Genomic DNA, 57,170 nt, shown 5'->3' with positions numbered 1-57,170 from the left:
TGCGTGACGTAGACGGCCGTGGTGCCCAGCCGCGCCAGCAAGGCGCCGATTTCGGTGCACAGCGTGGCGCGCAGCATCTTGTCCAGGTTGGACAGCGGCTCGTCGAACAGCAGCAAGCGGGGCCGCGCGACCACGGCGCGGGCCAGCGCCACGCGCTGCTGCTGGCCGCCGGACAGGTCGCTGGGGCGGCGGTCGGCCAGGCCTTCCAGGCCCACCAGCGCGAGCGCCTCGTAGACGCGCGCGCCGCGCTCGGCACGCGGCACGCGGCGCATCTGCAGCGGGAACGCCACGTTCTGCGACACGCTCAGGTGCGGCCACAGCGCGTAGTCCTGGAACACCATGCCCAGGCCACGGCGCTCGGGGGCCTCGTGCACACCGTCATCGCAGACGGTGCGGCCGGCCAGCGCGATGCGCCCCGCATCGGGGCGCAGCAGGCCGGCCAGCGCCTTGAGCAGTGTGCTCTTGCCGCAGCCCGACGGGCCCAGCAGCGCCAGCACGGTGCCCGCCGGCACGTCCAGGTCGATGCCGTCGAGCACGGCCTGGCCGCCGATGGCGTGCCGCAGGCCGCGCACGACGATGTCGCAAGCGGCGTTGTCGGCCTGTGCCATGGTCAGAAGCGGTGGACGATGCCGACCGCGCCGCCCAACTGGTTGCGGCCGGGTTCGACGTTCACGCCGTACTTGCCGCCCAGCACGCTGACCGACGAGCCGTTGCCGTTGATGGCATACGAGGCCAGGCTGTAGAGCGTGGTGCGCTTGGACAGGTCGTACTCGGCGCCCAGCGTGATCAGCGACGGATGCTGGTCGCGGCCGGCTTGCTGCACGGCGGGGCAGGCGCCCACGTTCATGTTGTCGCAAGCGGTGCCGCGCTCGTGGTAGACCACGGCCGACAGGCGCGTGTCCTTCACCGGGCGATAGGTGATGCCGGCCCAGAACAGGTGGCTGACGTAGCTGCGCGAAGTCAGCTCCTGGTCGAGCCAGCGGTAGCCGCCGTAGAACGTGAAGTCGGTGATCTTGTACGAGATGCCGGCCAGGATGCGGTCTTCGCGGTTGTCGCTGGTGGCGGGAGCCTTGGGGGCGTCGGCGCGCTTGCTGTGATAGAGCACGGCGGCGGTCAGGCCATCGGCGCTGTAGCGCAGGCCCAGGCCGACCATGCGGCCGCGCGCCTTGTCGGTCCAGTCCTGGTCGTTGTTGAAGCCGAAGCTGTAGTAGGCCCCGAGGGTGACGGCGCCGAATTTCTTCGTGTACTTGGCCGAATTGTCCATGCGGTCGGAGAACGCGGGATCCACGTCCTTGCCGCCGAAGTTCGAGTTGTTGTACGGGTTGAACTTGCTCATCCAGTCGATCATGAGCGTGTTGTGGCGGCCCAGCGTCAGTTCGCCCCAGGTCTTGTCGGACAGGCCGACGTAGGCCTGGCGGCCGAACAGGCGGCTGCCTTGCAGCGAGGTGCCGGTGGCGCTGTTGAAGCCGCTTTCCAGGGCGAACACGGTCTTGGTGCCGCCGCCCAGGTCTTCGGCGCCGCGCAGGCCCCAGCGCGAGCCGAACCAGTTGCCGGCACCCGCATCGATGTGCGAGCCGCCTTGCGGACCATGATTGGCGTATTCGATGCCGGTGTCGATCAGCCCATACAGCTGAACGGAGGCGGCGTCGGCCGCCACGGCAGGAGAGGAGAGGGAGATAGCGGACAGGCAGGCGCCAGCCGCCGCAATGCGGAGAGAGTACTTCACAGGTTGGATCCTCTTTGGGATTTGATCGGAGCCGGCAGTGTAGGGAGCAGGTGCTACAGGCGCGTGACGGTTTGCCGTGCGGGGCCTGTACGCGCCGGGATGGGGCGGCTGCGCCTTGACTGCACCGCGGCGGTGCGGGGCCGCGTCGGCGCGGGGCGTATCTGGGGGCCAGATCGGTGCGGAGGAGGGCCCGCCGGGTCTTGAAACCTTGAGAAAAGAGTTGGCATGAAATGTGCTTAAGCCTTATCAAGCTGATAACGAACCTATCCATTCGTATCTGGCCTGCAGGGCATCTGGAGCCTGCCCTTATCCCTATTCCAATCGCCTCAGGAACGTACTCATGAAGAAGACGCTGCTTGCCTACTCGCTCTCCCTGGCTGCCGCCGCATGTGCGGTATCGCCCGTCGTGCATGCCGACCCGACCGACCTCGGCGCCGGCTTTTCCCTGAGCGGCAACGCCACGATCGTCAACGATTACCGGTTCCGCGGCTTTTCGCAGACCGATTTCCGGCCCGCGGCGCAATTGGGCTTCGACATCACCCACAGCTCGGGCTTCTATCTGGGCAACTGGAACTCGAACGTGTCCGACTTCGTGATCAACGAAGGCAACCTCGAGATGGACTTCTACGGCGGCTGGCGCGGCGCGCTGGCCGGCGACTGGGGCGCCGACGTCGGCGTGCTGCATTACTACTACCCCGGCTCGTCGTCCGCCAAGAGCGGCGGCAACATCAACAACACCGATCTGTATGTCGGCCTGACCTACAAGACCTACTCGCTGAAATACTCGTACACGCCCGGCGACTTCTTCGGCGCGCCCGACACCAGCGGCACCTGGTACCTGGACGCCAGCGGCACGTACGACCTGGGCGACGGCTGGGGGCTGGTCGGCCACGTCGGCTACCAGCGCCTGAAGGGCGGCGTGCAGTACACCGCCGATGGCGAGAAGATCAGCGGCTACGTCGACTACAAGCTGGGCGTCACCAAGGACCTGAAGGGCTGGGTCGTGGGCCTGGCCGCGGTGGGCGCCAACAAGGACAACTGGCTGCCGACCAAGTACGGCCATCCGTCCGGCCGCCTGGGCGCCGTGTTCTCGGTGGCGCGCACGTTCTGATTTCTTTTTCCGGCAGTGCTTGTTTGGGCCGGCCGTCCCGCGAGGGGCGGCCGGTTTTTTTTCCGTGAGGGCGCCCCGTACGGGACACGCTTCGCGTGTCGAATGCGTGGCGAAAGAGGGCGTTTCCGGGGCCGGTACGCTTGGCGCGGCGGCTGCGGGACGGGTGCCGCCGGGATTGCGCAGACACTTCTTATAATGCCGGGTTGCCCGAAAAACCTGGATCGCCCGCAAGAGATGTCCGACGTACTGAAAATCGAGTCCCTGGACCTGGAAGCCCGGGGCATTGCCCGCCGCGACGGCAAGGTCGTGTTCGTCGAGGGCGCGCTGCCCGGCGAGCGCGTCACCACCGTGCCGGTGCGGCGCAAGCCCTCCTACGAGATCGCGCGTGTCGACACCGTGCTGACGCCGTCGTCGCAGCGCGTCGTGCCGCGCTGTCCGCATTTCGGCGTCTGTGGCGGCTGTGCCATGCAGCACCTGGAACCCTCGGCCCAGGTGGCCATCAAGCAGCGCTCGCTGGAAGACACCTTCTGGCACATCGGCAAGCTGCGCCCGGCGCGCGTGCTGCCGCCGCTGCACGGCCCGACGTGGGGCTACCGCTACCGCGCGCGCCTGTCGGTGCGCGTGGTGCCCAAGAAGGGCGGGGTGCTGGTGGGTTTTCACGAACGCAAGAGCAGCTACGTGGCCGACATGCGTGAATGCCACGTGTTGCCGAAGTCCGTCAGCGCCTTGCTGCTGCCGTTGCGCGCGCTGATCGCCAGCATGTCCGAGCCCACCCGCATGCCGCAGATCGAAGTGGCGCTGGGCGACTCGGTGACGGTGCTGGTGCTGCGCCATCTGCTGCCCCTGACCGATGGCGATATCGCCTTGCTGCGCGCCTTCGCGGACAGGCACGGCGTGCAATGGTGGCTGCAATCCAAGGGCCCGGAAACCGTGCAGCCGCTGGAGCCCGAGCACGTCGATGCGTTGTCCTATACGCTGCCCGAGTTCGGCCTGCGCATGCCGTACCGTCCCACCGACTTCACGCAGGTCAACCACGCCATCAACCGCGCGATGATCTCGCGCGCGCTGACGCTGCTGGAACCGCAGCCCACCGATCGCATCGCCGACCTGTTCTGCGGCCTGGGCAATTTCACGCTGCCGCTGGCCACGCGCGCCCGCGAGGCCGTGGGCGTGGAAGGCAGCAAGACGCTGACCGACCGCGCCATGCAGGCGGCGCGCGACCACGGCCTGCAGGACACCACCAGTTTCGCCACGCTGAACCTGTTCGAGGTCGACGTGGCGTGGCTGCGCGGCCTGGGCTACTTCGACCGCATGCTGATCGATCCGCCGCGCGAGGGCGCGCATGCCGTGGCGCAAGCCTTGTCGCTGCTGTCGCCGGCCGAACGACCCAAGCGCATCGTCTACGTGTCCTGTAATCCGTCCACGCTGGCGCGCGATGCGTCCATCATGGTCCACGAGGGCGGCTATGCCATGCTCAGCGCGGGCGTGATCAACATGTTCCCGCACACGGGGCACGTCGAATCGATCGCCGTGTTCGAGTCGCGCGACGAAGCCACCGTGCTGGCGGCCCAGGCGGATGCCGAGCAGAAGCGGGTGGCGGCGGCGGCGCTGGAAGCCGCGATTGCGGCGGAGAAGGCGGCGGCGAAGGCCGAGGCGGCGGCTGCTGCGGGATAGGCGGCCGGCCGTAGCCCCGGGGCCGCCTGCGCCGTGCCGCGGGTGGCGGGCTCGAAGGGCCGTACGATGCTCGGCGCCTGAAGCGGCTTCCGTCATCTTGGCGTCGAACCGGATTCTGATGTTGCCTTCCGCGCCTTGCTGACTTATTGTCAAACCGGACTTTCTTGTGGGTGACGAAGACATGAAGCCATCTGAAGCCTTGGCCTCGAACCGAGCCGCGATTCGGCGTGTGGTCGAGTCTCACCGCGCCCGCAATGCTCGGGTATTTGGTTCGGTCCTGCGTGGCCAGGACACCGACGGCAGCGATCTGGACATCCTCATCGACCCGACGCCGGAAACGACCTTGTTCGACATTGGTGCCATCCGCCACGAACTCGGCAAGCTGCTCGGTGTGTCGGTCGATGTGCTGACGCCCAACGCCTTGCCTGACAAGTTCCGGGCCACGGTGCTCGCCGAAGCCCGCCCTGTATGACCCGCGACCAGCAGCGTCTTGCTGACTCCTTGCTCACATCATCGAGGCCATCCAGCGCATCGACCGCTACACCGTGGACATGAACGAAGTGGCGTTCCTGAACAACCAGTTGGTGCAGGATGCCGTGATCCGGAACTTGGAGATCATCGGCGAGGCCAGCAACAACGTCGAGAAGCACTACCCCGACTTCGCCGCCGTGCATCCTGAACTGCCGCTGTCGTTCGCCTACCAGATGCGCAACGCGATAGCGCACGGGTACTTCAAGGTGGACTTTGAAATTGTCTGGAAGACGATCCACCGAGACCTTCCGGGCTTGTATTCCCAGATACACGATGTGCTCGCTTGCATCCGCAACCAAGACACGGAAGGGACGGAGCCGTGAGTACCGGGTGGCAACATCGCGGTTGAATTCCATCTCCCATCATCCGAGAAGTACGAACGCCCCGTGCATGAATCACCCCTGAAGACTACATCCAGTCTTCAGGGGTGATTCATGCACGGGGCGTTTTGCTATCGGCCTACGCAGCCGCACGCGCGGCTTCCGGCCGTGACCACAGCCATGCCAGCACGCCGGCCATGCAGATCCAGGCCGGCCAGACCACCCAGGCATGCGGGATGGTGTGGAACATGATCACGACGCACACCGACATCGACACCGTGGCCGCGATCTTGGCGCGTCGGGCGACACGTTTGCCGTTGTGCCAGTTATGCAGCATCGGCCCGAACCACTTGTGGTTGTGCAGCCAGGCATGCAGGCGCGGCGAGCTGCGCGCCGAGGCCCAGGCGGCCAGCAGCACGAATTCGGTGCTGGGCAGGCCGGGGACGAACACACCGATGATGGCCAGGCAGATGCAAAGGCCCGCCAGGGCCATCAGCAGCACGCGTTGCCAGGGTTTGCGTACACCCTTGTAGACCGGTGTAGCGGCTAGTGCGCCCGAGGGTGTAGCCGTGTGTGCGGTCATGGGCACTGCGGCATGCATGGCAGCGGGCGCGCTGCGGGTCTCGGCCGGGAGGGCGGGCCGGGAGCCGGCCTGCGTCATCATGGAATCGGCCGAGTGGGAGGTCATGCGGAAAGGTTGAAGTGGCGTTCGAGCAGTTGGCCGAAGCGATTGTAGGCGGCATTGGCGCCCGCGATCACGGCGTCGTGCTCGTCGGGGCTGATGTCGTCGCTGTCCAGCGCCTGCACGAAGCGGCGCCATACGATGGCGCGGCCTTCGGGGTAGGCGGCCAGGTTGCGCGCGCCGAATTCGGCGGACAGGCCCAGCTTGGCCTGCACTTCCTTGAACAGGAAGGCGGCGCCCAGCGTCGAGCCTTCGGACACGTACAGCCAGCCCAGGCCTTCGGGCATGGTCACGCCCTGGCTGGCCACGGCGCCTTCCTGCGGCGCGGGGGCGCCCAGGTCGCGCAGGTCGTCCAGCGCGGCGGTCTCGCGGCCACGCACGGCCAGGTCGGGCACGGCGGTCTGCAGGGCGGCATCCTGGAACAGGTGCTCGACGTCGCGCTGGAACAGGTACTGGGCCGTGACGAAGCCGGCATAGGCTTCACGGCTGTCGAACGGCGCGGCGCGTTCCATCAGCTGGTGCATGCGTTCGTGCTGCGCGGCGGTTTCGGTCTTCAGGCGCTGCGACAGCGACAGGCGTTCGAGGGTTTCGGTGGTCATGATCGTTCGATGCAATGAGAGGAGTAGCGGATCGGGCCGATGGCGCCGAGGATGATTTTCATTATTCCGTAGCCCTGTACGCTTGACACGTTAAAGTTCATTAAGAGTACGCGGCAAGTTTCCATGTGAATCAGAAGCCCGACTCGCGCACCAGCACGGCCGTGGCGCGGCGCCAGGCGCGCGCCAGCAGGCTTTCGGCCTCGCCGTCGATGAGGGCGGTGCCGCGCAGGGCCTGCAGGCGCGGCAGGGCCGTCGCGGCGTCGCCGGCGGGGCGCAGCAGGATGCGGTAGACCGCGTGTTCCGGCGCCAGATCCTGTGCATCCGCATCGGCCCGGTGGCTGGGGGCCGGCGCGCGCACGGCGGCCAGGCCGCCGCCATGTACCGAAGCCAGCTCCGGCGCGGCGGACAGCCGCCGCGTGGCCGTGGCGGCGATCTCGTCCACGCGCAGGTCGATGGCGCCGACGCCGGGATCTTCCGGCAGGAAGCGGGCGGCGCCATCGCGGTGCAGGCGGTGCAGGTCCTCCTCGGCCGCATAGGCTTCCACCACCGCCCGCTGCGGCGCTGCCAGGGTGGCGAGCCATTCGCCTTCGCCCACCCATTCGCCGGCGGCCAGCGGCTCGGCCAGTTCGGCCACGGTGCCGTCGAACGGCGCGCGGATCGTCAACTGCGCCTGTTGGCGCGACAGCACGGCATAGCGTTCGCGCGCCGCCTGCAGCTCGCGCTGGGCCACGGGCACGGCCGTGCCGCTATCCTGGCGCATCGCCTGGAAGGACTGCTGCCACTGCAGCACGTGGATGCGTTGCGCCAGGCTGTCGCGCTCGTGCGCCAGATCGGGCGAATGCAGCGTGAACAGCGCATCGCCCGCGCGCACGGCGGCGCCGGGCCGGGCGTCGATGCGTTCGATGCGCGCGCCCGCGGGCGCCACGATCCGCGCCTGTTGCGCCGCGCGCAGCAGCGCCGGCGCTTCCACGCGGGTACGCCAGGGCACGGCGGCGGCCAGCGCCAGCAGCAACGCGATGCCTGCCGTGATGCGGCTGCGGCGGTTCCAGCCCGCGCCGTTCCCGGCCGTCAGGCGTTCGCGCCACGCGCGCAGTTCGGTATGGATGGGGCGCAGCACGAAGGCGACGATTTCGATGGTAAACAAGACAATGCCCAGTACTTTGAACGCCATGTGATAGACCAGCACGGCGATGCCCAGGAACAGGAAGAAGCGGTACACCCACACGCAGAAGGCATACACCAGCAGTGCGCGCTCGCGCCAGGGCGCGAAGACCTCGGGCCGGGGATCGCCCAGCGCGAACAGCCACTCGCGCAGCCGCCAGCGGCCCAGCGCGAAGGCGCGGTTCTGCAGATTGGGCACGTTCAGCGCGTCGGCGATCAGGAAATAGCCGTCGAAGCGCATCAGCGGGTTCAGGTTCACGGCCAGCGTCAGCAGCCAGGTGGTGGTGGCCAGCGTGAAGGCCGCGCTGCGCAGCATGCCGTCGGGCAGGAAGCTCCAGGCCAGCGTGGCCCAGGCGGCCAGAGCGGTCTCGGCCAGCATGCCGGCCGCGCCGATGGACATGCGCCGCCTGCGGCTGGCCAGCCGCCAGGCGCCCGAGGTGTCGGTATAGAGCACCGGCCACATCACCATGAAGGCCACGCCCATGGTGGCCACGCGGCAGCCGTGGTACTTGGCGGTGTAGGCATGGCCCAGTTCGTGCAGCACCTTGGTGGCGGCCAGCGCCAGGCCGGCCGTCAGCGCGCCTTCCAGCGTGAAGAAGTGCAGGAAGGTGTGCAGGAACTCGTCCCATTGGCGGGCGGCCAGGAACAGGCCCAGCAGGCCGGCCGCGGCCGTCAGCAGCATGAAGCCGCGCGTATAGAACGTGCGCCGCACCCACGGCAGCGTGCGCGACAGGAAGGCGTCGGGCCGCACCAGCGGAATGCGGAAGAACAGATAGTGGTGGATCAGGCCTTTCAGCCAATGGCCGCGCCGCCGTGCCTCGGCCTCGCGGCGATAGCGCGCGATGGCCTGCGGGCCGCGTGCCTGCACCAGGCTGTTGGCCTGCAGGAACTGGGCGAAGTCGTTGACGTCGTCCACCTGAAGGGGCAGCGCGGTGTCCGCGTCGACGGCATTGGCGATGGCCTGGGCATCGCCCAGGTGCCAGCGCGCCAGCATCTCGGCCTCGGCCCAGCCGATCTGGAAGAACTGGGCGCGGCCGGGGTCTTCCAGTGTCCAGGCAGGCGAGCCGTCGTGGTTGCGGGGGGCTTCGTGCAGCAGCAGTTCCTCGCGCAGGGGAGGCAGCGGAGCGGATTTCCGCTGTGCCGCGCCGGGAGCGGTCATCCCGGCCGTTCCTTCCGAGGCCGGCATCGCCGGGAAGGACGCCGTCATACGCCCAGCCACACACGCAGGCTGGCCAGCGGACGGCGCAGCAGATAGGCGAACAGAGGCGTGCGCTGGCCGTACAGCTTGGCCGTGCCCTTCAGTCCGATGCGCGGCGCCGGGTCCTGTTCCTGCGCGCCGTCCAGCCGGGCGCGCACGCGATAGGCCAGCGTGCCGTCTGAAGCAGGGCTGGCGCGGTAGCCCACGCGCAGCAGCGTCGCCGCCAGCGGCGAGGCCGGCGCGGCGTTCAGGAACAGGCGCACGTCGGCCTGGTCAGGCAGATCGATGGCATCGGCCACGGGCAACTGGATTTCCAGCTCCGCGTCCTTGGGATCGGCCACCAGCATGATGCGTTCGCCCAACGCCACGGGCTTGCCGACCCAATCGGCGGGGTCGTCGAACAGCGCGATGCCGTCGCGTTCGGCGCGCAGCTGCGTGCGGGCCAGGGCCTGCTCGAAGTAGTCGACGTCGCTGGCGGCCTGGCCGCGCTTGCCCAGGGCCAAGGCCAGCGCCGCCTTGCTGCGTTCGTCGTACAGCGCCTGCTGCTGGGTCTGGCGCAGTTCGGCGTCGGCCACGGCCAGCGACTGGCGTGCGGTTTCCAGCTTGCCCGTCAGTTCGCGGGCGTCCAGCGCGGCCAGCAACTGGCCCTTCCGCACGATCTGGTTGGGCGCGACGGCGATCTGGTCCACCACGCCTTGCAGCGGGGCTCGTACCGCCATGGGCGCGCGCGCCACGATCTCGGCGGGCGCCAGCACCGACTGGCGTACCGGGACCAGCAGCAGCAACACCGCCGCCACACCCAGCCCCAGCCACCAGCGCGCGCGGCGCTTGCCGTGGCGAAGTTGCGCCCACCAACTGCCGGGGCCGTGCGGACGCGCCGCGGCGGGCCGCAAAGCCCGCCAGGCATGCGCGTAGGCATCGGCCAGCACCGACAGCACGGTCGTTTCGCGGGGGTGCCAGGGCGCATCGCGCACCAGCAGCAGGGCGGCGGAAGGCTTGGCCGTTTCGTCCAGCGCCAGGGGCAGCAGCCAGGCGTGCGTCGGCAGGTGTTCCGACCACATGGCGTGCTCGTCCGCGGCGGGCTGCAGCGGGCCGGCCTGAACGTCCCCGGCCGTGGCCATGCGGCGCGCCAGCAGTGCGGCCAGCCAGACATTGAACGGCGCGTTGCGCTCGGGTACGGCCAGGCCGGACAGGGCTTCGATCACGCCATTCCCGCCATCGCCCGCCCGCCACAGCGCCGCCTGGCGATAGGGCGCCAGGGCGTGCGTGTCATTGACCATCAGAAACGCCAGGTCCTGCGTGGTGGCGCAGGCGCGTGCGCGCTGTTCCAGCTGCAACAGCGTGGCCAGCAGGGTTTCGCGCGGGGTATTGCTCATGCTTGCCTATCGGGCCGGGGACCGGCGCCGGGATTCGAAGGGTGATTCAAGGCTTCGGCGGATCGATGCGCACGTTGCCGCTCATGCCGGGCAGCAGGTCGCTGGCGGTCTTGCCGTCCAGGCGGCCAACCACTTTCACCGACTGGCTGACCGGATCGACCGTGCCGGCGATGCGCGCCACCACGGCCTGGTAGGTGCGGCCCGTTTCGTCCACCGTGATGTGCATCGGATAGCCGGTCTTGAGCCAGGCCAGCCAGCGCGAGGGCACGATGGTCTCCAGCTCGAAGGCGCTGTCGTCGTAGATGCTCAGCAGCTCCTTGCCCTCGGCCACGCTTTCCAGCGGGCGGACGAAGGCCTCGCCGACGCGGCCCGCATAGGGTGCGGTGACGGTGCAGCGGTTGACCATGACGCGTTCCACGCCGGTCTCGGCGCGCGAGACGGCGACGCCTGCGCGGGCCTGGTCGACGTCGGCGCGGCTGATGGACGACAGCTTGTCCAGCTGTTCGGCCACCGCCAGTTTCTTGTGCGCCGCGCCTTCGGCCTGCACGGCGCGCTCCAGCCGCGCGCGGTTCAGCGCGCAGTCGTAGGCGATCAGCACGTCGCCCTTCTTGAAGGACTGGCCATCGCGGAACGGCACGCTGGCGATCTTGCCAGCCAGTTCGCTCGACAACAGGGCGCGTTGGCTGGCGACCAACTGGGCGCGGGCGCCGCCGCTGTCCGACATGGCAGATAGCGGCGCCAGGGCGGTGGATTCGTACGCCGGGGGCGTGCCCGCCGCGGTGGGCGGGACGCCGGCCGTCTGGGCCTGGACCGGCGCGTTCGACACCATGCAGGCCAGCGCCGCCCATGCCAGGCTGGCGCGCGGCGTGCCGGGCCGCGTCCGGCGGGTAGTGCGTAAAGGCATCGTCCGGGCCTCAACGTACATCGACGGGTTGCGTCTGCACCGCGCCAGCCGGCACGGCGTTGGCGCTGACGGCTGCCGGGATGACAGGCTGTCCGGCGCCCGACAGCGAGCCCAGGCTGCTCCACGGCGAGCCCGTCACCGTGCGCAACGCAGCGGCACGGGGCTTGGGCGCGGGCTCGGCCACGGCGACGGTCACCGGCTCTGTGGCGGCCGAGGCGGCCTTCAGGGTGGCGGCGTTCGCGTCGGCCTGCAGGCGCGGCACGTCGATGTGGCCGCGTTCGATCCTGCGGTTGGTCTCGGCGATGTCGCGCGCCAGGCTGGCCAGCGTGTCGCCGGTGATGCGCTCGGGCAGGGGATCGATGCCGGCGGCCTGGTAGACGGTGTTCTGCGCATTGACCAGTTCTGCGTAGCTCAGGTCACGCGCACGCGTGGCCAGCAGGGTCTCGACCTTGGCGCGCACCAGTTCCAGGTGCGTCTCGGCGTTGCTGCGCGCCGCGTTCTCGGTCTGCACCTGGATGGCGTCCTGCAGGCGCGACAGCTCGTTGGCGCGCTGGAAGGCAGCCTCGGCGCGCTGGCGCTCCAGCCAGGCGATGTGCACCTGGCTCAGCACGCTCATGCGCAGGGCCTGGCGGCGCAACTGGGCGACATCCTCGCGCGCTTCGCCGGCCCGGTTGATGGATGGCAGCGACAGCAGGCCCAGCAGATTCCAGCTGACCTGCACGCCGGCATCGGCCCAGTTGTTGTTCACCAGATACTTGTTGCTGTCGTAGTTCAGGCCGCCGAACAGCGAGGCGTTCGGGAACAGGCGCAGCAGCGACATGCGGGTTTCCAGCACGGCGTTGCGGGCCAGGTAGCTTTCCTCGCGCAGCTCGGGGCGGTGCACCATGGCCAGCGCCTCCAGGTCGTTCAGTTCGTAGGCCAGGCGCGGCGCGTCCTGCTGTGCGGCCTCCGGCGCGGCCAGCGTGAACTCGGTGGCGGGCGGCAGGTTCATCAGGGCGGCCAGCTTCGCGCGGGCCTGGGCCAGATCGTTGTCCAGCGCTTCGGTCTGGCGCACCATGTTCAGCAGGTCGCGCTGATAGCGCAGCGCCACGATGGGAGCCACCAGGCGCTTCTGCTCGGTCTGGCGGGCGTAGTCCAGCGTCTGTCGCGCCTCGGCCAGCGTCGAACTCACCTGGCCCTTCAGGCGCTCGGCCGTCACGGCGTTCCAGTAGGCGGTGCGGGTCTGGCGGATGATGTCGGCGACCACGCGGCGGCGGCGCTCCTCGGCGGCCAGCGCCTTGTTGCCCTGCGCCTTGGCGCCGAAATAGCTCAGGCCGAAGTCCAGCACGTTCCAGCTCAGTTGCAGGTCGGCGCTTTCGCCGTGGCGCTCCTGGCTGGTCGAGGGCACCAGCGACTGCGTGCCGGTGCTCAGCGATTCGCTGGACGAGCCGTAGTCGTTGCTACGGGTGCGCAGGCCGGCGCGGGCAGTCAGCTTGGGCAGCATGCCTTGCTTCTGCACGTCGACCAGGTTGTCTTCCAGCGCGCGCTCCATCAGCGCCAGGCGCTGCTGCAGGTTGTACTTGACGGCGCGGGCGATGGCCTCGTCCAGCGTGATCGGCGCGGTCACGGGTTCCTGCGCGGCGAACATGGCGCCGCGGTCGCTGCGGTCCAGCTGCAGCAGGTCCTGCGTGCTGAGCGTCTCGGGCGGGGCGACGCTGCAACCGGCCAGGACGGCGGCGGCCAGCACGGTCAGGGCGAAGCGCGCGCTGCGGCGCTTGGAGGGCATCTCGGAATGATCGAGTGAGGTCATGTCGATGATCAGCTTTCTACGGTGATAGAGGGGGCCTGGCGGACGCCGGCGGACAATTCGGATACGGGTGCGGCGATGGCCGGCGCGGGGTCGTCGCCCAGGGCGGCCAACAACTGGCGGGCTTGGGAAAGGATGTCCTGGGCGGCGCTCTGGCGCAGTTGCAGACTCAGGGCGGGCTTGTGGTCGGCGATCAGGTCATCGCCATCCGCCTGGATGGCGTGCGCAGCCAGCGGGGCGATCGGCGCCGCCAGGCCGTGGCGCTCGGCCGAGATGACGATGGGCACGGAGATCTGCTTGCCGTCCACGGTGCGCACCACCAGTTGCAGCGACAAGTCGCCAGCGCCGGTGATGCCCGGCGCGACGATCACGCCACGGGTGGTATCCAGGCGCACGCCGGCGGGCAATGCGCTGCCGTCGGCCATGCGCAGGGCAATCGATGCGATCGGGCTGTTGCTGCGCACCAGGCCGGCGGGCAGCGTGAACACCTGACGGTTGCCGTCCCGGTCGTAATGCCACGCGCCTGCCACGGGGCGGTCGGGGCCTGCCAGCGGCGCGGCGCCGGGACCGGCCAACGCGATCAGGGTCGTGGTCTTGCCGTCGACGGTGCGCATGGCGTCCAGGCCGCGGGTCCAGCGGTCGTCGCGTTGCAGCGAATCGGCCAGCAGGTCGTCCAGGATGGCCGACGAGCCGGCAGCGGCAGGTTCCGCCGCGTCGCCGCCTGCGCCCAGCGGGGTGAAGCCGACGGCGGGCGTCGGCACGGCGCCCGCTGGGCGGGCGACGCTGTCACGCCATCCGCGTTCCTGTTCGGCATCGCGGCGGGTCGTGTCGTGCGGGTAGGCCGGAGGCTGCATCAACGGCTGCGGCGCAGGTGCGTCGGAGGGCTGCGGTTCGGGATCCACGGGCTGCGGATCGGTTCCCGGGTTCGTGCCAGGATCCGTGCCAGGATCGGTGCCGGGATCCGGATTGGGCTCCACGCTTTGCGCCACGACTTCCAGCACCAGCGTACGCGAGACGGCGGCGCCAGAAGGATCGGTCGCCCGGATCGTCAGGGTGTACGTGCCGGCCGAAGCGGCCACGCCCTGGATGGTGCGCGTGTCCGCGTCGAAGCCCAGCCCTTGCGGCAGGCCGTCCACGGTCCAAGCCAGGGCATCGCCGTCGGCGTCGGTGAACAGGCCTTCCGGCAGGACGTAGCGGTAATCGCTGCCGGCCTGGGCCTGGCCAGGCGTCAGGTCGATGCCGCTGTCGACGGGTTCGGTGTTCGGCGGTTCGGCCACGACCAGCGTCAGCGTGCGCGACGCCGTGGCGCCGCTGGGGTCCGTCACGGTCACGGTCAGCGTGTAGCTGCCGGCCGCCAGGGCGCTGCCCGTGAGGGTGCGCGTGTCGGCATCGAACGACAGGCCGCCCGGCAGGCCGTCCACGGTCCACGCCAGCGTATCCCCGTCTTCGTCGCTGAACAGCGATTCGGGCAGCGTCAGTGTGTAGTCGCGGCCCTGGAGTGCTTCGTCGGGGGTATAGGGGGTGTCGCCAGGTTGCGGGGCATGGTTGGGCGCGACGGCGTCGATCTGCACCGCATAGGCGGCGCTGTCGGCCTCGCCGTCGTTCAGGCGCAACGTGACGGTGCGGGTGCCACCCGAGTCGCCGCCCGCGGCGTAGCCGATGCGGTGCAACAGCGCATTGGCCTGCGCGCTGGTCGCGGCGGCCGTGAAGCGCAAGGTAGCCTGCGTGCCGTTCTGTTGCAGCGTGGCGATGGCATTGCCGTCCAGCAGCACGGTGGTGCCGTCCGACGACAGGGTATAGCCGTCACCCGCCAGCAGGCTGAAGCGGTCGCCCGCCTGGCCTTCGAACACGATGCTGGCGCCCTGGTAGTTGCCCGCGCCGTCGGCGGCGGCATCCCGTTCGGCATCGCTGATCTTCAGCGTGGGCGCCAGCACGACGGGATCGCCGCCCAGTTCGCTGACCGGCCTGCCTGCCGGCGCAGCATCCAGCACCTCGATGGCCTCGCCCAGCACGATCACGCCGCCATCGGGCAGCAGCACGATGTGGCCCGCGCCGGCCATGCCGTCCTGCGATGCCACCAGCGCGCCGTTGGTCGTGGCGTAGTAGTTCATCTTGCCGTCGGCCAGCGTGGCGAACAACGCGCGGCCGTCTGCGGTCAGGGCGATGTCCTGGATGTCCAGGCCGCTGGCGAACACGCCCGCGTGCGTCAGGGCGCCCGTGGCGGTATCCAGGCGGAAGGCGTCGATCTGCGAGCCGCTGGCCACGAAGACCGTGCGGCCATCCTCGCTGACGACGATGTGCTGCAGGTCGCTCAGCGACACCGTTTCGCCCGCAGCGTCGGGCTGGTTGTTGGCCGCCCAGCCCAGCAGCGTCAGCGTGCCGCTGTCGTCGCGCTGGTAGACGATCAGCGCGGCGTTGGACGACGCGGTTGCCACGAAGACCAGATTGCCCTGCTCGGTGATGGCGGTGGGCGACCACAGGTATGGCGGGCTCCACAGGCCGCTGTCCATCGCGCCGGCGTAGCTCAGCGCGCCGGTGTTGGTGTCACGGGCCAAGGTCAGCACCGTGTAGGCGTTGAGCACATACAGGTTCTTGCCGTCCGCCGACACGGTGAGGTCGCGCAGATCGAACATCGCGCTGCCGTCCACTTCGTACACGCTGCTGATGGCGCCGCCGTAGGTCAGCGCGCCGTCCGCGGCCACGCCGAACCAGGCGATCTGGTTGCCGTCCTTGCGCAGCGCATACAGGCTCTGGCCGTCGGCCGACAGGCTCAGTTCCTTCACGCCGTCCAGGCCGTTGCCCGCGGCGAAGACCCGCACCAGGGTCAGTTGACCAGTGTTGGCATCATGGCTGAACAGCGCGATGGCGCCGCTGTCGTCGGCCACGTACACATGCCCGCCATCGGCGGAAGCAATGCTGGACGTCAGTGTTCCCAGCCCCGCGACGCCGGCCAGCTGTTGCAGGTGGGACAGTTCGCCCAGCGACAGCACCGGGTCCGCCACGATCACGGGCAGGTCGTTGACGGCGGTGATGCCGATGTCGAAGGTCATCGCAGCCGACACCAGGCCGCGCTGGTCGGCCAGCGTCACGCTGACGGCCACGCTGGCCACCGGGGCGTCGCTGCCGTTGGCATACGTGATCTGCCGCAGCGCGTTCTGGACGTCAGCCTTGGTGGGGATGGCGCCGTTGGCGTCGGTGAAGGTCAGCGTCAAGGTGCCGTTGGCGATGGCGAAGGCGCCGATCACCTTGCCGTCCTTCACCAGGTCGTTGCCGCTGCGCGTCAGGCCATTGCCGTCAAGGAAGCCCAGGCTGTCCGCCGAGCTGGCGCCGGCGCCCAGCGCCACCGTCAGAACGCTGCCGTGATAGTTGCCCAGGCCGCCGTTGAAGGCGTCCATCTGGGCATCGGACACCGATGCGCCCGGGGCGATGAGGATCGCGTCGGCCTGCTCGGCGTAGCCGACGTCCGTGCCGCCGCCCAGGTGGGGGGCGGTGTTGGCCTCGGCGGCCGGCGCCAGGTGGACGATGGCCGTGCCCGTGTAGGTGGACAGATCGTCGCCGCCGTCATTCTCGCGCACGTTCACGCCGATGGTCACGTCGCCGGTCGTGGCCGTGCCGTTGTGCGAGTAGGTCAGGCTGTCGATCACCTGCGCGGCCCGTTCGGGCGTGTTGCTCAGGTACAGCGTCACGGTGACCGTATCGCCGTCGATCCGCACCATGTATTGCAGGCCCGTGCCGGTGGACTGCACGCCGCTGGTGGCCGTGCTCAGCGAAATGCGCCCGCCGTCCGCGCCCAGCACGTCCTGCCCGCTGGCCGGGCTGACCGTCACGATCACCTGCCAGATGGCCTGGTCGGCCTCCACCGTGTCGATGGTGGTGCCGTCGAACAGCTTCACCGGCTCGCCTTCGGCGGGGTAGGTGGGCGACAGCGGCGTGGTGTCGATGACGGGCGGGTCGTTCACGCCGATCAGCGTCACGTCCGCGGTCATGCTGTCGCTGTTGCCGTCGCCATCGTTCAGCGTCATCACGAAACGCGCCTGGTCGCCGTCGAGGGTGGGATCGGCGCTGGTGTTCAGGTAGGCGATGCGGCGCAATACCTGTTGCGCTTCGGCCTTGCTGACGCTGGCGGTGAAGGTTACGGTCAGCTTGCCATCGGTCTGCGAGAAGCTGGCGATGGCCGTGCCGTCGCGCAGGATCAGGCCGTTCTCGGCGTCCAGCGTGAAGTCGTCGCCTGCCAGGAAGCCGAACTGGTCCATCGCCTGGGCGCCGCCGTCGCGCTCCACGACGATGCTTGCGCCCTGGTAATCGCCTGCGCCGCCGTTGCTGGCGTCCAGTTGCGGGTCGGCCAGCGTGCCACCGGGCAGCAGCACTACGGCGTCGCCGCCTTCGGTATAGGTGGACGATGCCGGCGCCAGGTCCACGACCATCAGGCCTTCGGTCCAGCTGAATCTTCCGGCTAGATACAGCTGCCTGCCGTCCGCGCCGAGGCTGGCGCCGCGCAGTTCCTGGATGGTGTTGCCGCCCAGGCTGGACAGCGTGCCGGCCAGCGTCGGCTGACCATCCGCGCCCAGCGCGTACAACGCGATCCCGTCCGCACCCATCACGAACAGCAGCTTGCCGTCCGGCGACACGAGCAGGTTGTCGGCGGTTCCGCTGAGCGCGGTGCCCGCCACGGCAGCCAACGCGCCGTCCGCGCCCACCGACAGCGTGTGCAGCACGCGGTCCGTGCCGTCGAAGTCGATGGCATACAGCGTCTTGCCGTCCGGCGACAGGGTCAGTGAAGACGTGTAGTACAGCTGATCTTCGACCGGCGCCTGGCCTTGCGCGGCCATCACGAAGCTCAGCGTGCCGTCTTCAGCCACGCGGAAGACGCTGGCCAGCGTGCTGGTGCCCGTGGTCGCCACGAACAGGTAGTGGCCGTCGGCTGACAGCGTCATCGCGCCGGCATTGTCCAGCGGCAGGCTGGCGTCTTCCGTGTCGGCCAGCGTCTGGGCCAGGGCCCAGGCGCCGTCCTGGCCGCGGGTGTACATCAGCAGGCTGTTGCCCGCGGTGACGTAGACATGGCCGTCGGCGCCTGCCACAACGTCGCGGATCAGGCCTTGGGATTCGATCAGTTCGCCGCCGATGCTGCCGGACGCGCTCAGTTCGCCGCTGGAGGCGTCGCGGATGAACAGGGCAACGCCCTGGTTGCTCAGCACGTAAACGGTGGCGCCGTCGGCCGACAGGCGCACTTCCGTGGCGCCGCCCAACGCGGCCAGCGTCTTGCTGTCCAGGGTCTGCACAATGCCCAGCGTGCCGTCCTCGGCGCGCTGCAACACATGCAGGCTGCTGATTTCGATCTCGCTGAACGTCTCGCTGTCCCACTGTGTCGTGGTCCGCACGACGTAGACGAGATCGCCCGAGGCGACGGTGCTCTGGATGCCATCGAACAGGCCGTTGTAGTTCTCGTCCTGGGGTGAGAGCAGGTCGTCGTAGACGATGGAGCCCGTGTCGGCGCCCAGGCTGGGCGCCTGGGCTTGCACATGTATGGTGGCCGTGATGGCCGGCGACGCGGTATCGGCGCCGCCGTTGGCCGTGCCGCCACTGTCGCGCACGGCGCTCAAGGTCACGGTGCGCTCGCCCGCCGTGCCGTTCTGGGAGGCGTTGGCGTAGGCCAGTCCTTGGACCAATGCCGCGGCGGCGTCGGGGCTCATCCCGTCCGCGCGGGTCACGGTCACCGTGGCCGTGCCGTCAGCCAAGGTGATGGTGTAGCTGTAGCCGTTGGCCGTGGTGACGCCGTTGCCGGCCACCAGGGCGATGGCCTCGCCATCGATGCGCAGCGTCTCCGCCGCGCCATCGCGCAGGCCGCCCACCGTCAGCGTCAGCGACGTGATGGCCTGGTCCGGCTCGACGGTGGAGATCGCGACATCGGCGAATAGCTCCACCGCCGTGCCGCCCAGCCCCTGGGTGGGCTCGGCGGGCGTGGCGGAGGCCACGGGGGCGTCGTTGACGGCCGTCACGGCCAGCGTCACCGTGAAGTCGGTGGTGATGTAGGTGTCCGTGACGCCGATGCACAGCGCGATGCTGGCGGGTGGGACGTTGCTGGTGTTCGTGTAGGTGATCTGTTGCAGCACGTGATTGGCCGTGGCCGTGCTGGTCTGCGCCGTGAAGGCAATGGTCAGCAGGCCGCCTTCGCTGGTCAGCGTGGCGATGGCACGGCCATCGAGGGAGATCACGCCGTCCTGCAGCGTCAGGCCGTTGCCTTCGGCCAGGCCGAACGTGTCCTCGGCATCGGCGCCCGTGGGCCGGGACACCGTGATGACTGCACCGTTGTAGTCGCCCGCGCCGCCGTTCAGGGCGTCGTACTCGGCATCGGCCAGGTGCAGGCCGGAGGCCGGCTTCAGCGTGCCGTTCTCGGTATAGGCCAGCGTCACGTCTGGCGTGACGCGGACCACGCCCAGGCCGCCGGCGGTGAAATAGCCGCCGCCATAGATTGACGTGCCGTCCGCGGATATCACGATGCGGTAGGCTCGGCCGCCGATGCCGGTCAGGGTCTTCACCAGCACCGGTTTGCCGTCGTCGCCGATGTCGTAGATCTGCAGATTGCCGGTGTTGTTGCCCGCGTACAGGGTGCCGCCGTCCGCGGACAGGGCCAGGCCCCAGGTCTGGCTGGCCGACAGCGAGGCGATCTGGGTCAGCGTCTTGGCGTCGTGGTCGTACTGCAGGGTGAGGATGCTGCCCGGAGAACCGGTGGACACATAGAGGTAGCCCGCATCCGAGATGGCGATGCTGCGCGAGAAGTTCGACAGGCCCAGGCCGCTCCAGGTGTTGACGAGGGTCAGGCTGCCGTTGTCGCCAGCGGTATAGATCGTCATGCGCGAATCGCCCACCACGTACACGGTGCCGTGGCTGTCCACGGCCAGTGCCGTGGCGCCGTTGGTGGTGCCGAAGCCATCCGCGTGCGTACTGGCCAGCACGGGCACGCCGTCGGCGCCCAGAGTGAAGGCGTACAGGTTGTTCCTGGAGATTGCGTACAGGGTCTTGCCGTCGTCCGACAGCACGATCTGCTTGGGCTGTTCGGTGCCGACCACGGTGCTGTCCTGCGTGGCGGCCAGGGTGCCGTCGGCATTCACGTCGAACACGGTGAGGACATAGCTGCCCGCCGTGTTCTGTCCGACCAGGTACATGTGCGCGCCGTCGGCGGAGTAGGTCGCGTAGGTTCCGCCGATCAGGCCGTTCACCTCGATGCCGTTGGCCGCATTGCCGTCGTCCGCGGCGCCTTGGACGAACTGCTGCAGCAGGGTCAGCTTGCCCGTGGCGGTGTCGCGCTGGTAGATGCTCAGGACGCTGTTTCCGCCTGGCGTGATGGCGTGCCCCAGGTTGGGATTGCTCACCACGGTCAGGATGGTGTCGCCCTGCGAGAGCGTCAGGCTGTAGACGGCGTTGCTGAAGCCGCTCAGGCCACCCTCGGCGGTATAGGTCAGCAGGCTGCCGTCGGCGCTCAGCGCGGGCGGCGCGTTATCGGCCTCGGCCGGTGTCACCACGCGCAGGTCCACCGTGTGCTGCGCCGTCAGGCCATGCTCGTCGGTGACCGTGATGGTGATGCTGTAGTCGCCCATCGTGGTCGGCGTGCCGCTCAGGGTGTGCGTCGCGGCGTCGAAGGCCAGGCCCGCCGGCAGCGTAGATGTGCTCCAGGTCAGGGTGCTGCCGCTGTAGAGGCTGTCGGGATCGCGGAACATGTCCGCGTCCAGCGTCACGCTGTAGCCGGCCGTATTCACGCCTGCCAGCGGCAGCGACGTGGGCGCGCTGTCGCTGACCTGCGGCGCGCGGTTGGCGATCTGCGCCACGTCCAGGTCCAGGGTCACGGAGGTGGTGGCGCCATAGATGTCCGTGGCGGTGATCGTCACGGCGTATGTGCCAGGCACGGTGACGGTGCCCGAAATGGTGCGGGTGGCGGGGTCGAAGGTCAATCCGTCCGGCAGGCCCGACACGGCCCAGCTCATCGCATCGCCATCGGCGTCGGTATACAGGCTGGCGGGCAGGGTGACGCTGTAGGCGGTCTCGGTGGTGGCCTCGTCCAGCGTGTATCCGGTATCGGCCTGCGGCGCGGCGTTCAGCAACAGGGCCACGGCCATGGCGTTGCTGTCCAGCGCGCCGTCGCCGCTGCGCACGGTCAGCATGATCAGGCCGCTGCGCGTGGCCGCGGCATGGCTGTAGGTGACCTGGTGCAGCACCTGGTTGGCTACCGCCTTGGTGGTGGCCGAGGTGAAGGTGATGGTCAGCGTATCGCCGTTGCGGGCGTAGGTGGCGATGGCCGAACCGGCCAGCATGATGTTGTTGCCCGACAGGCTCAGGCCGTTGCCCTCGGCGAACCCGAAGCTGCCGCTGTCCACGCTGGCGGTGATGGTGATACTGGCGCCGTTGTAGTCGCCCGCGCCGCCGTTCAGCACGTCGTAGTTGCTGTCCGACAGCGTCAGGCCGTCGGCGAAGGGCAGTTCGGCGCCGGCCTGCAGGCCTTGTACGCTGCTGTAGCGCGCGACGCCGCCGCCCGCCACCAGCAGCGACAGGCCATCATGCGAGACCGCGATGCCGTTGCCACTACCGCTGCCGGCCAGCGTCGTCAGCAGGTTCAGCGCGCCGTTGGCGCCGATGGCGTACACATTGACCGAGCCGTTGGCGGTGCTGGCGTACAGCAGGGTGCTGTCCGGGCTCAGCGCCACGTTGCGCAGGCTGCCAGGCGTCTGCGAGCCGATCAGGTTGAGCGAACCGTCCTGGATCTGGAAGGCATGGATCGCGCCGGTCGACGGGTTGCCGATGTACAGGTACTTGCCGTCGGCGCTGACGGCCATCGAGTAATCGGTGGCCGTGTAGCCCGTGCCCACATTGGCCACGGCCAGGTTCTCGCGCACCGTCAGGAGGCCATCCTCGCCGCGCTGGTAGATGGTCAGCGCGTGCGGGCTGCCCAGGTACATGATGTACACGTAGTCACCCGATGTGGCGATCACCCCGCTGCGGCCATTGCCGTTGCCGACGGCGCGGCCGATGACGGTCAGGTCGCCAGTGGAGGCGTCGCGGCGGTAGATGACGACATCGTTCCACTGCGTGCCCACGTACAGATAGGCGCCATCGTCCGACTGGGTCATGCCGCCGTTGATGACGCCGTTCTGCGAGGCGATCGAGGCGGCATAGCTCAGCGTGCCGTCCTCGGCCACGCGCAGGTGCACCACGTAGCTGTCGTCGTTGCTGGACGTCGTGTAGAGGGACTTGCCGTCCTCGCTGACCACCATGTGGTTCACGGTGTTCAGGTCGTCGTGCTTGAACGTCTGCAAGGCATGCAGCGCGCCTTCGGCATCCACGGTGTAGACCTGGATGCCGTCCGTGCCGGCCACGTAGGCGAATTTGCCATCGTTCGAATAGGCCACCTCGGTGGCATTGCCCAGGTCGCCCAGGGACAGCGAGTCACGTGCATCCAGATGGCCGTCGCCCGTCAGCACGGGCGCCACGTTGATGGTGCTGGTGATGTGCACCGTGGCGCCGATGTCCAGGTCGGCCACGTCGTTGCCATCGTCGCTCAGGCTCCTGAGCAGCACATTGACCGTACCGCCTTCCACCGTGCTGTCCAGCGCGCGGTAGGCCATGCTGTCGATCAGGTCGGCAGCGCCCTGGGGCGTGTTGCCGGTCTCCGACGAGGCGATGGTGAAGGTGATCGTGGTGCTGCCGTCTCCACCCACCTGCACGGTGTAGACATAATTGTTGTTGGCCGTCGTACCGCCGCCGGCCGTCAGCGTGATCTCGCTGCCATCGGCCACCAGCGCCTGGTTGGCGCCGCTGCGGTCCAGGGTCACGACCAATTGATTCAAGCCGTCCTGGTTACCCGTGTCGGTATGCACGGCCACGCCGCTGAACAGGTCGACCGTCTGCGCGGCGCTGTGCTCGTCGACGGTGACGTTGGCGGTGTTGCCGTCGGCGGATACGCCAGGCTTGGTGTCGGTGGCGTCCACCACCTGGGCAACGGTGGCGGTGACGGCCGCGTCCAGCAGGAAGCGGGGTTCCAGGACCAGGGCCTGGCGGCGTAGCGAGGAGGGGCGGCGTGCGGTCATGGCAGGCGTATGGGAATGAGGCAAGGTGGGCTTATTCGATCAGCGTGGTCAGGGAGGCCAACTGGCGCAGTTCTTCGGCGATCTCGTCCAGGCGGTCCTGGATGCGGCCTTCCGAGACCACGAAATCGCGGCCGGTCAGATACGTGATGTCCGATCCCTTCTCGGCGCACAGCGTCAGGCCGGGGCCGGCGATGCGGCGGAAGTCCGAGGCGCTGCGGATCTGGCCATCTTCGTCCTGGGCTTCATCGCTGCCGGTCACGATCAGGAAGAAGCGCAGCCGGTGTGCCCGGAAGCTGCTGCACAGGTTGGCGAAGCGTTCGGTGATCAGGGCATCCCCGTTGCCGCAGGCGCCGCCGCTGGTGCCGGTGTTGGCGCTGCAGCCGTCGGTGGGCTTGCCGACCTCGGCGTTGTAGGAATCCGAGTCGAACCAGCGCTGGCCGGTGGAATTGATCAGCATCACGATGGCCTTCACACGATCGCCCTGGCCCTCGTCGAAGTCCTTGGGCAAGTCGTCAGGCAAGGCCCAACCGGAGGCGCCTCGGAATGAGGGAGCCAGCGACATCGCGCTCCAGCCCATGGCGATCGCGTAGTTCACGTTGAAGCGGGTGGACATCTGATCCAGCCGCTGGTCGATCTTGCCCTGGTCGTTGGTCAGTGGCAGCAGGGCGGCGCTGGGGCAGCCACGATCGGCGACCATCCAGCGGGTATCGTTCACGCCGGTCGCCTGGCCGAAATTGGGATTGGGGCCGACCCAGCTGATCGGCGTCGCGCCAGGACTGCCGTTCTCGGGCAGGTCGTGGCGGTAGTACACCTTGAACGCGCTGGAGGGCGCCTGGTCCCAGAAGTAGTTCTGGCCGCGATTCACGCCACGGTACATGCACAGCAGGTTGGCGCGCCGGTCGGGAATCCGGGGGTCCGCCAGACTGCCGTAGCCGGAGCGGAACAAGGAGGTCAACTCCACCGGGTTCAATGCTCCCGCCGTGGCCCAGTTACGCAACCGGCCGCTTTGCTGAGCGTCGTACACATTCACGGCCTGGCTGTACGGCACTACCGACAGCCAGGTGGTGTCGGTGTTGTTCAGCATGTTGGCCGAGAACGACTTGCCCAGCCGGCGCAGCGCGGCCAGGTTGGCGGAGTCTTCCGCCAGCGTGTTCGGCAGCGTCAGCGCGATCTCCAGGCTGACGTCGCGCGAGATGGCCGCCGAATGCACCGACACCGTCTGCTCCGTGAAGCTGGCCAGCATGGGCGAGGCCTTGAATGCGGCCGTCACGCGCGCGCCCGCCGTGCCGTTGACCGTGATGGCTTCCGCCTGCACGCTCAGCTCGCTGCCGACCTGTTCGTCGTCCAGGCCCAGGTTGCTGGCCACGTAGCGCTCGGCGATCCCCTGGATGTCGGCCTGCCGGTCCTTGGCGCGCGCCATCGAGGCGGCCAGCGCCGCGGCGTCCGTGGCGCGCTTCAGTTGCGAAGCGTCGGCGGTCATGCGCACGCCGTCCGAGGCGAAGGCGGCCAGTGCCACCGCGCCGCCGATCAGCAGCAGCAACAGGATGGCGGCGGCACCGTCCTGGCGGCGAGGCAGGGTTTCAGGGCGTCGGATCTTCATGACTGTGAGTCGGTTTGGGCCAGGCCGCTGCCGTCGCTCTCGGCCTGCAGCGGTTCATCCAGCGTGATGGCCGCGTTCGAGGCCGGGAACAGGGTGTCGGTCTGCAGCATGTCGGGCAGGACCAGGCCGGAGAACAGCGAAACATTGCCGGTGCCGCGGCACGCGCGCACCACGATCATCGAGGGCGCGGCGGTGTCGTCGCCGCGCCGGCTGTCGTCGGGCAGCGTGCCCGAGTATCGGCCGCCCGTGGCGGGCGCCTCGCACAGGCCTTCGGCGCCGCCGCGCGCCAGTCCCCAGGCCACCGAGCCGTCCACACGCACACTCAGCAGATACATCAGCTGGTCGTTCTCATGGCCCTGCATGGCGACCTTGGCCAGTTCGTCCAGGCCGCCCTGCGTCAGCTCGCGCTGTGCGGCCAGGGTCGCAGCCATGACGCCCGCGGTGCTTTCCAGCCGGATACGTTCGGTATGGATGCGCTGCATGTCCGCGCCCAGCAGGCCCACGCCGATCAGGATGGGCAGCGCCAGCGCGGCCTCCACGGCGAAGGCCCCGCGCTGGCGGCGCCGCGCGGCGTTGCGCGCGCGACGGGCGCGGGTCATTGCTGCGCCTCCGTATTGGTCTGCGGCAGATACGCCAGCACCTGTTCATAGCGGTAGCGGAACGCGCCGCTGTCCACGCCCAGCAGGCGCGGCAGCGGGGTGATGAAGTTCTTGCGGATGTCCACCGAGATGCGCCAGGCGGGCAGGTTGGTGGTGCGGTTCTGGTTCTCCGCCTCGTTCGCCGAGGCCGTGCCGCCCATGGCATCCAGCGAGGTGTATCGCTCGATTTCCACCGTGGCGATGTCGTCGTCGTCCAGGTAGTTGTGCGAGGCCGCCACCATGCGGTCGCGCAGCAGCGATTCCATGCTGACGCCCTGCAGGCCGCCGCCGGTCTGGTTGTCCTGGCGGAACTGCTGGATGGCGCGGTCCAGCGCGCCCGCGCCCATGTTGATGGTCAGGCCGATGTTGGCCAGCTCCATGAACATCATCGCCGCCGCGATGATGACGGGCAGTACATAGGCGGCTTCGACCGACAGCGCGCCGCGCTGGCGGCGCCGGGAGCCCGAGCGTCGATCAGCCACGGCTGTCCTTTTCCTGGGCGCGCAGGGGCAGCCACTGGCGGCTGGCCGACAGCAGTTCTTCGGCCACCGAGGCGCCGCCGCGGATGCGCTGGCGGTGTTCGGCGAAGGCGTCCAAGGCATGTTGTGCCTGCGCCTCGCCCATGAAGCCGGCCAGCGTCTGGCGGGCGCGCTGCTCGTCGCCCTGCATGGCCTGGGCGAACGCCAGGTTCAGCTTCAGTGTGGGCATGCGCGACGCCTCGGTCTGCGAAAGCAGGCGCACCGCCTGGGCGGCGTCGCCGCTGGCCAAGTGCGACAGCGCCAGGTTGTTCAGCACGCGGTTGTCGGCGGGATCCAGTTCCAGCGCATGCGCCAGCAGCTTGCGGGCCTCGTCGTGCTGGCCGCGCGCATCCAGCAGCACGCCCTTGGCGTTCAGCGCCGCGATGTTGTCGCCGTCGGCCTTCAGCGTGCAGTCGAAGTCGGCCAGCGCGGCGTCCGTCTGGCCCAGCGCCATGCGGGCGCGTCCCAGGCCGTTGCACAGCGTGGCGGTGGCCGCGGGCGTCAGGGTGGCGCCGGTTTCGTTGAGGGCGCGCCGGGTGCGGCCGTACAGCGCCAGGCTGTCCGCCGCCGGCTGCACCTGCGCCGCCACGCTGGCGTACTCCAGCATCTGCAGGGGCTTCAGGCTGCCGCGCTGCTCCAACTGGGCGTAGATGCCCGAAGCGGCTTCGAAACGGCCCTGGTCGCGCAACAGCCGCGCCAGTTTCAGGCCCTCGGACGTCACTTCGGCAGGATCGGCAGCGGCGCGCGGTGCCGCGGGCGTCTGCCCCGTCGCTGTGGCGGGCACGTTGCGCGTGCCGGTGCCGGGGCCGGAATCCGCCTTGATGGTGATGCCGCCGCAGGCCGTCAGGGTGGCCGTCATCAGGCACGCGGCCAGGCTCTTGCCCAGGCGCGGCGTCAGGAAGGAAACGATTCGGGTGTTCATTGCATCAGGGTCCGGATGACGCGCATCAGCGCGGGCGTGGCGACGATGGCGACCACGGGGGGCAGGATCAGGGTCATCAGCGGCACGCTGAGCTGGGCGGGCAGCTTGCCGGCCTTTTCTTCCAGTTCCAGGATCAGGCGGCTGCGGCTTTCCTCGGCGATGGTGCGCAGCGCCTGCGCCAGCGGCGTGCCGTAGCGTTCGGCCTGGATCAGCGAGCCGACCATGCTTTCGATGGACGGCACGCGGGTGCGCTCGGCCAGGTGGCGCAGCGCGGCGGCGCGGTCGGGCAGCAGTTGCAGTTCGGCGCTGGTGTAGGCCAGTTCGTCGGCCATGGCCGGCGCGCTGAATGCCAGTTCGCGCGAGACGACCTTCAGGATGCGCGGGAAGGGCAGGCCGGCCTCGGCGCAGATCACCATCAGGTCCAGCGCATCGGGCATGCTGCGCGACAGCGCCTCGTGGCGGCGCGCGGCGCGGGTCTTCACCAGCAGTTCGGGCAACAGCGTGCCGGCGAACAGCGAGATCAGGCCGATGGCCAGCCCCGTCAGGCCGAAGCGGCTTTGCGGACTGGCCAGCAGCCACAGGGCCAGGCCGCAAAACAGCACGCCGCAGCCGTATTTGGCGGCCATCAACAGGCCGACGGCTTCGGCGCGGCGCCAGCCGGCCTGGGCCAGCAGGCGTTCGTTGGCGACGCGGTCCTGCGCCGTGCCGGCCAGCTTGTCGCCGAATGCGGCGGCGGCCTGCAACACGGGAGACAGCGGCGAGCGGTCATCCAGTGCAATCGATACGGTGGTCTGCGACGTGGCGCCGCCGCCATCGGCCGCGCCCAGCCGCGCATGCAGCGGGTTGCGGCGCGACTCGGCGCGGGCCAGCCAGACGACCAGCGCCAGGCCGGCCAGGAAGATCAACAGCAGCAGGGGAGCCAGGGGATCGGAGAACATGGGCGGGCTCAGCGGATGCGCTTGACCATGAGGTGGGTGATCAGCAAGCCCAGGCCCACGCTGCATGCGGCGTAGACCATGACCTGGATGCCGACCGCGTCGTTGAACATGAAGCGGAAGTCATCGGGTGAATTGAGGTACATGTAGAGCAGCACGCCGGGCACCAGCAGGGCGACGATCTTGGCCGAGGCGCGCGCCTCGGAGGTCTTGGCCTTCACCTTCATGCCCAGTTCGGCGCGGGCGCGCAGCGTGGCCGACAGGCGTTCCAGCGTGTCGCCCAGCCGGCCGCCCGATTCCTGGCTGATGATCAGGATCACGGCGAAGAAGCGGTATTCGGGCAGCGGGACGCGTTCGGCGGAGCCCTGCATGGCGGCCTTCAGCGGCACACCCAGCTTCAGCCAGTTCTCGATTTCGCGCAGTTCGGGCGCCAGCGGGCCGTGCAGGTGGTCGGCGGCGATGCCGAAGGCGCTTTGCAGCGGCACGCCCGAGCGGCAGATGCGGGTGATGGCGTCGATGGCCTCGGGCAGGCTGCGCGTCAGCGCGTCCAGGTGCCTGGCCATCGCGCGCTGGTAGGCGAGGCCGCCCAGCAGCGCCCACAGCAGCGGCGCGCTCAGCAGCACCTGGGCCATCGAGGTGCCCGTCATGCGCGCCAGCGCCAGCGCGCCGACCACGGCGACGGCCGCCGACAGCAGCAGGCGCTGGCGCAGCGTGGGCAGCCAGCCCAGCGATTGCGCGCCGTCGCGCAGCCGTGTCAGGCGGCGTCCCACGGCGGGCCAGCGGGGCAGCAGGTCGTTCTGGCCGGGCAGGGCGATGGTGTCCGCTTCTTGCAGCACGGCCAGGGCCGCGCCGCTTTCGCGCTCGATCTGGCGGCGCAGCGCGTCCAGGCGCAGTTCCATGGCGTCGGCGCGGCGTTGGCGGCGGCTGGTGGCGCGCACGGCATAGAAGCCGACGAGCACCAGCAGGAAAACGATCAGGGTGAAGAGGTCGAGCATGTCAGCTGGATTCCGCGGATCAGGCCACGTCCTGGTCGAACAGGTGGGCCTTTTCGGTGTAGAAGTTCGGCCGCAGGCCGCTGCCGCTGTGTTCGCCGATCACCTGGCTGGCGGTGCCGCCCGGACGCGAACGGAAGGCGTGCAGTTCCTGGGTCTGGATCACTTCCTCTTCCATGCCGCAGATCTCGACGATGGACACCACGCGGCGCGCGCCGTCGCGCATGCGCTCGATCTGCACGATCAGGTCGACCGCGCTGGCGATCTGGCGGCGGATGGCGGCCAGCGGCAATTGCATGTTGGCCATCATCACCATGTTTTCCAGGCGCATCAGCGCGTCGCGCGGCGTGTTGGCGTGCACCGTGCACAGCGAGCCGTCGTGGCCCGTGTTCATCGCCTGCAGCATGTCGAAGCACTCGCCGCCGCGCACCTCGCCCAGGATGATGCGGTCGGGCCGCATCCGCAGCGCGTTCTTCATCAGGTCGCGCTGGTCGATGCGGCCGGTGCCTTCGGCGCTTTCAGGACGCGTCTCCAGGCGGATCACGTGGATCTGCTGCAGTTGCAGTTCGGCCGCGTCTTCGATGGTGATGATGCGTTCCAGCGGGCTGATCTTCTGCGACAGCGCGTTCAGCAGCGTGGTCTTGCCCGCCCCGGTGCCGCCCGACACGATGATGTTCAGCCGCGCCTCCATCGCGCGGCGCAGCACCGTGGCCATGTCCATCGACATCGCGCCGCGCGAGGCCAGCGATTCCAGCGACAGGTCGCGCCGCATGAACTTGCGGATCGAGATCGTGGTGCCGTCCAGCGCCAGCGGATGCGTGATGACGTTCACGCGGCTGCCGTCGGGCAGGCGGGCATCCACCATGGGATTGGCTTCGTCGATGCGGCGTCCGACGCGCGCGGCGATGCGCTGCGCGGTGTTGAAGACGTGTTCCTCGTCGATGAAGGTGATCGGCGTCAGTTCCAGCTTGCCGTAGCGTTCGATGAAGATCTGCCCCGCGCCGTTGACCAGAATGTCGTTGACCGTGTCGTCGGCCAGCAGCGGTTCGATCGGGCCCACGCCCACCATCTCGTCCAGCATCTGGCGCGAGATCAGTTCTTCCTCCTGCCCGGACAGTTGCAGGCGCTGCTCGTCGCAGATGCGGCGGATCAGCGCGTCGATCTGCGACTGCAGCTTGTCGCGCGGCATGGCCGCGGCTTTCAGCGGATCGATCTGCGTGAAGAGTTCGTCCCGGATGACGCGGCGCTGGCTGGTCTGTTCGGCGTTGGCGGCCGCGGGCGCGGGGGCCGGCGCCGCCTTGGCCGCGACAGGTTTGGCCAGTACCGGCGGGCGCGGGGCGCGCATCGCAGGTTGCGGCGGTGGGGCAGCCACCACCGGCGCGGGCGCGGCCGGCTGGGCGGTGGTCGCGGCCGGGGCCGGGGCCGGGGCCGGCTGAGCCGGCGCGGAAGTCGGGGGAGCGGTCTTGCGGCGGGGCAGCATCATGGGGGATCTCTCGGGCGCGGGACGTCGGGGGCTCAGGCGCGTGCCGCCTGGCGCGTTCGGCTGGTCGCCGCAGGGCGGTTCAGCCAGGCGCGCAGGCGCTGCGCCATGCCGCCGGCTTGCGCGCCCGCGGCATCGGGCAGGCCCAGGATGCGGGAGCCCAACTGCGCCACGGCCTGGGCATAGGGCGAAGCCGTGGGCAGATTCAGCGGCCCCTGCAGCAGGCTGGCCGACAGGGCCGTGCCGGCGTAGGGCAGGTGCAGGTCGATGCCACGCCCGACGAATTCCTCGAACTGGGCGTGCTCCAGCGGGGCGCGCTGCTGGTGGCGGGCGGCGCTGGCCACCAGCAGCAGGCGCTGCCCGCCGCTCTCGTCGCCCAGCTGGGTCAGCAGGCGATGGGTGCTGCGCGCGCCCTGTACCGTCAGTTCGGACAGCACCACGCGTACGTCCGCATGGGCCAGCACCTCATCGGCACCGTTGGGGCGATGCGAGGGCAGGTCCCACAGAGACAGCGAGAACAGCTGGCACAGCACGGCGCCCAGTTCCAGCACGCGTTCCGGGTCCACCGGCGTTTCGGCGGCGGGACGCTGCGCCAGCAGGTGCAGGCGGGCGGGGCCGCTGGCCTGGCCTTGCTGCGTGGCCAGCAACGTGCGTTGCAGCAGGCGCGGATCGATGTCCGGCGCGGCCAGCAGGCTGGCCAGTCCCGCGTCGGCCTCCAGGCCCAGCAGCAGCGGCAGGTCGCCCTTGCGGCGGTCGAAGTCCACCAGCACCGTGGGCGTCTGGCGCGAACCCGCCAGCCACTGGCCCAGCGCGGCGGCCAGGGTACTGACGCCCACGCCACCCGCAACGCCCGTCATGGCCACCGTGCGCCCGGCGCGCGCCGTGCCGCCGTGGCCCAGCGGCGCGTCATCGTCGGCGCGAGCCAGCGTGTCGGCCAGCAGGTCCAGGCGCGGCGGCTTGATGAGATAGTCGAAGATACCGGCCTGCAGCAATTGGCGGTACAGGTCCACGTCCTGTTGCTGGCCCAATGCCACGATGCGGCAGGCGGGGCCGGCCTGCGCGGCCAGCTCCAGCAAGGCGGACAGGGGATGCGCGTGGCCGGCGATGTCGACCAGCAGCACCGAGGGCGGCGTGTTGGCCGCGCACCATTCGATGGCTTGCGCGGGGCCGCCGGCCTGCAGCACGGTGGCGGGCCGGCGCAGCCGGTCCAACTGGTCGCCGATGGGCTTGAGGTCCGCCGCGGCCGCGAAGACGGCCGGTCCGCCGGAAATGGCGTCGGAGGTCGAGGAAGAAGTGTCGCTCATGGCCGTCAGTTGTCGAAGTTGATGTCGATCAGATCGCGCGTTTCGCCGGTCTGATAGCGCTCGACCGCTTCGGCGGCGGCCTTGCCGTCGGCGCCATCCAGTGCGCGCGGGCGTGACAGGTCGCGCGGATCGCTGACCATGCGGGCCAGGTTGGCGCGCGTGGCGCAACCCAGCGTGCCCACGCCGTAGAACGGATGGACGGTGACTTCACCGGGCTTGGCGATGCCGCAGCGCGAGGCGTCCAGCGTCAGTGCCTCGGATTGCAGTTCCAGGTCCCAGCCTTGTTCGGCCGCCTGCGCCAGGCGTTCGCCGTCCAGCGTGGTGCCCAGCACGCGCGGCTGGCGTGCACCGGCACGGCCCAGGGCCTGCGCCAGGCGTTGCGCCAACACCTCGCCGCGCGCGTTGAACGGCGTCAGCGTCAAGACCTGCTGTTCGATGCGGCCCTGACGGGTCAGCAGCGCATTGGCCGCGCGCAGCGACTCGGGCGTCAGGCCCTGGCCGTCGGCCGTGCCTTGTAGCGCCAGGGCGGCGGCCCGGGGTTCCGGCTGGATCGCCTGGGGCGCGGCGCCGTCGCCGAAGCGCGACGCGCGCAGCTTGTTGATCGGCGTGTCGCAGCCGGTCAGCAGCAGCGTCATCGCCAGGGGCAGCAGGGCCCAGAGCGCCGGCCGCCGGGGCGCCGGTCGTGAGGAAGTGCGGATCGTGTCGTGTTGCATGGAGTATTCCTACGCGGCGTCAGTACAGGTAGCCGATGGAGGCTTGTTGCGGCAGCAGTTCCTTCAGGCCCGGCAGGTCCTGGCCCGGCACTTGCAGTTCGCCGGGGGCCACGGGATCGACCACGTTGGCCGTCACCAGGATGACCAGCTCGGTGTCGGCCTTGGCCGACACCTCGTGCTCGAACAGCCTGCCCAGCAAGGGAATGCTGCTCAAGCCCGGCACGCCCTGCATGGTCTGCGCCTGCGTCGAGCGCAGCATGCCGGCCAGCGCGAAGCTCTGCCCGCTGGCCAGTTCCACGGTGGTATCGGCGCGGCGCACCTTCAGCGCGGGAATCGAGATGCCTTCCAGCGTGACGGCGCCGTCCTCGGTCAGCTCGCTGACCTCGGGCGCGATGTGCAGGCTGATGCGGTTGGCCGACAGCAGCGTGGGCGTCATGCGCAGGATCACACCGTACGACTTGAAGTCGATCTGCACGTTGTTGTTGGTGATGATGACGATGGGCACTTCGCCGCCGGCCGCGAAGGCCGCGCTTTCGCCGGACATCGCCGTCAGGTTGGGTTCGGCCAGCACGGTGGCGAAGCCCTCGGACGACAGCGCCGAAATCAGGCCGCCCATGGTGAAGTTGCCTCGTGTGCGCATGCCGCCGATCCCGATGCGCGAGGTCGAGGTGCCGGGCACCATCTGCGAGAGCGTGCGGCCCGTCAGTGAATCGAACAGCGACGGGTTGACCGTGCCGCTGACCGGGGCGAAGCCCGCGCCGCCGCTGCCGGTCATGATGCCCCAGGCGCCACGGCCCGAGTTCAGCGTGGCGGCCCAGTCGAAACCCAGTTCGTGCGACAGAGTGCGGGATACTTCCACCACGCGGACCTGGATGTTGATCTGCGAGGACAGTTCCACCTTCAACTGGTTGATGACCTGGTCGCGCCGGTTGGCGCCGTTGGCTCCGCCACCACCGCCGCCCGCGCCGCCGCCGCTCTGGCCGGCAGGCGAAGAGGCCAGGCCGTCCAGATAGGCCTGGATCTGGTCCGCCACTTGCTTCGATTCAATCGGCGTGCGTACCTTGCCGCGCACGATGATGCGATTGTTCATCGACGCTTCGAGCTCGATATCCGCATCGGGCACCGTGCGCTTGATCTGTTCGCGCAGCGCATTCAAATCATGTTCGGCCACCACCTTGATGGCGGCGATGACCTGGTCGTTGGCATCCAGCGCATAGAGCGTGGTCGTGCCCACGGCCTGCGCGAACACGAAGATGTTGTTGGGCGAGGGCACCTGGAAGCTGGCGATACGCGGATCAGCCACCAGCACCTTGGCCGCGTCGCGCTTGAGCTTGAGCAGATGGCCTTCGCGCACGTTCAGCGTGATGACGCCGGTGGGCTGCACCTGCTGCAACGCTTGCGGGCCGGCGCCGGCGGCGCCTGCCTGGGAGGGTTGCGCGGCGTGCGCCACGCCGTACAGCGACAGCGCGGCGGCCAGGCACAGCCGGGCGAAGGGAAAGTCTGCGCCCGGACGGGCCACGGTCTGGATCATGTCGAAATCGGAAGGTCGAGCCGAAAGAGGCGCGGGCGAGGCCGCGCGAGAACGGAAGAGGCGCATGGCGATCAGTTGCGGTTGCCGCGGTAGGTCTGTACGGCCGCGGCGGTGCCCTGGTAGGTATTCACCATGCGAGGCGTGGTTCCGTCGAACACGGCGGTTGCGGCGTTCAGGCGGGTGGCTTCACGAGACGCGGCCACGGACGTCTGCGCTTCGTGCATGCTCAACAGGGCGACCTGCAGCGTGCCCACTTCGCGCGCCAGCGCCAGCCGTTCGGCGTCGGCCGGGCTGACTTCCAGCGTCAGGCTCTCGTAGAACAACGTGTTGGGGGCGGGCAGAGAGCGGTTGTTGCGCTTGGCGTTGTCCGCTGCGGCGCGCTTGCCGGATGTTTTCTCGGCCGCCGCCGCGGCTTCGGGATCGGCGGGAGGCGTCAGCGAGACGGCGTTGTTGTTCATGGCCAGCACGCGTACGTTGCGCACGATGGTCTGGGAAGCCAGCATCGCGTATTCACTGTTGGGCATGGGCGAAGGCTTTTCCACTCCATCGCGCTGCAGGGCCAGGATGACATCGACCCGGTCGCCCGAGTTGACCAGGCCCGAGTTGCTGTCCACGGCGCTGGTGGGAATCGATACGGCGCGCATGCCCGGCGTCAGCACGGCGGCCAGGAAACCCGGCTCGCCGGGGTAGACCAGCGCGCCCTGGGTCAGGGTCTGGCCCGCCGTCAGCGGCTGTCGCAGGGCCGCGCCGTAGATCTCGCGTTCGATCTTGCGGCGTTCTTGGTCATTGGCTGCGGCGAAGTCGTCGGCGCGCACGGCATCGTCGGTCGTCTCACGCCAGTTCAGCGTCTTCAGCGTATCGCTCTTGACGAACAGGCCCGCCGCCATCGCATCGCCGGCCGACAGCACATAACGCACGGGCGGCTTGGGCGCGGCCTGCGCGGGCACTTCCTTGACGATCGTCACGGGAGGGGGCGGGCGCATCAGCGAGCGGCCCACCAGGGCGGCGCCCGCCGCCAGCGTGACTGCCGAGGCGAGCAGGATCAAGGATCGCGTTTTCATTTCAAATGGAATTGATTTGCACTTTCGTTTACGTTTATGGCAAGACGCGCCCTGGGAAATGCAGAAGGTCAGGGTCGGTCGCCAGCCGGGTCGGCCTGGCGCGGGGCAAGGCTAGGTGTGGCCCCACAGGGCGAAGGCGCCGCCGCAGGCGATGGCCAGCCCGTAGGGAATGCCTTGCACGGGTTGCTCCTGCAAGGCGTGCGGCACCGGGAACACCATGGCCGACAGCCAGGCGTTGATCTGCAGCAAGCCGAAGCCCAGCGTGCGCTCCACCATGCGCAGCAGCGGCAGCATCAGGGCCAGCACGCCGCCCGCCAGCGAGGTCACGATCAGGAAGACGAAGGTCTGGTCGCCCAGCCACAGCGCCAGCACCGCCATCAGCTTGGCGTCGCCCGCGCCCATCCAGCGCATGGTGAACAGGACGTAGCCCGCCACCAGGATGCCCGCCGCGGCCAGCACGCCGGTAAGCAGCCAGTTGCGCACCTCGGGGTTCGCGCCTTGCATCAGCATCCAGCCGGCGTAGCCCGCCCACGCCACCAGCAGCGTCAGCACCAGGCGGTTGCTGATCCGGCGGTAGAGCAGGTCGGAGACGGCCGCCCAGGCCAATGCCGGCAGGATGATGAAGGCAGGCAACGAAGAACCCATGGTGCTTGCGTGGGCCCTGCTCAGCCGCCCGACTTGGTGTCGGTGCCGGCTTCGGTGATGTCGGAGGCGATGGCGTCGAACTTGTTGCGCAGCGCGGTGATGAAGGCGCCGTCGGAGCCGAAGATGACGCCGACGGCCGCCGCCATGGCGGCGGCCAGGATGCCGTATTCGATGGCGGTCACGCCGCTTTCGTCGCGCAGGAAGTCTCGGATTCGGGAAGTCACGGAATAATCCAGAAAAAAAGGGGTCTATGCGTGGCGCAGGCCGTCGGGCAGGCCGTCGACCGTACAGACGTTATTAGGACTCATTTGCATAGAGAGGGGCAACACTCGGATCATTAAGACTCGTTCAGGATCAATGCGCGGCGGGCGCCTGCGGCAGGTGCAGCAAGGCCAGCAGGCCGCGCGTGCGGGTCGGACCCGACTCGTGCAGGCGCGGCAGATCGTTGTCGGCCAGCACCAGGCTGCCGCCGTGCAGTCCCGCCACGGCCTGCACCAGCGGCAGGCCCAGGCCATGTCCGGCAATGGCGCGGTCGCGCGCCAGGCGGCGGAAACGCTGCACCGCCTGGCCGCGCTGGTTGGTGTCGATGCCGGGGCCTTCGTCGGCGACGCCCAGTTCGACCGCATCCGCGCGTTCGCGCGCCAGCAGCGTGACGGCGCTGCCTTCGGGCGCGTACTTGATGGCGTTCTCGACCAGGTTCACCATGGCCTGGAACAGCAGCGGCCGGTCGCCCACCAGATGCAGCGGCTCCTCGATGCGCAGGTGCATCGTCAGATGGCGTTCTTCCGCCAGCACGCCGTAATAGTCGTTCAGGTCCGCCAGCATGGCTTGCGCGTCGATCGGCGAGGATTCATGGTGGCAGCGGCCGGTCTCGATCTCGCTGATGCGCATCACCGTGCGGAACAGGTACTGGATGTGCCGGATCTCTTCCTCGGCCAGCGCCACCTCGCCGCTGGTGGCCGTGCTGCCCTGCGCGGCTTCCGCCACATTGGACAGCCGCTGCTGCAGGCGCGTCAGCGGCGTGCGCAGTTCGTGGGCGATGTGGTTGGCGGCATTGCGCACTTCCTCCATCAGGAAATCGATGCGCTCCAGGGCGGTGTTCACGTCCTTGCCCAACTGGTCGAATTCGTCGTGGCGGCCCAGCACGCCCACGCGCGAGTCGGTTTCGCCCCGCGCGAAACGCGCCATCGCCTGCCGGATGCGGTTGATGCGCTTGGTGGCGTCGAAGCTCGAGTACATGCCCACGCCCAGGCTCATCAGCAGGGCCGTGAACACGCTCAGGCCCACCACCAGCGGCACGGGATAGATGCGGTTGAGCATGGGCAGGATGTCGTAGGCCACCACGTAGCGGCCGCCCTGGGGCAGGGTATAGGCGTAGCCCAGCCATTCGCGCATGCCCTGGTCGCTGTCCAGCGAAGCACGCAGCCAGCCGCTGCACGCGTGCGCGCCGGGCGCGCACATGTCGGTCGACAGCAGTTCGGGCATGCCATAGGCCAGCGTGCCGTCGGCCGCCTGCACCGCGGCGGCGCGTTCGCGCCTGGGGGTGGCTTCCGACTGGCCCAACTGGCGGGCCAGCTGCTGCGTGCCATCGCGGTCGCCCAGGCCCTGGCGGGCGCGGATCTCGGCCGAGATCATGTCCTTGACGTGGCGCACCATCACCTGCTCCAGCAGGTTCTGGCCCCAGGCGATCGAGCCCAGCGTCACCAGCAGGAAGATGAACGCCACGCACGAGGCCTGCCGGAAGTGGCTGTTGTACAGCGGCGCGATCTCGCCATTGGCGCCCATGGCGACCACGCGTGGGCGGTCGCCGCGCCAGAACGCATGCCACGTTCCCGACGAGCCAGGCTGCAGGAACCCCCTGCGCAAGCCGGCGGCGACGATACTCCAGCTCATGCCGCTCAACCCAGGACGTAACCCATGGCACGCACGGTCCGCAGCAGCGGACGGGTGAAGTCCTTGTCGATCTTCGAGCGCAGTTTCGACACGTGCACGTCGATCAGGTTGGTGCGGGGATCGAACTGCAACCCCCAGACCTTTTCCAGCAGCATGCCGCGCGGCACGGTCTGGCCCGCGTGCTCGGCCAGGGTGCTCAGCAGCAGGAATTCCTTGTCGGTCAGCATGATGGGCCGGCCCGACCGCGTCACCTTGCGGCGCATCATGTCGATCTGCAGATCGTGCACGCAGAGGTGGGGGCCGTTGCCGGGCGCCTCTTCGTTGCGTCGGACCAGCAACTCCATGCGCACCATCAGTTCGGGGAAGTCGAAGGGCTTGCCCAGATAGTCCTGGGCGCCGGCGCGCAGGCCTTCCACGCGTTGCGAGGCCTGGTCGACGGCGGACAGGATGATGACCGGCGGATGCGGCTTGCCGGCCAGGCGGCGCAGCACCTCGATGCCGTCGATGCCGGGCAGCATGCGGTCCAGCACGATGATGTCGAAAGCCTCGCCATCCAGGGCTTGCAGCGCCTGTTCGCCGGATTCGACGGGGACGCAGTGGTGGCCACTGGACTGGAACTTGCTCACCAGCCAATAGCTGACCTTGCTGTCATCCTCGATCAGCAGAATTCGCATGCTTTTCCTCACCAAGCTGTCGCATTGCCCGGAAACCCGCGCACGGCGCGGCTGCGCCTACAGGCGGAGTCATCCATTCGCCTGATGGGGTTCCGTGTTAACAGCATGATCCTAATCCGCACTCTTGTTCTTCTGCGACAAACTTAAGCAGATTTAATGATAACCCAAATAGAAATGGTTTTCATTACGTCATAATGGCGAATCCGCCAAAAATCGGCCGCGCAGCCCTGCCGGCCATCGCCCTTGCTTCCGTTTCCGCATGCCTGCCCACGCCCGATCGCCGCTGCCGCGGCAATGCCTGATTGCCTTGTCGCTGTGCTGCGCCGCCGTCGGCGCGCGGGCGGCCGACGTCTATGTGTCGTTCGGCGCGCAGGGGCAGGCCTCGTTTGCCGCGACGGCGCTGGATGACAGCTACCGCCTGCTGTTCAAGGACTTGAAGGGCGCGCCAGCAGGCCGCCTGGCCGAGCCGCCGGCGGACGTCAAGGGCGCGCTGCAAAGCGCCGCGTCGCGGCACGGCGTGGATTATGCCTTGCTGTACGCGGTGGCCCAGGCCGAGTCGGGATTCGACACGCAGGCGGTATCGCCCAAGGGCGCCGTCGGCGTCATGCAACTGATGCCGGACACGGCGCGCCGCTATGGCATCACCGGCGAAGACGCGCTCGCGTTGAAGGACAACATGCACCGGTTGCATGGCAACGTCGATGCGGGCAGCCGCTACCTCAGCGACCTGCTCAGGCTGTTCGGCGGCGATACCGAACTGGCGGTGGCGGCCTACAACGCAGGGGAGGGCGCGGTGCAGCGCTCGGGCAACCGCATTCCGAACTACGCGGAAACGCGCACGTACGTCGAGCGGGTGATGGGCACGTACCGCCGGATGGCGGGCGGTCCCGTCGCGTCGGCGGTCTCGCCGCTGGCCACGGCGCCGGCGCCCGATCTGCCCGAAGCGGCGTCAGCGATGCCTCGGTCGCCACAAATACCGGCCAGGATGATCGCCGCGCCAGTTCGCGGCGCGGGCCATGGCGGGCGTGCGTCCGTGCAGATCTACCTGGGCGCCACCCAGGAAATCCAGCGGTTCGAAAAAGGGTTTGCCGTGAAGCCACCCCCGGCCCTGGCGGATTCTGGCGTCGGCGGGACGCGATAAGGGACGCACGGTACGGCATGCGCCGGCGGTGTCCCGTACTTGCCATGGCAATCCGGACGGCCGGGGCACCGGGGTCTTGAGCATCGCGCCTCAGGCCACCTGCGCGCCGCCCGTCAACCCGCTCAACTGATCGATGATCGGGCAATCCGGCCGCTTGTCGCCATGGCAATGCTTTGCCAGGTGCTTCAGCGTGTCCGCCATCTGTTGCAGTTCGGCGGCCTTGCGTTCCAGTTCTTGCACGTGTTCGAGCGCCATGCGTTTCACGTCGGCGCTGGCGCGGCTGCGGTCGCGCCACAGCGCCAGCAGTTCGTGCATCTGCTCCACCGAGAAGCCCAGTCCGCGCGCGCGGCGCACGAAGTGCAGCGTGTGCAGGTCGGCGTCGCTGTAGACGCGATAACCCGAGTCGGTGCGTTGCGCCGGGCCGATCAGGCCGATGCTTTCGTAGTAACGGATCATCTTGGCCGAGATGCCCGAGGCTTGCGAGGCTTGTCCGATATTCATGGCGACGCGTTTCCGAAACAATGAAAGGGATCAGGCCGCCGCCGGCCGGAAGGCCTTCAGGCGCAGCGCGTTGCCCACGACGAACACGCTGGACAGCGCCATCGCGCCCGCCGCCAGCATGGGCGACAGCGCCACGCCATAGGCGGGATACAGCGCGCCGGCCGCCAGCGGAATCAGCGCGGCGTTGTAGGCGAACGCCCAGAACAGGTTCTGGCGGATGTTGGCCAGCGTGGCGCGGCTGATGGCGATGGCGGTCGGCACGCCGTTGGGATCGCCCGCCATCAACACGACCGACGCGGCTTCGATGGCCACGTCGGTGCCCGTGCCGATGGCCACGCCGACATCGGCAGCGGCCAGGGCGGGGGCGTCGTTGATGCCGTCGCCCACGAAGGCCACGCGCCGCGCATCTCCATGCCGGGCGTCGCCACGCCGCGACTCCTCGCGCAGGGCATGCACCGCGCGCACCTTGTCTTCCGGCAGCACCTCGGCGCGTACGTCGTCGATGCCCAGTTCCCGCGCCACCGCCTGCGCGGTCTCGCGGTTGTCGCCCGTTATCATGGCCGTGCGCAGTCCCTGCGCGTGCAGCGCCGCGATGGCCTGCTTCGCCGTAGGCTTGATCGGATCGGCCACCGCGAGCATGGCGGCGGCGCGGCCGTCGATGGCCACGTACACGGGCGTCCAGCCCTTGCGGCCCCATTCGGCGGACTGTTCGCCGAAGGCCGAGACATCGGCCCGCTGCGCGGCCATCAGGCGCGCCGCGCCCGCCGCGATATTCCGGCCCTGCACCCGGCCCCGTACGCCCGCGCCGGATTCGGCCACGAAATCCTCGGCCCCCGGCAATTCGATGCCCCGCTCGCGGGCCGCCGTCACGATGGCCTGCGCAATGGGGTGCTCGGACCGCGCCTGCACCGACGCCAGCAGGCGCAGCAGCTCGTCTTCCGACGCCACCGCCGCGTCGGGCGCCAGCCGCAGCGCGGCCAGGGCCGGCTTGCCCTGTGTCAGCGTGCCCGTCTTGTCGAAGGCCACCACGTCCACATCGCGCAGCGTCTGCAAGGCGTCGCCATGGCGGAACAGCACGCCCAGGTCGGCGGCGCGGCCCGTGCCCACCATGATGGAGGTCGGCGTGGCCAGCCCCATCGCGCAGGGGCAGGCGATGATCAGCACCGCCACCGCATGCACCAGCGCGCTGGCCAGGGCGGGCGGCGGTCCCCAGACCAGCCACGCGGCGAAGGTGAGCAGGGCGGCCGCCATCACCGCGGGCACGAACCAGCCGGTGATGCGGTCCACCAGCGCCTGCACGGGCAACCGCGCGCCCTGTGCGTCTTCCACCATGCGGATGATGTGCGCCAGTTGCGTGTCGGCGCCGGTGCGCGTCACGCGCAGCGTGAAGCTGCCCGAGGTGTTCAGCGTGCCGCCCGTCGCCGCATCGCCCACGGTCTTCTCGACGGGCACCGGTTCGCCCGTCAGCATGGACTCGTCGAGATACGAGCGGCCTTCCGCGATCTCGCCGTCCAGCGGGACCTGTTCGCCGGGCCGCACCAGCACGTGGTCGCCGACACGCACCTCGTCGACGGGCACGTCCATCGGCTGTCCGCCGCGCAGCACGCGTGCGCCGCGCGGCTGCAGCGCGGCCAGGCGGCGGATGGCCGCGCCCGTGCGACCCTTGGCGCGCGCCTCCAGCATGCGGCCCAGCAGGATCAGCGTGACGATGACCGCTGCCGCCTCGAAATACACCGCGCGCGCGCCCTCGGGCAGCCATTGCGGCGCGAACGTCGCCACCGTGGAATAGCCCCAGGCCGCGCCCGCGCCCAGCGCCACCAGCGAGTTCATCTCGGGCGCGCGGCGCCACAGCGCCGGCAGGCCGATGGCGAAGAACGGCCGCCCCGGCCAAGCCAGCACCGCCGTGGTCAGCGCGAATTGCAGCAGCCAGCTGTTCTGCTGGCCCAGCGTGGCGTGGATCCAGTGATGCCAGGCGGGCGCCAGATGGCCGCCCATCTCGATCACGAATACCGGCAGGGTCAGCGCCACGGCGACGGCCAGCGCCACACCCAGCCGCCGCGCATCGGCGTCGCGCGCCTGGGCCTGCCGCTCGGCGTGGCCGTCCTGCGCCACGATCACCTGCGCCGTGTAGCCGGCGCGAGCCACGGCGGCGATCATCGCCTCGGGCGCGGCGTGGTCCGGCTCGTAGGAGACCTGCGCGCGTTCCGTGGCCAGGTTCACGCTGGCGCTCTGCACGCCGGGCACGGCGGACAGCACGCGCTCGACCCGCTTCACGCACGATGCGCAGGTCATGCCCTCGACGGAAAGATCCAGCTGGACGAAAGAAGATGAGGTGGTGGCTGCGCGCATGGCATGGCCGTCCGATGTCGTTGGGAACGGTTCCACTATCATCCTTCCCATCGTGGGAAGGTCAAGCGGCCATTGTAGGCTTGACCTTTCCATCTTGGGAAGGTTTAGACTGGCTTCGCATCGGGTCGCAAAGGCCCGCCAGACATCGCGTTTTTCTTCAGGAGCAACAGCAATGGCAATCGAACTGACCGTCCCGGACATGACCTGCGGACATTGCGTCAAGACCATCACCGAGGCCGTGCAGGCCGTGGCGCCGGGCGCCCAGGTGCACACCGACCTGGCCACGCACCAGGTGCGCATCGAAGGCGCGGCCCAGGCCGAGCCAGTTCGCGCCGCCATCCGCGAAGCGGGCTACGACGTGCAGGGATGAGGCGGGCGTCGAGGAGGCACCGGGCGGACCGCCGGCGCCTTCCCACTTTGATAGCTAAAATACAATCTTCACGTCGAATGAAAAAGCTATAAGCTATCAATCAATTAAAATAATTAAATTAGATAAATTGATAGTTAGTATTTATAGTTCTTCCCATGCCGGTGCGCATCCCGCTGCACCCACCCATCAGGAGAACTCCACATGCTGCAATCCCGCGAAGGCCAACGCGTTCCGAACGTCACTTTCCCCGTCCGTCAGGGCAATGACTGGAAGACGCTGACCAGCGACGAGCTGTTCAAGGGCAAGACCGTCGTGGTCTTCTCGCTGCCGGGCGCCTTCACGCCCACCTGCTCGTCCTCGCACCTGCCGCGCTACAACGAACTGGCGCCGGCCTTCCGTGCCGCGGGCGTGGACACCATCGTCTGCCTGTCCGTCAACGACACCTTCGTGATGAACGAATGGGCCCGCGATCAGGAATCCGAGAACATCACGCTGCTGCCCGATGGCAACGGCGACTTCACCGACGGCATGGGCATGCTGGTCGACAAGCGCAACCTGGGCTTCGGCAAGCGCAGCTGGCGCTATTCGATGCTGGTGCGCGACGGCGTGGTCGAGAAGATGTTCATCGAACCCGAGAAGGACGGCGATCCTTTCGAAGTGTCGGACGCCGACACCATGCTGAACTACCTCGCCCCGCAGGCCAAGAAGCCCGACCAGGTCGTCGTGTTCTCCAAGCCGGGTTGCCCGTTCTGCATCGAAGCCAAGGCCCTGCTGGAATCGCGTGGCTTCGCCCCGGTCGAGATTCCGCTGGAGCACAAGGTGCGCGGCCGTGTCATCGGCGCCGTGTCGGGCAAGGGCACCGCTCCGCAGGTGTTCATCAACGGCACGCTGATCGGCGGCCTGGAGCAACTGCAAGCCCACCTGGGTTGATCGGCTGACGCTCGGCATGACCGCGGCGGCGCGCGGCATCGCGCGCCGCCGCATGAAGAATCGCGAGGGAAGAAAATGAAGACTCTGCATACCGATGTGGCCGTGATCGGCGCCGGCACCGCCGGCCTGGCCGCCTACCGTGCCGCCCGCGCCGCGGGCAAACGCGCGCTGCTGATCGAGGGCGGCGTGTACGGCACCACCTGCGCACGGGTTGGCTGCATGCCGTCCAAGCTGCTGATAGCCGCCGCCGAGGCGGCGCATGCGGCCGCGCACGGCGCGCCGTTCGGCGTGCATGTCGACGGCGCCATCCGCGTGGACGGCGCCGAGGTGATGGCGCGAGTCAAGCGTGAGCGCGACCGTTTCGTGGGCTTCGTCCTGGAGGGCGTGGAAAGCATTCCCGCCGAAGACAAGCTGCATGGCCATGCCCGTTTCCTGTCCGACGGCATCCTGCGCATCGAAGGCCATACCGAGGTGCATGCCGGCAGCGTCGTCATCGCCTCCGGTTCCTCGCCCGCCATTGCCGGGCCGCTGCGCGGCCTGGGCGACCGGCTGGTCGTCAACGACGACGTATTCGCCTGGGACGACCTGCCGCGCCGCGTGGCCGTGTTCGGACCCGGCGTGATCGGGCTGGAACTGGGCCAGGCCCTGTCCCGCCTGGGCGTGCAGGTGCGCGTGTTCGGCGTCAGCGGCAGCCTGGGCGGCATCAGCGATCCCTCCGTGCGCCAGCGTGCCCGCAAGATCTTCCAGGAAGAGTTCTACCTGGATCCGGATGCCCGCGTGCTGGACATCGCGCGCATCGGCGACGAGGTAGAGGTCCGCTACCTGGCGCTGGACAACACCGAACGCACCGAGCGCTTCGATTACGTGCTGGCCGCCACGGGCCGCAAGCCCAACGTCGACACGCTGGATCTGCAGAACACCTCGCTGGCGCTGGACGGCCGCGGCGTGCCGGTCTATGACCGCTACACGCTGCAGGCCGGCGACTCGTCCATCTTCATCGCGGGCGACGCCAACGCCGATGCGCCCTTGCTGCACGAGGCCGCCGACGAAGGCCGCATCGCCGGCGACAACGCCGCGCGGTTCCCGTCGGTGCGGCCCGGCGCGCGCCGGGCCCCGCTGGGCGTGGTGTTCTCCGATCCGCAGATCGCGCTGGTCGGCACGCCGCACGCCAGGCTGGAGCAGGGCGGTTTCGTCGTGGGCGAGGTCGACTTCGGCGACCAGGGCCGCTCGCGCGTCATGCTGAAGAACCGCGGCATGCTGCGCGTGTATGCCGACATCGAAAGCGGCCGCTTCCTGGGCGCCGAGATGGTCGGGCCGAGCGCCGAGCACATCGGGCACCTGCTGGCCTGGGCCGTGCAGCAGGAACTGACCGTGGCGCGCATGCTGGAGATGCCGTTCTACCACCCCGTGGTGGAGGAGGGGTTGCGCACGGCGCTGCGCGATGCACAGGCAAAGTTGGCCGAGGCGCAATCGGCGGCCAGGGTGCAGGCGCAGGAAGCGGTGTCGGCGGCGCAGGCTTGAAAGGCAGCTATCTGCCGCGTGGGATGCGCGGTGGACACAGAAGCGCATGATGTGGGCTGTTCGCGCCATACGGCGCAACGCCCTCATGCGCTTTTCATGTCTGAGTCCGGGATTACTCTACAGTCGGATCCCGACAACCCGCTGGAGCACGCATGTTGCGCAGGCTGCCATCCGATGCTGTCACCATCGAGGTCTTGAGCGGGCCGGACGAGGTTGCGCGATGCCGCCTGGTTCTTGCCGCCGGACAGGTTTCCGAAGAACTCACGGGTTGTGTGCTGGAGGCGTGCTATGCCTGGCAGCAGGGCTACATGGTTTTCCTGACGCAGGACATGCTGTTCGAAGAGGTCTTGGTCGTCTATCTATTGGATAGCGGCGGGAAGGTGCTCGATCAGGCCCGACTGAGTGCGCTTTATACCGCCGCTGCCGTAAGCGATCTGCGGGAACATGGCTCCAGCAGTATCCTGTTTTCCTTCTTCCATGCGGATGAATGGGAAGTCAGGCTTTACATGTCCGCTCAGCGGTGCTGGCGCTGGCCATGGCCTGGCAAGCTGGTAAAAAGATCCTTCCAGCTGCGGCGATACTTCGACCTGGTCATGCGAGTCGCTCCCAGCGAGACTGACAGCCGCTGAGGCCGCCACGTAGCCAGTACCGTCGGGTGGCGTGCATTGCAGCGTATCCATCAAGGCCTGCCCGCATGAAGCTTACTTCCGCCTTCGACGTCGAAATGAACGGCATCGTCCTGCTCGACAGGGAGGTGTTGCACGCCGTTCTGGGTTGGACGCCCGCGGCAGGAGAAACGCGCGATCTGATGCACGAGTTTTTCAACTCGGACCTTGGAGACGAGGTCGTCACCGCAGGCGCTGTCGTGCCGCTGTTGTCCATCGACGATGGTGCCTATGAACTGTTCTGCCGTCCGGCCGCCCGGCATAGTCGGATCGAGGAGGCGTGGATCGTGGCACGCAATGGCCAGTTCCCCCTGGAAGTGACGCGCCATGCCGCGTTTCATGACCTGGCAGCCCTGACGGAATGGCCCTGGTCCGAGAGCGGGCTGGATGCCGGTATTCCGCCTGGCTGCTACAGCGTATCCATCAACGGATTTCGCGTCATGGAGAGCGGAGTCATCACCCGTGCGGGATACGAATTCGTCTACGCGCCAGTGCCTGAACGCATCGTATCCACCGGGCGGATCGACGCCGCGATGCGCGTGTTTTTCTGACGACGGCTGCGCAAAAAAGCAAAGGCCGGGGCGGATGTCCGCCCCGGCCTCGATATTGCCGCGATGGGAATCGCGGCTTACCGCATCAACCCTCGAACTGATCCAACGTAAACCCCGCCCGCTCATCCTGCGCAAACTCCTTCGCCAGGAACGGCATCGCTTCTTTCAGCGCCGCATGCAGCGTCCACGGCGGATTCACCAGGAACATGCCGCTGCCGTGCAGGCCGAAGCCATCGGACGCCGGTTTCTTCACCGTCAGCGTGGCATGCAGCCAGCTCTTGACCTGCAGATGCTGCAGTTGGCGCGCCAGCTCTCCGGCCTCGACCCGCTGCACCAGCGGATACCAGACCATGTAGGTGCCCGTGGCGAAGCGCTTGATGCACTCCTTCACCGTCAGCAGGGTGCGGCGGTAGTCGCGCTTGTCTTCATACGAGGGGTCGATCAGTACCATGCCACGGCGCGTGGGCGGCGGCAGCAGCGCTTTCACGCCCTCGAAGCCGTCGGTGCCGAACACGGTGACCTGGCGCAGCGACGGGCTGGTGCGGTGTTCCAGGTTGCGCATCAGCACGTCGATTTCGGTGGGGTGCTGCTCGAACATGCGCATGCGGTCGCGGTCGCGCATGGCGTCCAGCGTCAGCCAGGGCGAGCCGGGGTAATAGCGCAGGCGGCCGTCCGAGTTGTAGCCGCGCACGCGGGCCACGTACTCGGCCAGGATGGCCGGCAGGTCGCTGCGGTCCCACAGGCGGGCCACGCCCTCGGCGTGCTCGGCGTTCTTGGCCGACCAGTCGCCGTCCAGCTGGTACAGGCCCGCGCCGGCATGGGTGTCCACCACCCAGTAGGGGGCGTCCTTGCGGTTCAGGTAGTCCAGGGTGTGGATCAGGATGGCGTGCTTGAGCACGTCGGCGTGGTTGCCCGCGTGGAAGGCGTGTCTATAACTGAACAAAGCGGTGTCCTAGGCGGCCGGCCGGATGGCGGCCAGCTCGTCGGTGAAAATGGCGTCGACGCCCCAGTCCAGCAGCAATTGCGCGCGGGCGGGGTCGTTGACGGTCCAGGCGCACAGGCGGTAGCCCGCTTCGTGCACGGCCCGGACCAGCTCGGGGGTGGCGTGTTTCTGGTTGATGTTCAGGGCTACGCAATCATGCTTGCGCAGGCGCGCGGCCCAGTCCTCGGGGATGGTCGACACCAGCAGGGCGCGCGGCAGTTCGGGGGCGGCCTGGTGCGCGGCGGCCAGCGCCGTCTCCGAGAACGAGGACAGCAGGGGCGGCACGGCCGCGCCTTGCCAGAACCGCCGGGCCAGCAGCGCCACGGCCGTGCCGGTCTCGGCGTCGCGGCCGGGGCAGGGTTTGATCTCGACGTTGCAGGCAATGCCGTTGGCCAGGGCCTGGCGGGCGATGGCGTCGAAAGTGGGGATGGGTTCGCCGGCGAACTCCGGGCCGTGCCAACTGCCGGCGTCCAGCTGCGCCAGCTCGACGTAGTCGCGCAGCCTGGCCGGGCCGTGGCCGTTGGACGTGCGGTCGAGGTCGTCGTCGTGCAGCAGCACCGCCACGCCGTCGCGGCTCAGTTTCACGTCGAACTCGGCCATGCGATAGCCGTGCTGCCGGCCCGTGCGCATGGCGGCCAGCGTGTTTTCGGGAGCCAGGCGGCCACCGCCGCGATGGGCGATATGCGTCGGGTAGGGCCAGTCGAAAGCGGCGGTCATGGGGGCGGGGCGGGCGAGGGCGCGCGGGAAAAGGGCGCACAGGAGCGCCGCAGGACCTGCAAGCATAACAGCGCGCTTCACTGGTTGTTGCAGCGCTATGGCCGAAATACCGGTATTGCGGGGTTGATTTTGCATGACGGCGCCAGACCTTGCATGGCGCGTTGTGATGGTAAACTCCGGCCACCTAGCAAGGGCGAATCGATCGCCCTTTTTTATGCGCTTTCTGAAGCCCCGGCGTGCCGACGCATGCCGGGCGTGGCAACAGGGATTCCATGTTCGAGTTTATTCGCACTCATCGTCGCTGGATGCAGTTCATCCTGCTGCTGCTGATCGTTCCGTCCTTCCTGCTCGTCGGCGTGCAAAGCTACGATAGCTTCGTCAACCGCGAGCCCGAGCTGGCCGACGTGGGCAAGCAGGAAGTGTCGCGCGCCGAGTTCGACGCCGCGCACCGCAATCAGCTCGAGCAGATGCGCCAGCGCATGGGGTCGCGTTTCGACCCCGCGCTGGTCGACACCCCGGCCATGCGCCGCGAGCTGCTGGACCAGTTGATCGATCAGCGCCTGCTGGCCCAGGTGGCCGCCGACAACCGTTTCTCGGTGTCCGACGGCACGCTGCGCAACACCATCGCCGCCATTCCCCAGGTCCAGGACAACGGCCGTTTCTCGCCCGAGCGCTATCGCCAGGTGCTGGCCGGCCAGGGCCTGACGCCGACCACGTTCGAGGCCGGCCTGCGCCGCGACCTGGCCGTGTCCCGCGTGCTGCAGCCCGTCACGTCGTCGGCGCGGCTGCCTGCTTCGGTCATCGACGGCATCGAGTCCGCCTTCGTACAGCAGCGCGTCGTGCAGATGCGCACGTTCGCCGCCGCCGATTTCCGCGGCAAGGTCCAGGTGTCCGACCAGGATGTCCAGGCCTGGTACGACGCCAACAAGCAGCAACTGGAAGTGCCCGAGCAGGTGCAGGCCCAGTACCTGGTGCTCGACGAGTCGGCCGCCACGCAGGGCGTGAAGGTCAGCGACGCCGACATCGAGAGCTACTACAAGCAGAACCAGTCTCGCTACGGCCAGCCCGAGCGTCGCCGCATCAGCCACATCCTGATCCAGGTGGCACCGGGCACGTCCGAAGCCGACCGCAAGAAGGCGCGCGAGCAGGCCGACGCCATTGCCAAGCAGGCCGCCGCCAACCCGGCCGGCTTCGCCGACTTGGCCCGCAAAGATTCGCAAGACGCCGGTTCGGCCGCCCAGGGCGGCGACCTGGGTTGGGTCGTGCCCCCCAGCCTGCAGCAGGCCGTCGCGTCGCTGTCCAAGGATCAGGTCTCCGGCGTGGTCGAAACGCCCGCGGGTTTCCACATCCTGAAGGTCACCGACTTCCAGGCCGGCACGGTGCGCCCGTTGGCCGAGGTCAAGGACCAGGTCACGGCCGAGATCCGCAAGCAGATGGCTGCGGCCCGCTTCTCCGACATGGCCACCAGCCTGACCAAGCTGGTGTACGACCAGCGCGACAGCCTGCAGCCCGCCGCCGACGCGCTGGGCGTGAAGCTGCGCACGGCATCGGGCATCACCCGCAACGGCCTGTTGCCCGCCACCCAGGCTGGCGCGGGCGCCGCGTCGGCCGGCCCCGATGCCCAGATGCTGGACAATCCTCGCGTGCGCCAGGCCCTGTTCGGCTCGGAAGTGTTGCGTGACAAGGCCAATTCGGGCGTCATCGAACTGGCGCCCGACACGATGATTGCCGTGCGTGTGCAAGAAATCAAGCCGGCCCACGTGCCGGCCCTGGCCGATGTCAAGGCCAGCATCCATGACCGCCTGGTGGCCGAGCGCGCCACCAAGGCCGCCCGCGAAGCCGGCGAAGCTGCCCTGAAGGGCCTGCAGGACGGCCCGGCGCAAGCCACCGCGCCGGAAGGCTTCGGCCAGCCGGTCACGGTCTCGCGCCAAGATCCGGGCCAGACGCCGACACCCCTGCTCGAGACCATCATGGGCATGGCGCCCGCCACCGAAGCCAAGCCCGGCTACGCCGGCGTGGCCATGGGCAATGACTACACCGTGGTGCGCCTGAACAGCGTGGGCGCCGGTACGGCGTTCACCGCGGACCAGCGCACCATGCTGGGTAGCCAACTGGGCGAAGCCTGGGGCGCCGCCGAACAGGAAGCCGTGATCAAGGTGCTGCGCCAGCAATACGACGTCAAGGTGCTGCCGGGCGCCGAGACGCTGATGAACGCGCCGGTGAACGAAGCGGGCTGATCGTCTTCAGCACAGCCTGAATGAAAAAGGCCGAACGCCATCGCGTTCGGCCTTTTTGCTTGAGAAAGCCCTACAGCATCGGCTGCAGCTTCGGCCAGACGTTGTCCAGCAGCTTGGACTGGGCCTGTTCGTTGGGGTGGATGCCGTCGGCCTGGAACATGGTGCGGTCGGCGGCGATGCCGTCCATCAGGAAAGGCACCAGCGGCGCGGATTCGTCCTTGGAGACGGTGGCGAAGACCTGCATGAAGCGCTCGGTGTATTCGCGGCCGTAGTTCGGCGGAATACGCATGCCGACCACCAGCACCTTGGCGCCGGCTTTCGTGGCGGCCTGGGCCATGGTGCGCAGGTTCTTCTCGGTCATGTCCAGCGACAGGCCCCGCAGCGCGTCGTTGGAGCCCAGTTCCAGCACCACCACCGCGGGGGTGTGCTGCTTGAGCAGGGCGGGCAGGCGCGTGACGCCGCCGCTGGTGGTGTCGCCGCTGATGCTGGCATTGACGACACGGTAATTCGGGTATTGTTCGGCTATCCGGCGGGACAGCAGCGGGACCCAGCCGGTGCCGCGCGCGATGCCGTATTCGGCCGACAGGCTGTCGCCCACGACCAGTACGTTGCGGGAACCCGCCGCGGGCTGGCTGGTCTGAGCCTGGGCGGTGGAAAACAGAGCGGCCGCGGCGGCCGCCAGAAACACACGGAAGAGTAGGCGCATGAATAGCATCAATTCGATCGAGGTGAAGGGGCTGGGCAAGCGCGTGGCCGATGCCGGCGGCGAGCTGTCGATACTGGATGGTATCGAATTTAGCGTGGCAAACGGCAGCGCCGTGGCCATCACGGGCAGTTCGGGCTCGGGCAAGTCCACGTTGCTGGGACTGCTGGCCGGCCTGGATGTTCCCTCCACGGGCAGCGTCAGGCTGGCCGGACAAGACCTGTTTTCCCTGGACGAAGACGCGCGCGCAAGGCTGCGCGCCAATCACGTGGGTTTCGTGTTCCAGTCGTTCCAGCTGCTGCCCAACCTGACCGCGCTGGAAAACGTGATGCTGCCGCTGGAGCTGGCCGGCCAGCCAGCGCGCGAGCCGGCCCAGGCCATGCTGGAACGCGTGGGGCTGGGCAACCGCCTGCATCACTACCCGCGCACGCTGTCGGGCGGCGAGCAGCAGCGCGTGTCGCTGGCGCGCGCCTTCGTGGTGCGTCCCGAGCTGCTGTTCGCGGACGAACCCACGGGCAGCCTGGATGCGGCCACGGGCGAGACGGTCATCGACCTGATGTTCGAACTGCACCGCGAGCAGGGCGCCACGCTGGTGCTGGTCACGCACGATCCGCAACTGGCGGCGCGTTGCGGACGGCAACTGGTGCTGTCGGCCGGGCGTCTGGTGGCCTGAGGCGGCAAACGCGGGCGTGATGGAAAACCGTCCCGCCTGCCATCGCCTCAAGCCCCGCTAGAGCCCCGCATTCCGGCTCAGCAAAGGCCGAGCCCGTGTCAGCGCGCCAGAGCGGCCCGCCGCGCGCGCCGCCACTCCAGCGCGCCGATCCCCATGCCGCTTGAGCAGATCACCGCAATCCCCACCCACGTCAGCGAATCCGGGAAATGCCCCCACATCAGCCAGCCCACCGTGGTGGCGCTGATGATCTGCAGGTAGGTGAAGGGCGCCAGGATGGACGCCGGCGCGTTGCGATACGCGCCGATCTGCAGCAGATGACCCAGCGCGCCGGTCACGCCGGTGGACAGCAGCGCCAGCCAGGTCCAGAGGTCTAGCGCCTGCAGGGCGGGCAGGGCGGGGGGCAGGGCGATGGGCATGGCGAAGGTCAGCACCACCGTGCCCACGCCGCCGCTCCAGACCAGCGAGGTATACGGGTCGTCGCGCGCCACGCGGCGCGTGCAGATGTACTGGGCCGCGAAGCAGCAGGCCGTCAGCAGGCCGGAGATGACGCCCGCCAGCGGCAGCCCGCCGCCGGGGCGGATCACGATCAACACCCCCGTGAAGGCGATGCCCGCCGCCACCCAGCGTGACAGCCGGGGCGGTTCGTTCAGCAGCCACGGGGCGCTGGCCAGCACGATCAGCGGGGCCAGGAAGCCGATCGCCGTGGCCTCGGCCTGCGGGATGTAGTGCAGCGTGTTGAAGAACATCAGCGTGGCGCACAGCATGGCGCCGCCGCGCATCATCTGGTCCCGGGGAGACACCGAACGCACCACCCTCCAGCCGCGGCGCGGCACCAGCAAGGCCAGCACCAGCACCAGGTGCATGGCATAGCGGACCCAGGAGAGGATCAGCAGCGGCACGCCCGCGGCCATGAGCCATTTGCCGCTGCCGTCCAGGCAGGACAGCGTGAACAGCGACAGCACCAGCAGCGAGATGCCGGTCATGGGGCGGGTAGTGGGAACGGCCGCGCGTGACGCGGCCGGGGCAGGCTGGGCCCCGGGCATGCAGGTCTCCTCGTTATCGTGTCGGACCGGCTGCATGCGGCGGCCGGCAGGGCGTCATGATACGCCTGTGCCGGCCGGGGTCTGTTGGTGCGCCGCCACGCGAACGCTTCATCCGCGTGAACAACGCCAGGCCTATTTCAGATTGGGCACCGCCGCCTGCAGTTTCTGCACGGTCTGCTGGCCCAACACCTGGGCCTTCTGCTGCAACTGGGGCAGGCGCTGCATGGTCAGCGCGGCGGTCTTCTGCGACACCAAGGGCATTTTCTCGACCACCAGCTTGCCCGTGGGCGTCTGGTAGAACGTGATCAGGCTGTCGATCTCGGCTTGCGAGAACGTCTCGCGGTACACATTGGCCACGTCCTGCATGTAGGCCGGGCCGGTCACTTCCTGGGCGACCAGCGCCGTCAGTTGCTGCGCGAAGTCGCTCAGGATTTTCTGCGTCTGCTTGCGCTGGTCGGCGGTCAGGGTCTGCTGGGCCAGCCGTTGCTGCAGGCTGGCGTTGATCGAGGCACTCATCTGCTGCACGATCTGGTTCGCCTGGGCCTGTACCTGCGTCACTTCCATCAGTTTTCTGACGGAGGCGTCGCTGGCTTGCGCAGCGTAAGACAGGACGGGCATCAGGCCCAGGGCTAGGCAGGCGAGTTTGGCGCGCATGGTGATTCCCGATGATGGCATGTGGCGAAGCGCCGCCACGGCTGGGAAGTCCGGTCGCGCGCGGCATGGACAAACAGCGTAAAACCCTGAGAATCGGGCGGGCGGCCGGCTCTCATGCGGAATGCCGTCGCGAACGCCGAAACTGCTTGCGGCAGTGTATCGGAAGCATTCCATAAAAGTGGACCGGAAAAAATAGCAATAACTGGACGTTCATATACGTCCAGTTACGGCGCATGATTCCGGCATCCCGTTTTCGCGCACCGCGTCCGCCCCATTCACGGTGGGCCGGCATGGCGGGGGGCGATTTTTCCAGGAAGCCAGGCCATGTACGTACCGCAACACTTCTCCGTCTCCGACGCCGCCATTCTGCACGAACTGATCCGCGCCTATCCGCTGGGCATGCTCGTCACGAACGGCGCCAATGGCCTGGATGCCAATCACATCCCGTTTCTGCTGGACGTGGCCGACTCGGGCCAGGCGACGTTGCACGCGCACGTGGCGCGCAACAATCCTGTCTGGCAGGACGTGGCCGACGGCAGCGAGGTGCTGGTGGTGTTCCGCGCTGGCGACGCCTACATCTCGCCCAACTGGTATCCCAGCAAGCACGAGGCGCACAAGCAGGTGCCCACCTGGAACTACCGGGTGGTGCACGCGCACGGCCGCATCACCGTGCTGGACGACGAGCGTTTCGTGCGCGGCGTGGTGGCGCGCCTGACGCGGGTGCATGAGGCCTCGCAGCCCAGCCCCTGGAAAATGACCGACAGCGCGCCGGAATTCATCGACACGATGTTGAAGGCCATCGTCGGCATCCAGGTCGACGTGACGCAACTGGTGGGCAAGAGCAAGCTCAGCCAGAACAAGTCGCTGCGCGACCTGGAATCGGCCGGGGCCGCGGTGATGGCGCAGGGCCATTCCGATCTGGGCGGCGCCATGCTGGCCTGTGCGGCCGAGAAGACGCCGTAATTCCGCGCCCCGCCGGTACAGCGGGGCGCCCCGTTTCCCCGCCGGAACCGCGACGATCAGCCCAGCACGTCCGGGTGATTGCGCAGCGCCTTGCGGGCGTTGTAGGCAAAGCCGACTTCGCTGCGCTTGGGCGTGAGGATCCAGTCGTGCGCCTCCTTGCCCAGTTCCGGCGGAATCGGCCTGATGGTGCCGGCCGACATGGCCAGCAGTTGCATGCGGGCGGCGCGCTCGAATTGCAGCGCCATCTGGCAGGACATTTCGACGCTTTCCGTGGCGACCAGCATGCCGTGATGCGTCAGCAGGATGGCGCGCTTGTCCTGCAGGGCCGCGCTGATGATCTCGCCTTCCTCGTTGCCCACGGGCACGCCTGGCCAGTCCTTCAGGAAGGCCACGTCGCCGTACAGCACGCAGTTGTCCATGTGGCTGATCTCCAGCGGCACTTCCAGCATGGACAGCGCGGCCGCATGCAGCGGGTGTGTGTGGATGATGCACTGCACGTCGGGCCGGGCGCGGTAGATCCAGGAATGGAAGCGGTTGGCGGGATTGGCCATGCGCTCGCCTTCCAGCACGTTCAGGTGTTCGTCCACCTTCAGCAGGTTCGAGGCCGTGATTTCGTCGAACCCCATGCCCAACTGCTGCGTGTAGAACGTGCCCGGTTCGCCGGTGCGCGCGGTGATCTGGCCGGCCAGGCCGGAATCGTGGCCGCCGTCGTACAGGATGCGGCAGGTCAGCGCCAGCTTCTGGCGCAGCGACCAGTTGCCGCCGGCCAGTTTCTGTTCCATGTCCCGCTGGGCCTGCTTGACCAGCTGGTCCTTGGACAAGGTCATCGTATCGGTCATAGATCGTCTCCTGAAGGTAAAGATTAATCCGGATCGCCGTCCAGCAAGGGCACGTAGCCCGGCAGGCGCCGCATGCGGGCCAGCCACTGCAGGATGGCGGGATGGCCGGAGAGGTCGTAGCCGCCCAGCGCCGCCATGGCCGTGTACGGGTACAGGGCGATGTCGGCGATGGTGGGCGTGTCCCCGGCGAAATAGGGTTGCGTGGCCAGATGCTGTTCCATGACCGCCGCGGCGCGGTAGCCGATCTCGCGCCATGCCACGATGGCCGGGTCGTCGGCCCGCGCGGTGCGGCGCAAGTGCACCAACAGGCGCGGCTGGGCGTAGGCATGCATGTGCTGGGTCTGCTCGAAGCTCAACCACATCAGCACGCGCGACTGCGTGCGCGTGTCCTCGGGCAGCCAGGGCGTGCCGCGCCCCAGGTACCAGAGGATGGCGGGGGACTCGGCCAGCCAGTCGCCGTCCGCGGTCTGCAGCACGGGCACCTGGCCGATGGGGTTGATGCGCAGGAATTCGGGCTGCGCCAGGTCTCCCTGCAGGATGTCCAGCGAGCGGCGCCGCACGTCCAGGCCCATGCAGCCGCAGGCCAGGCGGATCTTCCAGGCGTTGCCCGAGCGCAGCGTGTCGACCAGCAGCAGGTCCCGGCCTTTCAAGGGATGCGAAGGATCGGTGGTCATGGTGCTCAGTTCAGGGTGATGTTGGCGCGCTTGACGATCTCGACCCAGCGCTTGCGCTCGCTGGCCAGGAAGGCGTCGTGTTCGGCCAGTTCGCCGGAATACAGCTGGATGCCTTGGGCGGCGACGCGGCTGCGCAGTTCGCCCGAGGACAGGGCCTGCTTCAGGGCCTCGTTCAGCCTGGCCACCACCGCATCCGGCGTGCCGGCGGGCACGTAGAACGCGGCCCACGAGGCGATGTTCAGGTCGGGCTTGCCCAACTGTTGCGTGGTGGGCACCTGCTCGGCGCCCTGCACCGGGGTGCTGGATGCCAGCATCAGCGCATCGAGCTTGCCGCTTTGCACGTGCGGCATCACCACGGGCACGGCGTCCATCACCAGGTCCACCTGGCCGCCCACGGCGGCGTTCACGGCCTCGCCGCCGCTCTTGAAGGGGATGTGCAGGATGTCCAGCGACTCGCGCAGCTTCAGCAATTCCAGGCCCAGGTGCGGCGAACTGGCATTGCCGGCCGAGCCGAAGTTCAGTTTGCCGGGATTGGCTTTTGCGTAGTCCACCAGTTGCGCATAGGTCTTGATGCCCAGCGAGGACCGCGCCGCCAGCACGTAGGGCGCCGCCGACACCAGCCCGATCGGGCGGAAGGCGCGCTGCGGGTCGTAGCTGAGCTTGGGCATGATCAGCGGATTGACCACCTGCGTGCCCACCGTGCCCATGAACACGGTGTAGCCGTCGGGCGCGGCGGTGGCGCCGGCCTGCGCCGCGATCACACCGCCCGCGCCGGGCCGGTTCTCGACGATGACGTTGCCGCCCAGCGACTGCGACCAGGCCTGGCCCACGTGGCGCGCCACGATGTCCGTGATGCCGCCCGCGCCGAACGGCACGATCAGGCGGATCGGTTTCTCCGGAAACGCGGCCTGCGCGCCCGTCGCCGCCAATGCCGCCGCCAAGCCGAATGCCGCTGCTGATTTCCTGAACATGATTTCCCCTTTTGGGTTCTTGAACGGCGCCTGTCGCCATTCTATGACACAAAGTGTCCTATAGAACACCATGAGTCATCAAAGCGGGAAAACCCTGAAGCGGGCCGAGGGTGGGATTGGACGCGGCGCCATCCGCCCTTACGATAGGTGGATAGTCACGACACAAAGCCAGTCGCAGATTTTTCAGTCCATCGAATCAATCCACCAGGAGATCGGCATGGTCAGCAAGAATACGGTTTGCCTCTGGTTCAACGGCGACGCGCTGGACGCCGCTACGTTCTACGCCAGGACGTTTCCCGACAGCGCGGTCCAGGCCGTCCATCGCGCGCCGGGCGATTATCCTTCCGGCCAGGAAGGCGACATCATCACCGTCGAGTTCACGGTTCTGGGCGTACCGTGCCTGGGCCTGAACGGCGGCCCGGCGTTCAAGCACAGCGAAGCGTTTTCCTTCCAGGTGGCCACCGATGACCAGGAAGAAACGGATCGGTACTGGAACGCCATCATCGGCAACGGCGGCCAGGCCAATGCCTGCGGCTGGTGCAAGGACAAGTGGGGCCTGTCGTGGCAGATCACCCCGCGCGTGCTGACGGATGCGTACACCAGTCCGGACCGGGCCGCCGCCAAGCGGGCATTCGA

Annotated in this window: 48 protein-coding genes (2 of these 48 only partly in view); 14 read left to right on the top strand and 34 right to left on the bottom strand. The window is 68.5% G+C overall.

The genetic code is table 11. From position 1 onward, the window contains the following. Both A7W11_RS22370 and A7W11_RS22365 read right to left on the bottom strand, forming a co-directional pair. Positions 1–608, bottom strand: the 5' portion of a protein-coding gene (locus A7W11_RS22370; RefSeq protein ID WP_066419571.1) for an ABC transporter ATP-binding protein. The gene continues 97 nt to the left of window position 1, outside the view; 608 of the gene's 705 nt are visible here — the first part of the coding sequence; it begins with the start codon at positions 606–608; its stop codon lies off the left edge, out of view. A gap of 2 nt (positions 609–610) precedes the next feature. After that, positions 611–1,726, bottom strand: a complete 1,116-nt coding sequence (locus A7W11_RS22365; RefSeq protein ID WP_066419569.1) for a porin — start codon at positions 1,724–1,726, stop codon at positions 611–613. 340 nt (positions 1,727–2,066) lie between these two features. Here A7W11_RS22365 and A7W11_RS22360 point away from each other — a divergent pair, with 340 nt between their 5' ends. The 4 genes from A7W11_RS22360 to A7W11_RS22345 all read left to right on the top strand — a co-directional run bounded on the left by A7W11_RS22360 (position 2,067) and on the right by A7W11_RS22345 (position 5,365). Then, positions 2,067–2,837 carry a TorF family putative porin gene (locus tag A7W11_RS22360; RefSeq protein WP_066419568.1) on the top strand — a complete coding sequence of 257 codons (771 nt, stop codon included), beginning with the start codon at positions 2,067–2,069 and terminating at the stop codon, positions 2,835–2,837. A 234-nt stretch (positions 2,838–3,071) separates the two neighbouring features. Continuing rightward, positions 3,072–4,511, top strand: a complete 1,440-nt coding sequence (gene rlmD / locus A7W11_RS22355; protein ID WP_066419567.1) for a 23S rRNA (uracil(1939)-C(5))-methyltransferase RlmD — start codon at positions 3,072–3,074, stop codon at positions 4,509–4,511. Between the two features lie 181 nt (positions 4,512–4,692). Next, positions 4,693–4,983, top strand: coding sequence for a nucleotidyltransferase family protein (locus A7W11_RS22350; protein ID WP_066421593.1), 291 nt, complete (start codon positions 4,693–4,695; stop codon positions 4,981–4,983). A gap of 79 nt (positions 4,984–5,062) precedes the next feature. Further along, on the top strand, positions 5,063–5,365 hold the full coding sequence (locus A7W11_RS22345; RefSeq protein ID WP_328587245.1) for a HepT-like ribonuclease domain-containing protein: 303 nt from the start codon (positions 5,063–5,065) through the stop codon (positions 5,363–5,365). Between the two features lie 136 nt (positions 5,366–5,501). Here A7W11_RS22345 and A7W11_RS22340 read toward each other — a convergent pair whose 3' ends face one another. From A7W11_RS22340 to A7W11_RS22235, 22 genes are all read right to left on the bottom strand, one after another. Further along, entirely contained in the window at positions 5,502–5,945 is a 444-nt protein-coding gene (locus tag A7W11_RS22340; RefSeq protein WP_082887516.1) for a YbaN family protein, read from the bottom strand. Positions 5,946–6,046: 101 nt separating this feature from the next. Continuing rightward, positions 6,047–6,643 (bottom strand): biliverdin-producing heme oxygenase, encoded by a 597-nt coding sequence (locus A7W11_RS22335; protein ID WP_066419566.1) that lies wholly within the window; start codon positions 6,641–6,643, stop codon positions 6,047–6,049. 130 nt (positions 6,644–6,773) lie between these two features. Continuing rightward, positions 6,774–8,963: an HlyD family efflux transporter periplasmic adaptor subunit gene (locus tag A7W11_RS22330; RefSeq protein WP_156523201.1), complete on the bottom strand. Its 2,190-nt coding sequence runs from the start codon at positions 8,961–8,963 to the stop codon at positions 6,774–6,776. A 44-nt stretch (positions 8,964–9,007) separates the two neighbouring features. Then, positions 9,008–10,378, bottom strand: a complete 1,371-nt coding sequence (locus A7W11_RS22325) for an efflux RND transporter periplasmic adaptor subunit (RefSeq protein ID WP_066419564.1) — start codon at positions 10,376–10,378, stop codon at positions 9,008–9,010. Between the two features lie 46 nt (positions 10,379–10,424). Further along, entirely contained in the window at positions 10,425–11,282 is an 858-nt protein-coding gene (locus A7W11_RS22320) for an efflux RND transporter periplasmic adaptor subunit (RefSeq protein ID WP_162270302.1), read from the bottom strand. Positions 11,283–11,292: 10 nt separating this feature from the next. Next, positions 11,293–13,071: a TolC family protein gene (locus A7W11_RS22315; protein WP_235816948.1), complete on the bottom strand. Its 1,779-nt coding sequence runs from the start codon at positions 13,069–13,071 to the stop codon at positions 11,293–11,295. 8 nt (positions 13,072–13,079) lie between these two features. Further along, positions 13,080–23,144, bottom strand: a complete 10,065-nt coding sequence (locus A7W11_RS22310) for a putative Ig domain-containing protein (protein ID WP_066419562.1) — start codon at positions 23,142–23,144, stop codon at positions 13,080–13,082. A gap of 31 nt (positions 23,145–23,175) precedes the next feature. Further along, positions 23,176–24,744, bottom strand: a complete 1,569-nt coding sequence (locus A7W11_RS22305; RefSeq protein WP_066419557.1) for a hypothetical protein — start codon at positions 24,742–24,744, stop codon at positions 23,176–23,178. Continuing rightward, on the bottom strand, positions 24,741–25,343 hold the full coding sequence (locus tag A7W11_RS22300; RefSeq protein WP_066419555.1) for a hypothetical protein: 603 nt from the start codon (positions 25,341–25,343) through the stop codon (positions 24,741–24,743). Before A7W11_RS22300 ends, A7W11_RS22305 begins: the two co-directional genes overlap by 4 nt. After that, entirely contained in the window at positions 25,340–25,864 is a 525-nt protein-coding gene (locus A7W11_RS22295; protein WP_066419554.1) for a hypothetical protein, read from the bottom strand. Before A7W11_RS22295 ends, A7W11_RS22300 begins: the two co-directional genes overlap by 4 nt. After that, positions 25,857–26,822, bottom strand: coding sequence for a tetratricopeptide repeat protein (locus A7W11_RS22290; RefSeq protein WP_066419552.1), 966 nt, complete (start codon positions 26,820–26,822; stop codon positions 25,857–25,859). The genes A7W11_RS22295 and A7W11_RS22290 overlap by 8 nt, the downstream gene beginning before the upstream one ends. Further along, positions 26,819–27,760 (bottom strand): type II secretion system F family protein, encoded by a 942-nt coding sequence (locus tag A7W11_RS22285; protein WP_066419549.1) that lies wholly within the window; start codon positions 27,758–27,760, stop codon positions 26,819–26,821. The genes A7W11_RS22290 and A7W11_RS22285 overlap by 4 nt, the downstream gene beginning before the upstream one ends. Positions 27,761–27,768: 8 nt before the next feature. After that, a complete protein-coding gene (locus A7W11_RS22280; RefSeq protein WP_066419545.1) occupies positions 27,769–28,752 on the bottom strand; it encodes a type II secretion system F family protein in 984 nt (327 codons plus the stop codon). A gap of 19 nt (positions 28,753–28,771) precedes the next feature. Further along, positions 28,772–30,229: a CpaF family protein gene (locus tag A7W11_RS22275; protein ID WP_082887514.1), complete on the bottom strand. Its 1,458-nt coding sequence runs from the start codon at positions 30,227–30,229 to the stop codon at positions 28,772–28,774. Between the two features lie 35 nt (positions 30,230–30,264). Next, positions 30,265–31,533, bottom strand: a complete 1,269-nt coding sequence (locus tag A7W11_RS22270; protein ID WP_066419542.1) for an AAA family ATPase — start codon at positions 31,531–31,533, stop codon at positions 30,265–30,267. Between the two features lie 5 nt (positions 31,534–31,538). Continuing rightward, the gene (locus A7W11_RS22265) at positions 31,539–32,246 is read right to left on the bottom strand and encodes a CpaD family pilus assembly lipoprotein (RefSeq protein WP_066419540.1); all 708 of its coding nucleotides are present in this window, start codon (positions 32,244–32,246) and stop codon (positions 31,539–31,541) included. Positions 32,247–32,265: 19 nt separating this feature from the next. Continuing rightward, positions 32,266–33,777, bottom strand: a complete 1,512-nt coding sequence (locus A7W11_RS22260; protein WP_082887431.1) for a type II and III secretion system protein family protein — start codon at positions 33,775–33,777, stop codon at positions 32,266–32,268. Between the two features lie 71 nt (positions 33,778–33,848). Then, positions 33,849–34,823, bottom strand: coding sequence for a Flp pilus assembly protein CpaB (gene cpaB / locus A7W11_RS22255; RefSeq protein WP_066419538.1), 975 nt, complete (start codon positions 34,821–34,823; stop codon positions 33,849–33,851). A 126-nt stretch (positions 34,824–34,949) separates the two neighbouring features. Continuing rightward, positions 34,950–35,483: an A24 family peptidase gene (locus A7W11_RS22250; RefSeq protein ID WP_066419536.1), complete on the bottom strand. Its 534-nt coding sequence runs from the start codon at positions 35,481–35,483 to the stop codon at positions 34,950–34,952. A gap of 20 nt (positions 35,484–35,503) precedes the next feature. Then, a complete protein-coding gene (locus A7W11_RS22245; protein WP_066134336.1) occupies positions 35,504–35,707 on the bottom strand; it encodes a Flp family type IVb pilin in 204 nt (67 codons plus the stop codon). Between the two features lie 130 nt (positions 35,708–35,837). Next, positions 35,838–37,376, bottom strand: coding sequence for a sensor histidine kinase (locus tag A7W11_RS22240; RefSeq protein WP_066419535.1), 1,539 nt, complete (start codon positions 37,374–37,376; stop codon positions 35,838–35,840). Between the two features lie 5 nt (positions 37,377–37,381). Next, positions 37,382–38,050: a response regulator transcription factor gene (locus A7W11_RS22235; protein WP_066419534.1), complete on the bottom strand. Its 669-nt coding sequence runs from the start codon at positions 38,048–38,050 to the stop codon at positions 37,382–37,384. A gap of 259 nt (positions 38,051–38,309) precedes the next feature. Between A7W11_RS22235 and A7W11_RS22230 the strand changes: the two genes are divergently transcribed. Next, a complete protein-coding gene (locus A7W11_RS22230; RefSeq protein WP_066419533.1) occupies positions 38,310–39,191 on the top strand; it encodes a lytic transglycosylase domain-containing protein in 882 nt (293 codons plus the stop codon). A 90-nt stretch (positions 39,192–39,281) separates the two neighbouring features. On the opposite strand, the gene cueR is transcribed toward A7W11_RS22230, so the two are convergent. Continuing rightward, positions 39,282–39,692: a Cu(I)-responsive transcriptional regulator gene (cueR, locus tag A7W11_RS22225; RefSeq protein WP_066419531.1), complete on the bottom strand. Its 411-nt coding sequence runs from the start codon at positions 39,690–39,692 to the stop codon at positions 39,282–39,284. A 30-nt stretch (positions 39,693–39,722) separates the two neighbouring features. Beyond that, complete coding sequence (locus A7W11_RS22220; protein ID WP_066419529.1) at positions 39,723–42,041, bottom strand: heavy metal translocating P-type ATPase; 2,319 nt, start codon at positions 42,039–42,041, stop codon at positions 39,723–39,725. A 172-nt stretch (positions 42,042–42,213) separates the two neighbouring features. Here A7W11_RS22220 and A7W11_RS22215 point away from each other — a divergent pair, with 172 nt between their 5' ends. The 5 genes from A7W11_RS22215 (at position 42,214) to A7W11_RS22195 (ending at position 46,078) form a co-directional block, all read left to right on the top strand. Further along, a complete protein-coding gene (locus tag A7W11_RS22215; RefSeq protein WP_066419526.1) occupies positions 42,214–42,411 on the top strand; it encodes a heavy-metal-associated domain-containing protein in 198 nt (65 codons plus the stop codon). A 201-nt stretch (positions 42,412–42,612) separates the two neighbouring features. Then, the gene (locus A7W11_RS22210; protein WP_066419524.1) at positions 42,613–43,341 is read left to right on the top strand and encodes a glutathione peroxidase; all 729 of its coding nucleotides are present in this window, start codon (positions 42,613–42,615) and stop codon (positions 43,339–43,341) included. Between the two features lie 75 nt (positions 43,342–43,416). Beyond that, positions 43,417–44,862: a dihydrolipoyl dehydrogenase gene (locus tag A7W11_RS22205; protein ID WP_066419522.1), complete on the top strand. Its 1,446-nt coding sequence runs from the start codon at positions 43,417–43,419 to the stop codon at positions 44,860–44,862. 152 nt (positions 44,863–45,014) lie between these two features. Further along, positions 45,015–45,491 (top strand): hypothetical protein, encoded by a 477-nt coding sequence (locus A7W11_RS22200; protein WP_066419520.1) that lies wholly within the window; start codon positions 45,015–45,017, stop codon positions 45,489–45,491. Positions 45,492–45,556: 65 nt separating this feature from the next. Further along, a complete protein-coding gene (locus A7W11_RS22195) occupies positions 45,557–46,078 on the top strand; it encodes a hypothetical protein (RefSeq protein WP_066419519.1) in 522 nt (173 codons plus the stop codon). A gap of 85 nt (positions 46,079–46,163) precedes the next feature. Here the strand turns inward: A7W11_RS22195 and A7W11_RS22190 are convergent, their stop codons facing one another. Both A7W11_RS22190 and ugpQ read right to left on the bottom strand, forming a co-directional pair. Next, positions 46,164–47,021, bottom strand: a complete 858-nt coding sequence (locus A7W11_RS22190) for a 23S rRNA (adenine(2030)-N(6))-methyltransferase RlmJ (protein ID WP_066419517.1) — start codon at positions 47,019–47,021, stop codon at positions 46,164–46,166. A 9-nt stretch (positions 47,022–47,030) separates the two neighbouring features. Further along, positions 47,031–47,777, bottom strand: coding sequence for a glycerophosphodiester phosphodiesterase (gene ugpQ, locus A7W11_RS22185; RefSeq protein WP_066419516.1), 747 nt, complete (start codon positions 47,775–47,777; stop codon positions 47,031–47,033). Positions 47,778–48,049: 272 nt separating this feature from the next. On the opposite strand from ugpQ, the gene A7W11_RS22180 reads away from it, so the two are divergent. Beyond that, complete coding sequence (locus A7W11_RS22180) at positions 48,050–50,014, top strand: SurA N-terminal domain-containing protein (protein ID WP_066419515.1); 1,965 nt, start codon at positions 48,050–48,052, stop codon at positions 50,012–50,014. 70 nt (positions 50,015–50,084) lie between these two features. Here A7W11_RS22180 and A7W11_RS22175 read toward each other — a convergent pair whose 3' ends face one another. After that, positions 50,085–50,720 carry an arylesterase gene (locus tag A7W11_RS22175; protein ID WP_066419514.1) on the bottom strand — a complete coding sequence of 212 codons (636 nt, stop codon included), beginning with the start codon at positions 50,718–50,720 and terminating at the stop codon, positions 50,085–50,087. Between A7W11_RS22175 and A7W11_RS22170 the strand changes: the two genes are divergently transcribed. Continuing rightward, on the top strand, positions 50,719–51,390 hold the full coding sequence (locus A7W11_RS22170) for an ABC transporter ATP-binding protein (RefSeq protein WP_066134377.1): 672 nt from the start codon (positions 50,719–50,721) through the stop codon (positions 51,388–51,390). The genes A7W11_RS22175 and A7W11_RS22170 overlap by 2 nt on opposite strands. A gap of 98 nt (positions 51,391–51,488) precedes the next feature. Here the strand turns inward: A7W11_RS22170 and A7W11_RS22165 are convergent, their stop codons facing one another. Both A7W11_RS22165 and A7W11_RS22160 read right to left on the bottom strand, forming a co-directional pair. Next, the gene (locus A7W11_RS22165; protein ID WP_066419508.1) at positions 51,489–52,433 is read right to left on the bottom strand and encodes a DMT family transporter; all 945 of its coding nucleotides are present in this window, start codon (positions 52,431–52,433) and stop codon (positions 51,489–51,491) included. A 132-nt stretch (positions 52,434–52,565) separates the two neighbouring features. Beyond that, the gene (locus tag A7W11_RS22160; RefSeq protein ID WP_066419506.1) at positions 52,566–53,087 is read right to left on the bottom strand and encodes a DUF2059 domain-containing protein; all 522 of its coding nucleotides are present in this window, start codon (positions 53,085–53,087) and stop codon (positions 52,566–52,568) included. 324 nt (positions 53,088–53,411) lie between these two features. On the opposite strand from A7W11_RS22160, the gene A7W11_RS22155 reads away from it, so the two are divergent. Further along, a complete protein-coding gene (locus A7W11_RS22155; protein WP_066419505.1) occupies positions 53,412–54,050 on the top strand; it encodes an FMN-binding negative transcriptional regulator in 639 nt (212 codons plus the stop codon). A 56-nt stretch (positions 54,051–54,106) separates the two neighbouring features. Here A7W11_RS22155 and A7W11_RS22150 read toward each other — a convergent pair whose 3' ends face one another. Genes A7W11_RS22150 through A7W11_RS22140 form a run of 3 tightly spaced genes read right to left on the bottom strand, consistent with a single transcriptional unit; the run spans position 54,107 to position 56,534 of the window. Then, positions 54,107–54,889, bottom strand: coding sequence for an aldolase (locus A7W11_RS22150; RefSeq protein WP_066419503.1), 783 nt, complete (start codon positions 54,887–54,889; stop codon positions 54,107–54,109). Between the two features lie 23 nt (positions 54,890–54,912). Continuing rightward, the gene (locus A7W11_RS22145; RefSeq protein WP_066419501.1) at positions 54,913–55,563 is read right to left on the bottom strand and encodes a glutathione S-transferase family protein; all 651 of its coding nucleotides are present in this window, start codon (positions 55,561–55,563) and stop codon (positions 54,913–54,915) included. A 5-nt stretch (positions 55,564–55,568) separates the two neighbouring features. After that, a complete protein-coding gene (locus A7W11_RS22140; RefSeq protein WP_066419499.1) occupies positions 55,569–56,534 on the bottom strand; it encodes a Bug family tripartite tricarboxylate transporter substrate binding protein in 966 nt (321 codons plus the stop codon). Between the two features lie 217 nt (positions 56,535–56,751). Here A7W11_RS22140 and A7W11_RS22135 point away from each other — a divergent pair, with 217 nt between their 5' ends. Then, positions 56,752–57,170 carry the 5' portion of a VOC family protein gene (locus A7W11_RS22135; protein WP_066419497.1) on the top strand. 61 nt of this gene lie beyond the right edge of the window, so only the first 419 of its 480 coding nucleotides appear in the window; the start codon lies at positions 56,752–56,754; the stop codon falls past the right edge of the window.

Source organism: Bordetella ansorpii (genome assembly GCF_900078315.1).
In the GTDB taxonomy this organism is placed as follows: domain Bacteria; phylum Pseudomonadota; class Gammaproteobacteria; order Burkholderiales; family Burkholderiaceae_B; genus Bordetella; species Bordetella ansorpii.
This window is presented reverse-complemented; position numbering and strand designations above follow the sequence as displayed.

Bases quoted from the DNA above. Each gene is read 5' to 3' on its own strand.
- A7W11_RS22345 (WP_328587245.1), top strand. From the start codon at position 5,063: ATGAACGAAGTGGCGTTCCTGAACAACCAGTTGGTGCAGGATGCCGTG.
- A7W11_RS22315 (WP_235816948.1), bottom strand. From the start codon at position 13,071: ATGACCTCACTCGATCATTCCGAGATGCCCTCCAAGCGCCGCAGCGCG.
- A7W11_RS22275 (WP_082887514.1), bottom strand. From the start codon at position 30,229: ATGCTGCCCCGCCGCAAGACCGCTCCCCCGACTTCCGCGCCGGCTCAG.
- A7W11_RS22310 (WP_066419562.1), bottom strand. From the start codon at position 23,144: ATGACCGCACGCCGCCCCTCCTCGCTACGCCGCCAGGCCCTGGTCCTG.
- A7W11_RS22195 (WP_066419519.1), top strand. From the start codon at position 45,557: ATGAAGCTTACTTCCGCCTTCGACGTCGAAATGAACGGCATCGTCCTG.
- A7W11_RS22145 (WP_066419501.1), bottom strand. From the start codon at position 55,563: ATGACCACCGATCCTTCGCATCCCTTGAAAGGCCGGGACCTGCTGCTG.
- A7W11_RS22250 (WP_066419536.1), bottom strand. From the start codon at position 35,483: ATGGGTTCTTCGTTGCCTGCCTTCATCATCCTGCCGGCATTGGCCTGG.
- A7W11_RS22285 (WP_066419549.1), bottom strand. From the start codon at position 27,760: ATGTTCTCCGATCCCCTGGCTCCCCTGCTGCTGTTGATCTTCCTGGCC.
- A7W11_RS22340 (WP_082887516.1), bottom strand. From the start codon at position 5,945: ATGACCGCACACACGGCTACACCCTCGGGCGCACTAGCCGCTACACCG.
- ugpQ (WP_066419516.1), bottom strand. From the start codon at position 47,777: ATGACCGCCGCTTTCGACTGGCCCTACCCGACGCATATCGCCCATCGC.
- A7W11_RS22280 (WP_066419545.1), bottom strand. From the start codon at position 28,752: ATGCTCGACCTCTTCACCCTGATCGTTTTCCTGCTGGTGCTCGTCGGC.
- A7W11_RS22290 (WP_066419552.1), bottom strand. From the start codon at position 26,822: ATGAACACCCGAATCGTTTCCTTCCTGACGCCGCGCCTGGGCAAGAGC.
- A7W11_RS22260 (WP_082887431.1), bottom strand. From the start codon at position 33,777: ATGATCCAGACCGTGGCCCGTCCGGGCGCAGACTTTCCCTTCGCCCGG.
- A7W11_RS22150 (WP_066419503.1), bottom strand. From the start codon at position 54,889: ATGACCGATACGATGACCTTGTCCAAGGACCAGCTGGTCAAGCAGGCC.
- A7W11_RS22220 (WP_066419529.1), bottom strand. From the start codon at position 42,041: ATGCGCGCAGCCACCACCTCATCTTCTTTCGTCCAGCTGGATCTTTCC.
- rlmD (WP_066419567.1), top strand. From the start codon at position 3,072: ATGTCCGACGTACTGAAAATCGAGTCCCTGGACCTGGAAGCCCGGGGC.
- A7W11_RS22305 (WP_066419557.1), bottom strand. From the start codon at position 24,744: ATGAAGATCCGACGCCCTGAAACCCTGCCTCGCCGCCAGGACGGTGCC.
- A7W11_RS22180 (WP_066419515.1), top strand. From the start codon at position 48,050: ATGTTCGAGTTTATTCGCACTCATCGTCGCTGGATGCAGTTCATCCTG.
- A7W11_RS22270 (WP_066419542.1), bottom strand. From the start codon at position 31,533: ATGAGCGACACTTCTTCCTCGACCTCCGACGCCATTTCCGGCGGACCG.
- A7W11_RS22165 (WP_066419508.1), bottom strand. From the start codon at position 52,433: ATGCCCGGGGCCCAGCCTGCCCCGGCCGCGTCACGCGCGGCCGTTCCC.
- A7W11_RS22335 (WP_066419566.1), bottom strand. From the start codon at position 6,643: ATGACCACCGAAACCCTCGAACGCCTGTCGCTGTCGCAGCGCCTGAAG.
- A7W11_RS22140 (WP_066419499.1), bottom strand. From the start codon at position 56,534: ATGTTCAGGAAATCAGCAGCGGCATTCGGCTTGGCGGCGGCATTGGCG.
- A7W11_RS22350 (WP_066421593.1), top strand. From the start codon at position 4,693: ATGAAGCCATCTGAAGCCTTGGCCTCGAACCGAGCCGCGATTCGGCGT.
- A7W11_RS22240 (WP_066419535.1), bottom strand. From the start codon at position 37,376: ATGAGCTGGAGTATCGTCGCCGCCGGCTTGCGCAGGGGGTTCCTGCAG.
- A7W11_RS22215 (WP_066419526.1), top strand. From the start codon at position 42,214: ATGGCAATCGAACTGACCGTCCCGGACATGACCTGCGGACATTGCGTC.
- cueR (WP_066419531.1), bottom strand. From the start codon at position 39,692: ATGAATATCGGACAAGCCTCGCAAGCCTCGGGCATCTCGGCCAAGATG.
- A7W11_RS22205 (WP_066419522.1), top strand. From the start codon at position 43,417: ATGAAGACTCTGCATACCGATGTGGCCGTGATCGGCGCCGGCACCGCC.
- A7W11_RS22235 (WP_066419534.1), bottom strand. From the start codon at position 38,050: ATGCGAATTCTGCTGATCGAGGATGACAGCAAGGTCAGCTATTGGCTG.
- A7W11_RS22175 (WP_066419514.1), bottom strand. From the start codon at position 50,720: ATGCGCCTACTCTTCCGTGTGTTTCTGGCGGCCGCCGCGGCCGCTCTG.
- A7W11_RS22325 (WP_066419564.1), bottom strand. From the start codon at position 10,378: ATGAGCAATACCCCGCGCGAAACCCTGCTGGCCACGCTGTTGCAGCTG.
- A7W11_RS22170 (WP_066134377.1), top strand. From the start codon at position 50,719: ATGAATAGCATCAATTCGATCGAGGTGAAGGGGCTGGGCAAGCGCGTG.
- A7W11_RS22210 (WP_066419524.1), top strand. From the start codon at position 42,613: ATGCTGCAATCCCGCGAAGGCCAACGCGTTCCGAACGTCACTTTCCCC.
- A7W11_RS22320 (WP_162270302.1), bottom strand. From the start codon at position 11,282: ATGCCTTTACGCACTACCCGCCGGACGCGGCCCGGCACGCCGCGCGCC.
- A7W11_RS22155 (WP_066419505.1), top strand. From the start codon at position 53,412: ATGTACGTACCGCAACACTTCTCCGTCTCCGACGCCGCCATTCTGCAC.
- A7W11_RS22265 (WP_066419540.1), bottom strand. From the start codon at position 32,246: ATGCAACACGACACGATCCGCACTTCCTCACGACCGGCGCCCCGGCGG.
- A7W11_RS22360 (WP_066419568.1), top strand. From the start codon at position 2,067: ATGAAGAAGACGCTGCTTGCCTACTCGCTCTCCCTGGCTGCCGCCGCA.
- A7W11_RS22300 (WP_066419555.1), bottom strand. From the start codon at position 25,343: ATGACCCGCGCCCGTCGCGCGCGCAACGCCGCGCGGCGCCGCCAGCGC.
- A7W11_RS22330 (WP_156523201.1), bottom strand. From the start codon at position 8,963: ATGACCGCTCCCGGCGCGGCACAGCGGAAATCCGCTCCGCTGCCTCCC.
- A7W11_RS22230 (WP_066419533.1), top strand. From the start codon at position 38,310: ATGCCTGCCCACGCCCGATCGCCGCTGCCGCGGCAATGCCTGATTGCC.
- A7W11_RS22160 (WP_066419506.1), bottom strand. From the start codon at position 53,087: ATGCGCGCCAAACTCGCCTGCCTAGCCCTGGGCCTGATGCCCGTCCTG.
- A7W11_RS22200 (WP_066419520.1), top strand. From the start codon at position 45,015: ATGTTGCGCAGGCTGCCATCCGATGCTGTCACCATCGAGGTCTTGAGC.